Here is a 57,671-nt window from a genome sequence, read left to right as displayed (position 1 = left end):
ACCGCATCATGACAAAATATAATGATAAAGAAGAGAATTTCGGCACAGAGCAGATGCGTGAATTTGAAAAAGTCATCGTATTGCGTGCCGTTGATTCAAAATGGATGGATCATATTGATGCGATGGATCAGCTGCGTCAAGGGATTCACCTCCGCGCTTATGCGCAGACAAATCCGCTGCGTGAATATCAAATGGAAGGCTTCGCAATGTTTGAGCACATGATTGAGTCCATTGAGGACGAAGTTGCGAAATTCGTCATGAAGGCCGAGATTGAAAGCAATCTGGAACGCGAAGAAGTTGTTCAGGGCCAAACGACGGCTCATCAGCCGCAGGACGGCGATGAGGCCAAACAAGCGAAAAAAGCGCCGGTGCGAAAAGTTGTGGATATCGGACGCAACGCGCCTTGCCATTGCGGCAGCGGAAAAAAATATAAAAATTGCTGCGGCCGGACAGAATAGTCTCGACTGTATGAAGCGAACATGACCGGGTCTGCGTCTTATGGCGCCCCGGATCTTTTAATGAGGTGAATGGAATGGAATTATCAGAAATCAGGGCAGAGCTCGAAAATATGGCTTCTCGTTTAGCGGACTTCAGGGGGTCTCTTTGACCTCGAATCAAAGGAAGCCCGCATTGCAGAATTAGATGAAAAGATGGCGGAACCGGAATTCTGGAATGACCAGCAGAAGGCCCAAACCGTCATCAATGAAGCGAACGGTCTGAAAGAATACGTGAACTCCTATCATCAGCTGAGCGAGTCTCACGAAGAGCTGCAAATGACACATGATCTTTTAAAAGAAGAACCTGACCAGGACCTTCAGCAAGAGCTTGAGAAAGAGCTGAAGTCATTAACGAAGGAATTGAATGAATTTGAGCTTCAGCTGCTGCTCAGTGAACCATATGACAAAAACAACGCGATTTTAGAACTTCATCCGGGGGCCGGCGGTACGGAATCCCAGGACTGGGGTTCCATGCTGCTCAGAATGTATACCCGCTGGGCGGAAAGACGCGGTTTCAAAGTTGAAACGCTTGATTATCTCCCGGGAGATGAAGCAGGAATTAAGTCAGTCACACTGCTTATTAAAGGCCACAATGCATACGGCTATTTAAAAGCGGAAAAAGGCGTACACCGCCTCGTGCGGATTTCTCCATTTGATTCATCAGGACGCCGCCACACGTCATTCGTGTCATGTGAAGTCATGCCTGAATTCAATGAAGAAATCGACATTGATATTCGTACCGAAGATATTAAAGTTGATACGTACCGGGCGAGCGGTGCCGGCGGACAGCACGTCAATACGACTGATTCAGCCGTTCGGATCACCCACCTGCCGACAAATGTAGTCGTCACGTGCCAGACGGAACGTTCACAAATCAAAAACCGCGACCGGGCGATGAAAATGCTCAAAGCGAAGCTGTATCAGCGCAGAATTGAAGAACAGCAGGCGGAGCTTGACGAAATCCGCGGCGAACAGAAAGAAATCGGCTGGGGCAGCCAAATCCGCTCGTACGTCTTCCATCCGTACTCCATGGTGAAAGATCACCGCACCAATACGGAAATGGGGAACGTGCAGGCGGTTATGGACGGAGATATCGATATCTTCATTGACGCCTATTTACGTTCTAAACTGTCGTAATCCGGGAACACACCTGCCTTTGGCAAGGTGTGTTTTTTTATCCGTTCTCTTTTTCCATTTTTCACAACAGCGCTTTAGCAAATTAATACGGTATTTGGCTGTTATTTACTTCTAAGCCGGGAAGACTTAAAATGCTATCGAGAGAAAATCGGAGAACGGAGGATTTTGCATGGATGTGAATCACAATAAGCCGCTCCGTCTGATCAAAGATTATATATACATCATGATCGGCGCGGCGATTACGGGGGTCGTGTTTAACGTATTTTTGCTGCCGAACCGTATAGCAGCGGGGGGAGTAAGCGGGATCAGCACCATTTTAGAAACGTTTGGTTTTGAACCGGCTTACGTGCAGTGGATTATTAACATCCCTTTGTTTATCGCCGGAGTGATCATTCTCGGCGGGAAGTTCGGAATGAAGACACTGGTCGGTTCCATCGTTCTGCCGCTCGCCGTCTATTTAACAAGAGATCTGCCTGCCGCGACGACCCATGAACTGCTGGCGGCGATTTTCGGAGGCGTCGGGATCGGAACGGGAATCGGCATCGTGTATCTCGGCAAAGGCTCCACGGGGGGAACGGCTCTGGCGGGGCAGATCATTCACAAATACACGGGGCTTTCGCTGGGAACGTGCCTTGCCATCATGGACGGATTAATTGTGCTGAGCGCGATGCTCGTTTTCGGAGTGGAGCAGGGACTGTATGCGATGCTCGGGGTATTTATTTCAAGCAAAACGATTGATGTCGTGCAGGTCGGGTTCAACCGCTCCAAAATGGCTTTAATCATTACGCAGCATGAAGAAGCCGTCAGATCGGCTGTGTTTAAAGAAATCGACAGGGGCGTGACGAAGATTTCCGCAGTCGGCGGGTATACGGAACATGACCGGCCGATCTTAATGTGTGTCGTCGGCCAGACCGAATTCACAAAACTGAAACAAATCGTCAAACAAATTGATGAGTCAGCCTTTGTCATTGTCGCAGACGCAAGCGAGGTGCTCGGCGAGGGTTTCAAACGCGCGTAAACGGGGTTATAATAGCGAAGGGGTGCATCTTACATATGAAATCAAAATGGGCGCTGCTGGCGCTGGTTCTGACCATGTCCGTCCTGCTGGCGGCATGCGGCGGATCCAATGAATCGAAAAAAGAAAGCTCTGACAGCTCAGGCGGATCAAAAGCATCTGCGTCAGCAGGAGAAGAGCTTTATCAGCAAAGCTGTATCGGCTGTCACGGAAAAGACTTAGAAGGCGGCGGAGGCCCGAATTTACAGGAAGTCGGCGGGAAGTATGATGAAGCTAAAATTGAAAGCATCATTAAAAACGGACGCGGCAATATGCCGAGCCATCTTGTAAATGATGAGGAAGCCGCGAAGATCGCAAAATGGCTGTCACAGAAAAAATAACAGAAAAACCTTGCCTGTTATAGGGGCAAGGTTTTTTCACGGTATGGGAATGAAAAGAAACTGTAATAGTAATATGTCTAAATTTGACGTATAATGAAGTGTACTGAGGAAAAGGAACTTTCAGATTTTTCATCTGTTTCCTGGTAAATCGGCCATAAACCGCAGTATTTTTACGAACTCTATGGCTGCAAGACATAATTAAAAGATTAGGTGATTTCATGATAGAGATGAAAGAAGTATATAAATCCTATCCGAACGGTGTAAAAGCGATTAACGGGCTGTCAGTCATGATTCATCCCGGAGAATTTGTATATGTCGTAGGACCGAGCGGAGCCGGTAAATCTACTTTTATTAAAATGATTTACAGAGAAGAAAAGCCGACAAAAGGACAAATATTGATTAATCATAAAGATCTCGCGTCTGTAAAAGAAAAAGAGATTCCTTTCGTACGGCGTAAAATAGGTGTTGTTTTCCAAGATTTCAAACTTCTTCCGAAACTGACGGTATTTGAAAACGTCGCGTTCGCGCTTGAGGTGATCGGAGAGCAGCAGTCAGTCATTAAAAAACGCGTGCTCGAAGTGCTCGATCTTGTGCAGCTGAAGCATAAAGCGCGGCAGTTTCCCGACCAGCTTTCCGGAGGAGAACAGCAGCGTGTTTCCATCGCAAGATCCATCGTTAACAATCCTGACGTCGTGATAGCTGACGAACCGACGGGCAACCTTGATCCGGTAACATCATGGGAAGTCATGAAGACGCTGGAAGAGATTAACAACCGCGGAACGACCGTCGTGATGGCGACACACAATAAAGAAATAGTAAACACCATGAAGAAACGGGTCATCGCGATCGAAGACGGAATTATTGTGCGTGATGAGTCAAGAGGGGAGTATGGTTCTTATGATTAAAATTCTCGGGCGCCATTTGCGTGAGAGTTTTAAATCTCTCGGAAGAAACACATGGATGACATTTGCATCCATCAGTGCCGTTACCGTTACATTGATTTTGGTCGGCGTGTTTTTAGTCATTATGCTGAATTTAAACAACATGGCTAAAAATGCTGAAAAAGAAGTGGAAATTAAAGTATTAATCGATCTGACGTCCAATAAGAAAACGCAGGATACGCTGCAGAATGAGATTAAAGACATCTCGGGAATTCAAAGCGTAGAGTTTTCATCTAAAGATAAAGAGCTTGATCAATTGGTCAAAAGCTTCGGCGACAGCGGAAAGGCCATGAAAATGCAAGATCAGGAAAACCCGCTGAACAACGCGTTTATCGTCAAAACGACAGATCCGCATGATACGCCGAAAGTCGCGAAAAAAATTGAGAAGCTTGATCATGTGTATAAAGTGACATACGGGAAAGAAGAAGTCAGCCGTCTGTTTAAGATCGTCGGGGTGTCACGCAACATCGGGATTGCGTTAATCATCGGCCTTCTGTTCACGGCGATGTTCTTAATTTCAAATACGATTAAAATCACGATTTTCGCCAGAAGAAAAGAGATTGAAATCATGAAGCTTGTCGGCGCGACAAACTGGTTTATCCGCTGGCCGTTCTTCCTGGAAGGGCTGCTGCTGGGGGTATTCGGTTCTATCATACCGATCGCTCTCGTGCTGAGTACGTACCAGTCGATGGTCGCTTGGGTGGCCCCGAAAGTTCAGGGCTCATTTGTTTCACTTCTGCCGTACAGCCCGTTTGTGTTCCAAGTATCACTTGTGCTCATTCTGATCGGCGCGGTTATCGGAGTATGGGGAAGTCTGACTTCCATCCGGAAATTCCTTCGTGTATAAATACAAAAGCCAGTCTGATATAGACTGGCTTTTTTTAATGGTTTCGTTACTGAATGACGGGCAGGGCCGGTGATCCGGGCTTTAATGTAAAGTCATAAGACGATTCGTCACGGTACATCGGGTCCGCATAAATGGAATCCGAATCGTTTGCCGTTCCTTTTTGGTACGCTGTGAATGAATCATATTCTCTGTTCTTCCAATTCCAAATGCCGTCTTTTCCCGCTTCTTTGTGATAGACGTTATGATTAACGGTATTGCCTTCGTTTTTCGTATAATCATTTGCGATAAAAATCCGTGAACCGCTTGCCGTCATGATGTTTTTTTCGATCGTGTTCCCTTTTGTGCCGTACTGCAGCAGCAGCTGGCCGCCGTCAAGGTCCTTCGTGTCATTTCGATACATAATGTTATGAGCGATCACAGAATTGATGGTGCCGCCGCGTTTCGTGTCATAGCCTCCGATTGAAATACCGGTGTAAGCATTGCCGTACACCTTGTTATCCGTAATCCGGATATCTCGCGCGTATTTCCCTTTATGTTCGGAAGTGGCTTCAATGCCGAGGTCATTGTTGTAAACGGTGTTATTCTTAATGTCCACATGTTCTGCGCCGTCAACGTAAATACCGCCCGCTGAATATTCATCTCCGTAAGCGGGATTTCCGTAAGAAGAGTTATGGCTCACCGTATTGTTTTCAATGACGCCGTTTCGCGCATAGTCGTTTTGCTTGGACGTTCCTTCGTATCCGATCACGTCAATCCCGATATTGTTATTGTCCCGGATGGTATTGCCGGCAATCTTAAATCCGTCAACATTCCCGTTCAGCACGACCGCTTCGCTTGCGCCGAGCGTCAGTTTTTCAACCGTATTATTTGTGATGCTGACATCCTTCATGGCGCCTGTGCCGTAAAATGCGATGCCGTGTGCATTTCCCTCATCAGCCGTGGTTTTAATGTTTCGGATATGGTTGCCGTCAATGTTGATATGACTGCTTGATCCGGTGACGAAGATTCCCATGGCCGTTGCATCTTCTGATGATACGGAGAGATTCTCAAGCGTAACGCCGTGAATGGTAATGTACTGTTTATTGCGGATTTGAATTAACGGAGTTTCAGAATCGCTTTTTGGCGCAGAATTGCCGCTGATTGAGACATGCTCATTCTGATAGTTCCGAAATGTAATCGGCTTTTCGGCCGTGCCGCTGTGCTTTACTTCAAACGTTTCATCGTACGTCCCTTCCCGAATCAATACGGTTGTCCCGGCCTCTGCCTTTTCAGCCGCATGTTTTAATGTGCGGAACGGCTTTTCTTTCGTTCCTTCATTTTGGTCGCTGCCTGCCGGAGAAACATACAGGGCGTCCGTCTGCATTTTTTCATTGGCCTCTGTTTTTGGCCAGACAAAGGCGGTAATGCCTGCGGCCAGAACCGCCGCGGATAAAATCGATAATTTTATTTTCATATCGCATTCTCCTGTATATTTAATGAATTGCATACAAAATATTATACGTTACCCATATATATGTAACAATCTCGCTTTTTCATTTTTTTGTTGCCGTTACATGAATTCTTTGCAATTTACACATACTATCTCCAGGTTTTCGTAAAAGGACTAAGAGGAGGTAAACGATGAAGCAGAAAATGATCGCAGTGATAGCTGCCGTCAGCATCATGTGCGGCGGAGCCCATATTGCCGGGGCGGCACAGCCGAATTCATCAGACGCAGAAAGAAGCCGGGCAATGGAAAAAATCGAAAAAGCATATGAGCTGATCTCGAACGAATACGTGGAAAATGTAGATAAAGAAAAGCTTCTTGAAGGAGCGATTCAGGGGATGCTGTCTACATTAAACGACCCTTATTCCGTTTATATGGACAAGCAGACCGCCAAGCAGTTTTCCGATTCTCTTGATTCTTCTTTCGAAGGGATCGGCGCTGAAGTCGGTATGAAAGACAATAAAATCATTATCGTATCACCGTTTAAGCAATCTCCGGCGGAAAAAGCGGGCCTCAAGCCGAATGATGAAATCATCAGCATAAACGGCGAGTCAATGAACGGGAAAGGTTTAAACGAAGCCGTGCTGAAAATCAGAGGAAAAAAAGGATCGAAGGTTTCTATTAAAATACAGCGTCCGGGTACTGATAAACAGCTGTCATTCCGGATTAAAAGAGCGGAAATCCCGCTTGAAACCGTATTTGCTTCCCGCAAAGAATCAGGCGGCCATCATGTCGGCTACATCGGCATATCGACATTTTCCGAGCATACCGCCCAGGACTTCGCCGCGGCGCTGAAAAAGCTTGAAAAACAAGGGATTGACGGTCTCGTCCTTGATGTAAGAGGGAATCCAGGCGGCTACCTTCAAAGCGTCGAACAAATTTTAAAGCATTTCATCACAAAAGACATGCCGTATATCCAAATTGCGGAGCGTAACGGCGATAAAAAACAATATTTCTCAACCTTAAAACATAAGAAGCCGTATCCCGTCAATGTCATTACGGATAAAGGAAGCGCCTCCGCTTCAGAAATTCTTGCGGGTGCGTTAAAAGAAGCGGGACATTATGACGTTGTCGGTGACACTTCTTTCGGTAAAGGAACGGTTCAGCAGGCCGTGCCTATGGGAGACGGGAGCAACATTAAATTGACGCTTTACAAATGGCTGACACCGAAAGGCAATTGGATTCACAAAAAAGGCATTGCTCCGACAATCGCTGTGAGCCAGCCGGATTATTTTGCGGCGGGACCGCTTCAGCTGAAACAGCCGCTTCAGCCTGATATGAACAGCGCGGATGTCAAGCACGCCCAAATCCTGCTGAAAGGCCTAGGCTTCGACCCGGGCAGAGCAGACGGCTATTTCAGCAAAACAATGAAAAAAGCCGTTCTGGCGTTTCAAGACCGGTACAAGCTTGATAAAACAGCGGTCATTGATAAAAAGACAGCGGAAAAAATGAATCAGCTGATGAATGAACAGAAATCTGACGAAAAAAATGATTTACAGCTGCAAATGGCGTTAAAATCATTATTTGTAAAATAAATGAAAAGGAGGCGTTTTTTACGTCTCCTGTTTCTTTTGTCACTCTCTAAAAATGAACTAAAAGACATATAATTATGTCGGTTTTGACAAGATATTAAAAAAATTTTCACATTTAAACATTTATAAAGGACAAACATTACCCGATATTTATAGAGAAGAGAGACTTTATGCCGAGTTAATATGTATTCAAAATGAAACTTTTGAAAGTTGCCTCAGTCAGTTTTAGTTCTTACAATAAAAGAAGGTTCTAATAGAGAACAGTTTTAGTTTGGCAGCTGCATTTCAGTATCGAAAGCAGAAGTGTTTGCGGCGCTTCAGCACGGCAGCTGTAATCACCCGTGCTTATCTGGATAAAAAAATGGGGGTTCACAATTGAAGAGGGCAAGTATTGTGCGTGAAAAAAAATATTATGAATTAGTGGAACAACTAAAAGACAGAACAAAAGACGTCACATTTTCATCAACAAAAGCACTAAGTCTTCTTATGCTGTTCAGCAGATACCTGGTCAATTACACAAATGTTGAATGCGTTCACGAAATCAATGAAGAGTGTGCGAAGCATTATTTCACTTACTTAATGAAAAACCATAAACGTTTAGGAATCAATCTGACGGATATTAAGCGGTCCATGCTTCTGATCAGCGGCGTGATCGAGGTGGAGGTTGACCACTATCTGAAAGATTTCTCTCTCTCAAATGTAACGCTGTGGATGACGGAAGAGAGATAGACGTTTGAGATATTCAAGCCAATGATTATTTGGTAGAATAGAATTAAAATGTTTGGCTTGAGGCGGTGAAAGCAGTGTCTGTTCAATGGGGAATTGAACTTCTGAAAAGTATCGGTCTGTTTTTTTTGCACCCGATGTTCTGGTTTTTTATCATCATAAGTCTCGCATGCGGATATTTGCGGATCAAACGTGAACGCCATACGTTTCATACAAAAATCGCGGATATGTATGACGAGCTTATCTTTACATACATAAAAGGACTTATACCGGGTATTCTTCTCTCCATATTATTTTTTGGACTGGGAATTTCGATTCCATTCGGTCTTCTCGGCATAATCGCGGCTGTGACGGCTTTGGCTTCGCTGACGTTCCGTATGAATTGGCTGTCATCAGCTTATATTGTCAGCGCCGGCATGTTCATTGCGTTTATCCTTCAGTATACCGACACAGTGCCGTTTGCGGATCGGTTTCCGCAGGCATTCGGCGTGAATTGGGCATCGGCGGCCGTGTTTATGGGCCTTTTGATTATCACGGAGGGAGCGGCTGCCTGCCGTTCAGCGCATCTGAAAACATCTCCGGCGCTTGTCGTCAGCAGCAGAGGCCTGCCCATCGGCCGACAATTGGCGAATCGCGCATGGCTGTTTCCGCTTTTCTTATTGGTGCCGGGCAGCGGGCTTGAGTCACACCTTTCCTGGTGGCCTGTCTTTACCGTGCCGGGCGGCTCTTTCCATTTGATCTGGATTCCTTATATCGCCGGCTTCGGACAGCGTGTGCAGGGGTCACTTCCGGAAGTCAGCATAAGGATAACAGCGAAACGTGTCATGATTCTCGGGATTATCGTGGCCGTATTCGGGGCAGCGGCCCTTTGGTGGACTCCGCTTGCCGGAGCTGCCGCTTGTATTGCGGTGCTCGGACGCCTGTTTTTATCATTGAGACAGCGGCTGAACGATAACGCGGCTCCGTTTTATTTCTCTAAGCGGGATCAGGGCTTAATGGTGCTCGGCATCATTCCGAACACACCCGCGGACGATCTTGAGCTGAAGATCGGTGAGATTATTACGAAGGTAAACGGCATCCCCGTGAAGCATGTATCGGATTTTTATGAAGCACTTCAAAAAAACCGCGCATTTGTAAAATTGGAGATCATCGGCCTGAACGGTGAGATCCGGTTTGATCAGCGCGCGTCCTATGAAGGCGAACATCATGAATTAGGTATTTTATTCGTGCAGGATGAACACGAGCACGAAGAAATGACAGCATTATAATGTGATTTTTCATAATTATTCGGAATAGTTTCAAGAACTCCTAAACTAGATTTCAAAATCAGCTAGAAAGTAAAACAGCTAAGAAAATTATATTTTCTTAGCTGTTTTATTTTGAAATAATAAAAAAATAAATGAAGGAGAGGTATGGCTTATTGGAAAGGTTATTGCTAACTCCAAAACCTTTAGAAGATGAATCTTTAGCAGGATATATATTAAGAATAACTGATTATAATGGTTATGTTGGATAGGGGGGAGTACATTATAAAAAAGCTTTTACTTAAGAGATTACCGTTGATTTCACTTGGAGTTATAGCTTACATACTGACAAAATACGCGCAGAACCATCAGGATTGGGCGGAAAAATACAGTAGGTCTGTATATCCGTTATTGTCAAAAATAGTAGGATTTGTACCTTCTTGGGTCACATTTTCTGTTAGTGAATGGCTCGTCGTGTTGGTTGTGTTACTTTTTCTATTTTATATCGTTTATTATGTGCGCAAGGTTATCATGAGTAAAGGTGCACGTAGGATGGTAGTTTATCGTGGTGCTCTAGGAATCGTTACGATCTGTAGCGTGATATATTTTTGTTATACTATTTTGGGTGGAATAAACTATTACAGATATTCTTTTTTGTCTTATACCGAATATAAAGAAGAGAACTACAGCAAGGAGGAACTGGTCAAATTGAGTAAGTCGCTTGCCGTTGAAATGGAATTGGCAAGGGAAAAGTTAGCGGATACTGATCTTTTGGCTCATGTACCAGAGGTTTTTGATTATTATGCACAACACGCAGTGTTCTCGATGCAAATGTTATCAAAGAAATATCCTGTTTTGGAGCATTCATATTCAACACCAAAACCAGTGGTGATGTCAAAACTAATGTCGCATGCAGGGATACATGGTATTTTTGTCCCTTTTACTTATGAATCCAATATCAATGTTAATGTGCCAGTTTTTTTGGTGCCTGCTACTATGGCGCATGAATTGGCACATCAGAGTGGTTTCATGCATGAGGATGAGGCTAATTTTATAGCTTATCTGGCATGTAAGCAGCAGGATGATCCAATGATACTATACAGTGGTTTATTTCTGGCATTTGATTATTCTATATCTGAGCTAAAGAAAGTGGATCCAGATAAGGCGTCTGATATAATGTCCAGTCTGTCCAAAGCGGTGCGGCATGATATAGAACAAAATGAGCAGTACCGGGATAAGTATGAGGGTGTTATTTCAAGTATTTCAAGAAATGTAAATGATGTATATCTGAAGGCAAATAATCAGACAGACGGTTTGAATAGCTATAGTGATATGGTGAATTTGTTGCTGGCAGAGCAGCGAGAGATAGAGAAGTACAATTAAATGTATCTTGAATACTTATAGGTTTATATAGTAATGATAGTGGGCTCAAGTTGAACATAGGAGTGAGTGAAATAAATAAAATAAAAGTATTTCCTATTCCATATGCTGGAGCGTCGGTAAATGCATATTATGAATGGAAAAAACTACTGCCGGATAGATATGAATTGTGTATATGTGAATTGGCTGGAAGAGGAACTCGATTCACAGAGCCTTGTTACCAGTCTGTTGGTGAAGCAAGTGAAGATATCGCCAAAAGAATAAGTGAACAATTAGAATATGACGATGAATATGTTATATTTGGACACAGCATGGGAGCCTTATTGACTTATGAGATATATTATAAACTTAAGCAAATGGGAACTAAGGAACCAAGGCATCTGTTTTTTTCTGGGCGAGATGCTCCACATATTTTTGAAAAGAGAGAAGACATTGAAAATATGACTAATGAAACTTTCTTGACAAAGGTGGAACAATATGGGGGAATACCAGAGGAGTTTTATACAAAAGAGATTATGGATATGTTTCTTCCGATTTTGCGAGCAGATTTTATAATTTTGGACAATTATAAGTTTCAGCCCAAAGCAGAAAAAATAAGTTGTGGAGTAAGCGTTTTTTATGCGGATAGCGATTTTTCGACTCATATCAATGAAATGCATAAATGGAGTGAAGTTGTTGAAGGGAATGTGAAATTTCATAAGTTTAAAGGAGAACATTTTTTTTTGAATCGGTATCCTAATGATATTGTAAATACTATTGTTAAAGATACAGAGACTTATTCTTGTTCATGAGAGATTCCTCGTTTCGTCAATGTTGGTGTGGTAACTTACATTGTACAAGAGGAATCTCTCTTTCGCATTCATTTTTTGGTAGAATTTAGATAATCGACAGACGTGTTATTATATAAATCTAAAAAGATTTTGGTTTAGACTTTCTTTTCTTTGTACAGTTTGAATGTGTTTTGAAATATTATATTTAAAATAAATTTTATCAGTCTGAGAATCCTTCAATGATTGTTACTTAATTTTGCTTAATTATAAAAGTAATATTCAATAATTGTTTTAGGTAGGTTTTAGTAAGGAGAATTATGAAAAAAATTAAGAAAAAACATTGGAAATAATAAGCTTTCAGTTTTAAGCCCGGTGCCGCTAACAACACGGCGGCCGGGCTTTTTTCACGGCCGGATTACGATGTCAGCGCCGAACTTGATCGGAACTCTCAGCCATTTACATTCCCCTTTTCTCTTGTAAATAAAAAGATTCTAAAACTAGAAAAGGTTCCGGAAAGCAGATGCTTACGGAACCTTTTTCGTTATGCCGAATGGCTTTTTTTCGTCTGAACGGTTTCCCTGGACTTGATACCAAGTGATACGAACAAGCCGATCACAGATACGCCGATCAATATCATAAACAGAATGTGAAATCCGGAGATTAAACCGATCAGTGCTGAAGAAATAATGCTTCCGAAATAACGGAAGGTGGAAAAAATCCCGGATGCGATGCCGGACATGCCCGGTTCTACCGTCGCAAGAGAAGATACCTGCATGCTCGTCAGCCCCGCACCTGACGCGATGCCTCCTACAATAAGCGATGCCATAAGAAACGGAACGGAATGGGAATAAACCAAAAGCAGAAATAAGAGATTGGCTACGGCCATCAGCCCGAAGGACAGAAAAATCATTCTTCGCGCGCCCCATTTCTGATGCAGCTGAGCTCCGCCCCAGTTGCTGGCGGACATGAAAACAGAAAAGACTGACAGCGCCATGCCGCTGTGCGACGTATTCATGCTGAAGTGGCCGGTCATAAAGAGCGGCATAATCAATAACACGGCGTACATCATTAAATTGCTTAACAGGACCGACAGATTGGCGCTCGTAAAGGTCGTGTTTTTAAACAGGTCAAAATCAATAATCGGATGTTTCGTGCGCAGCTCCCGCCTGAAAAATAGCGGAACAAATATGAGAATGAGCAGCGCGTACACCCAATAGCCCAAAGAGCTTTCATTTTTCGTCAGAAGAATAATAGATACAATGCTTCCGGCAAGCAAAACGGACCCGATGATATCAAGCGGAGCGTCAGACGTTTCTTCTTTATATTTAGGAAACATCACTAATGCCGTCACGAGTGCGATCGCAAGAAACGGAATGTTGACCCAAAAGATCGAATGCCAGCTGAAGCTCTCAATTAAAAGAGAGCCGATAAACGGACCGAGAGCCGCGCCCAGACCGGCACCGAGGCCGAAAAAGCCGAATACTTTCGGAAGCCGTTTTTCAGACACGACATGGCGGATGATGGCGATGCTGTTTGGCGTAAGCAAAGCGCCGCCGGCAGCCTGAAGCGCCCGGAAGAAAATCAATAAGAAAAGACTTGGCGAGAGGGCGCACCCCAATGATGCGATGAGAAAAAGGCCGACGCCCCATAAATACATTTTTTTGTTTCCGTACATATCACCGAGTTTGCCGGCAATGGGCTGTGTCACGGCCATCACGATTAAATACACGGTCACTACCCATGTGATGCTGGCAATTGATTCGCTGAATGAGCGGGAAATGGATGAAAGGGCGACTGCGATCATCGTAGAATTGATGGGAACGAGTATGGCTCCCAGCAAAAGCGAAACGATCAGCGCCCATTCTTTCTTTGAACCCATCCTTCATCCTCCTTGGGGCCGGAAAATGACCGGCCGGTAATGCCTTTCATGAAAATCTCAGTGCTGTGTTTCAGCATCGTTTCCTCAGAGAGAGTAATGACTCTTTTCCCCAGCTGCAGCCGGTGTATAAAATAACCGAAAATCATCGTCATAAAGACGTCTGCATTAGCTTCTTCGCTGCCGGGGCTTATCATATTTTTCTTTGTCAGCTCTTTAAAGTAAACGATTAAATGCTTTTTCACGGATTGCGGATATACGACAATATCCTGCAGGACGTCTTCGAATAGTTCCGGTTCGCGCAGGCAGATGCGGAACACTTCTTTTTTTTGTTCCAATTGCTGCAGAAGGGTCGCGGCGAAATGAAGAAGATCCTCATACAGATCGCCTTCCGCCTTGGTGATCATGCTTTCCGGAGCCGGCGTCTGCTGTTCAATCATGGCTTTCATTAATCCTTGTTTGTTTTTAAAATTACGGAAAATCGTTGCTTCGCTTACTTTTGCTTTTTCTGCGATTTCTTTTGTTGTCGCTGCGCGGTATCCTTTTTGGATGATCAGATTCATCGCGGCGTCAATAATTCTCTTGTTCGTCGTTCTCAACATGTTTCACCTCGCGTAAATACTGGCAGGACAAGTATACACCCGCCCTGCCCGTCAATAAAGAGGGAAACCTAGCATGAAGCGCGTTTGACAATCGTAATCTTGCCGTTTGTCCCGTCCACCGTGACGATATCTCCGTCGTTGAGCCTGTCAGTCGCGGCACGTGTGCCGAGAACGGCCGGGAGCCCGTATTCTCTCGCGATGATCGCCGCATGTGACAGGATGCCGCCCGTGTCCGTAATGACGGCCTTTGCATCCTGGAACAGACTGGTCCACAGCGGTGTCGTCATTTTGCAGACAAGCACGTCTCCTGTTGAAAAACGGGAAAATTCACTTGCGTCACGAATGACTTTCACCGGGCCGCTTGCGATTCCGCTTGACGCCGCAAGTCCGTAAATTTGATGTTCAGTGTTTTTTTCATCTTCTGTGATGGAGCCGGTAATCTGTTCAGCCGTTTTCAGCTGTTCCGAAGTCGGAGTCCCGAGATAAGCGGGGGCTTCAAGCAATTGATATTGCTGGAAGAGCTGTTTTCGTTCAGCGGCTTTTTCCTGCATCGGAACCGGCGACACGAGCGCTTTCTCGACTTCATCGCTGTATAAGTACCACATATCCTCCCGATCATCGATTACGCCTTGTTTTTGAAGCAGCTCGCCGATTTTCAGAAGGCAAAGGCGCGCTTTGGCGTCCAGCATCGCATCAATATAAAAATGGTGATCATCTTTGATGACGGATGAAGACAATGTCCACTGATAATAGCGGTCAAACGTCTCCCGGAAGCCGTCATCTTCAATTCTATCCATAAAGTCGGCGTAGAGCTGTTTTCGTTTTTCTATCGTTTTATGAAACTCACTGTCAAAATCGTATCCGTTCCGGACATAGTTCTGAATGTTGGCCAAAGCGAAATAAGGGTTTTCCGCCCAAGTTTCTTCAATCAGATCATGACTTTTCACGGATCTCCAGCCGTATTCCTGTAAAAATTCACTGACTTGTTCGAGAAAGCGTTTTCCCTCATTTGATTGCAGAAGCGTCTGATGCAGCTCATCGGCATGAGAAACCGTAAAGACGCGCCGCAGCTCAGGGCTGTCTTTTACTTGTCCGGAAAGCAGCCAGAGCTGTCTGTCGGTCTCCAATGACTTATTCATGACGCCAGCCAGCATTTCATACAGAAGGGAGGTGTTTTCTTTCTCAACCTGTCCGTACATGGATTCCAGTATCATGTTTAACGCAACCTGCGGAAAGACAATATTGAAATGTTCTGCGTATCCTTTTAAATAGAAGTCTTGCAGGTTTCGGAACGCATCAAGGGCAGTCTCCGGCGTATGGTCTGTATGCGCCAGTTCGTCCAGCTTTTGATAAAAAGGCAGAAAGGTTTCCTGAATAATATCGTACATGCGGTCAGCCAAGACGGGGAAAAGCGCTTCTAATTGTTCTGCGGGCAGCTTGTCGTCCGTCTTATGCTGTCTGGAAAAAACACGGCCCTGATGAAGTTTGACACGCTCGATTTCGATGCCCATTACTGGGAATGCCTTTGTGCTCTCTTTGAGGCCGTATTCCAAAGCCGGCACAATGAGTGAGGCGAATAACGGGCTGACGGGGCCTTCAATATTGGCCTCCATATTGAGCCAAAAATCTTTCTGATCCCGGGGCGTCATGATAAATTCCCGTTCTTCGTCTGTCGCTTTCTGATCCTGCGCGATTGTTGTAATCGGCCTGGCCTGAAGCAGATACAGCTTATTTTCGGCAAATCCGAATTCGAGATCCACGGGATAACCGTACAGTTCTTCCGTCTTTATCGTCAGCATGGCAAGCTCTTTGACGCTCTCGTCATCAAGGCAGAAGCGGTTTCTCATGTCAGCGGTCGTCTCTTTTTCCGTCACGCCTTCGTCTTTAGAAACGATATACATTTCTTTTAAGCCGATTTCTTTTTCAATCTGAAATGTGTCTTTATTGACGATAAATGTGTCGGGCGTCACGCTGCCGGAGACGATTGCTTCTCCGAGACCGTAGCTCGCGCTGATCATCAGTTCTCCGTCATCGTGTGTGACGGGGTTGCGGCTGAAAATGACCCCTGAAACCTCGGAATTGATAAGCCCTTGCACGACAACGCCCATTAACGGTTCTGCGGTGTCATTGTTCATTTTCTCTTTATAACCGCTGACCCGCGCCGAGAAGAAGGAAGCCCAGCATTCTTTCACTTTTCCGAGAAACTCTTCTTCTGTTTTGATATTTAAATAGGTTTCGTACTGACCAGCGAAAGAAGCGCCTTCAAGATCTTCGGACGCGGAGGAGGAACGTACGGCGACAGAGGCGTATGATTCTCTCAATTCATAAAACGAAGCGGTCAGTTCCTCCCGAAGCTCTTTTGAAAACGTGCCGTTCATAATGGCGCGCTCCATCTGTTCCTGATCTGCTTGAAGCCCGTTGTCTTCCATAAAACGTGTCAGGGCATTCGTCTGAATGATAAAACCGCCGGGAACGGGCAGCCCGTTTTTCGTCAGTTTAATCAGGTTCATTCCTTTTGCTCCTGCAGAGCGGCTCGATTCTTCCGCTTTTTGAAATCGCACTGAATACATGCGGTATGACCCCCTTTTTTTTCCTCATCCAAGAAAATGATAGTAAACACTATCATTACATTGTAAAGAGGGAGGAAGAAACTGTCAAAGATACAAAGACCTAAACCTTCTCATCCTTTCGGCTGAAGAAAGGTAATTCGATTCATCTGGTTAATGGTTCAATGGATTTATATTCACAATTTTTTTGACAGATGATTGAAGACTGCTGAAAAAGGGTATTGTGATAGCAGGGGAACGATTGTCCGATTCTTCATTTTTTACTATAATCAGATGAGATGAAGAATTCCCGAGGAGGGTTTTTGTGATTACAAAAGCCGTTTTTGCATTATGTTTCCCTTTTATGCTGGTCGTCCTTTTTACGCGCGTCACGTTTAACCACTATGTGGCGATCGCTCTCACAGCCGCACTGCTTTTCGCATCCTATTTAAAGGGTTACACCGAAACGTATTTTATCGTTGGATTGGATGTCGTATCGCTGGTGGCCGGAGGGCTGTACATGGCCAAAAAAGAAGCAGACAAAAAGAAAGACAATGCCTGACATGGTGAATATGAAATAGAATGCCTGCTTTTACGCCATAAAAGCAGGTTTTTTATACAAAAATTGACTTGGTAAAAATAAACCATCGAACTTTAGTTCGTATTTTTAGTGATTTTGCCCGTCATTGTGTTACTATATCAATAGGAAGATTTCGTAAAGAAACGGAGGCTTTTTTGTGAAAGATCGTTTTGAGTTAGTCTCGAAATATCAGCCCCAGGGAGATCAGCCGCAAGCGATTGAGAAGCTTGTCAAAGGCATACAGGAAGGCAGAAAACACCAGACTCTCCTGGGTGCGACAGGGACGGGCAAAACCTTTACCGTGTCCAATCTGATTAAAGAAGTGAATAAACCGACACTGGTCATTGCCCATAACAAAACCCTTGCCGGACAGCTGTACAGCGAGTTTAAGGAGTTTTTCCCGAACAACGCTGTCGAATATTTTGTCAGCTATTACGATTACTATCAGCCGGAGGCATACGTGCCTCAAACGGATACTTTTATAGAGAAAGACGCAAGCATTAATGATGAAATTGATAAACTGAGACACTCCGCGACATCCTCTCTGTTTGAACGGAGAGATGTCATTATTATCGCGAGTGTGTCATGCATATACGGTCTCGGTTCGCCTGAAGAATACCGGGAGATGGTTGTGTCGCTCAGACCGGAAATGGAAATTGAGCGGAACGAGCTGCTGAGAAAGCTTGTGGATATCCAGTATGCCCGCAATGATATCGACTTTCAGCGCGGGACGTTCCGCGTGCGCGGAGACGTTGTGGAAATCTTCCCGGCTTCCCGTGACGAACATTGTATCAGAGTGGAATTTTTCGGAGATGAAATTGAGCGGATCAGAGAGGTCGACGCTTTGACCGGAGAAATTCTCGGCGACCGTGACCATGTCGCGATTTTCCCGGCTTCCCACTTCGTCACCCGGGCGGAAAAGATGGAAAAAGCGATTCTGAATATTGAACAGGAGCTTGAGGAGCGCTTGAAAGTCATGCACGAAAACGGCAAGCTCCTTGAAGCGCAGCGGCTTGAGCAGCGGACGAGATATGATCTTGAAATGATGCGGGAAATGGGTTTTTGCTCAGGGATCGAGAACTATTCAAGACATTTGACACTCCGTCCGCCGGGCTCTACGCCATATACGCTGCTTGATTATTTTCCGGACGATTTTATGATTGTCGTTGATGAATCACATGTGACGATTCCGCAGGTGCGCGGCATGTTCAACGGTGATCAGGCGAGAAAACAGGTGCTTGTCGATCACGGGTTCCGCCTGCCGTCAGCGCTTGACAACCGTCCGCTCCGATTCGAGGAATTTGAGAAACACATGCACAATATCGTGTACGTGTCGGCGACTCCGGGACCGTATGAAATTGAGCATACGCCGGAAATGATCGAGCAGATCATCAGACCGACGGGACTCCTCGATCCCCTCATTGACGTCCGTCCGATCGAAGGACAGATTGATGATCTGATCGGCGAGATTCAGGCGAGGATAGAACGGAATGAACGCGTTCTCGTGACGACTTTAACGAAAAAAATGTCAGAGGATCTGACCGATTATCTCAAGGAAATCGGCATCAAGGTCAATTATCTGCATTCCGAGATTAAGACGCTTGAACGGATTGAAATCATCCGTGACCTCCGCCTCGGAAAACATGATGTGTTAATCGGCATCAACCTGCTGAGGGAAGGGCTTGATATTCCGGAAGTGTCACTTGTCGCCATTCTCGATGCGGATAAAGAAGGCTTCCTCCGTTCTGAACGTTCGCTGATTCAGACGATCGGACGGGCGGCCAGAAACGCGGAAGGCCGCGTCATCATGTATGCCGATAAAATCACGAATTCGATGGAAATCGCGATTAATGAAACGAAGCGCCGCCGGGAACAGCAGGAGCGCTTTAACGAAATTCACGGCATTACGCCGCAAACGATCAATAAGGAAATCCGCGATGTGATCCGCGCGACGCAGGCCGCTGAGGATAAAGAAGAATATAAAACAAAAGCCGCGCCTAAACTGGCGAAGATGACGAAGAAAGAACGCCAGAAAGTCGTTGAGCAAATGGAGCACGAAATGAAAGAAGCGGCCAGAGCGCTTGATTTCGAGCGGGCGGCAGAGCTTCGTGATTTACTGTTAGAGCTTAAAGCGGAAGGATGATGAACACATGGCAATTGACCGGATCGAGGTGAAAGGCGCAAGGGCGCACAATTTAAAAAACATTGATGTAACGATTCCGCGGGATCAGCTCGTCGTCGTGACGGGGCTGTCCGGATCGGGAAAATCATCCCTTGCATTTGACACCATTTACGCGGAAGGACAGAGGCGGTATGTTGAATCGCTTTCTGCCTATGCGCGCCAATTTTTAGGGCAGATGGATAAGCCGGACGTTGATGCGATCGAAGGGCTTTCTCCGGCGATCAGCATTGACCAGAAAACGACAAGCCGCAATCCGCGGTCAACCGTCGGAACGGTAACGGAGATTTATGATTATCTCCGGCTGCTGTACGCGAGAGTCGGGAAACCGCACTGCCCGGAGCACGGCATTGAAATTACGTCGCAAACGATTGAACAGATGGTTGACCGGATTCTTGAATATCCGGAGCGGACGAAGCTTCAAGTGCTTGCGCCGATCATCTCAGGCAGAAAAGGCGCCCATGTCAAAGTGCTTGACCAAATCAGAAAGCAAGGTTACGTAAGGGTGCGGATTGACGGAGAAATGGCCGAGCTTTCCGAGGATATTGAACTTGAAAAAAACAAAAAGCATTCCATTGAAGTAGTCATTGACCGGATCGTTGTCAAGGAAGGGGTTGCCGCCCGGCTTTCCGACTCGCTGGAAACCGCGCTCCGCTTAGGGGAAGGCCGTGTCATGATAGATGTCATCGGTCAGGAGGAGCTGATGTTCAGCGAGCATCACGCCTGTCCGCTGTGCGGTTTTTCTATCGGAGAGCTTGAACCCCGGCTGTTTTCGTTTAACAGCCCGTTCGGCGCCTGTCCGACTTGCGACGGTCTCGGCTTGAAGCTGGAAGTGGACCCTGAGCTCGTCATCCCCAATCCCGAGCTGTCATTAAAGGAACACGCCATCGCGCCGTGGACGCCGATCAGTTCACAATATTATCCGCAGCTGCTTCAGGCGGTCTGCCGCCATTACGGCATTGATATGGAGACTCCGGTCAAAGACCTGCCGAAGCATCGGCTTGATAAAGTGCTGTACGGCAGCGGCAATGAACGGATTTACTTTAAATACGAGAATGATTTCGGACAAGTGCGCGAAAATGAAATTGAATTCGAAGGTGTGCTGCGCAATATTGAGAGACGGTATAAAGAGACAAGCTCCGATTATATCCGTGAACAGATGGAGCAGTACATGTCACAGAAATCGTGCCCGACGTGCAAAGGCTACCGGCTGAAGAAAGAAGCGCTTGCCGTTTTGGTCAACGGGCGTCATATCGGAACCATTACGGAGCTTTCCGTCGGCGATGCGCTGGAATTTTTCAAAAACCTGACGCTCTCGGAGAAAGATATGCAGATTGCCGATTTAATTTTAAGAGAGATTGTGGAGCGGCTCAGCTTCTTAGATAAAGTCGGTCTTGATTACCTGACGCTGAGCCGGGCGGCGGGAACGCTGTCAGGCGGAGAAGCCCAGCGCATCAGGCTTGCGACGCAGATCGGCTCCCGTTTGTCAGGCGTCCTGTACATTCTTGATGAGCCGTCCATCGGCCTTCACCAGCGTGACAATGACCGTCTGATCAGCGCGCTGAAAAACATGAGGGATCTCGGCAACACACTGATTGTCGTGGAGCATGATGAAGATACGATGATGGCTGCCGATTATTTGATAGATATCGGTCCCGGCGCCGGCATTCACGGCGGCCGCGTCATATCGGCGGGGACGCCTGAAGAAGTGATGAATGATGCGGACTCTCTGACCGGACGTTATTTGTCAGGGGCTCAATTCATCCCTATGCCTCCGGAGAGAAGAAAGCCTGACGGCCGGTTCATTGAAATCAAAGGCGCTTCAGAAAACAACCTGAAAAAAGCGAACGCCAAATTCCCGCTCGGCACTTTTACGGCGGTGACAGGTGTGTCCGGTTCCGGAAAAAGCACGCTTGTGAATGAAATTCTGCATAAGGCGCTTGCGCAAAAGCTTCATAAAGCCAAAGCGAAACCGGGAAGCCATAAAGAAATCAAAGGCCTTGACCACCTTGATAAGGTGATCGACATCGACCAGGCGCCGATCGGCCGGACACCGAGATCAAACCCGGCAACTTACACGGGCGTGTTTGATGATATCCGCGATGTCTTCGCGCAGACAAATGAAGCAAAGGTGCGCGGCTATAAAAAAGGCCGGTTCAGTTTTAATGTAAAAGGCGGGCGCTGTGAGGCCTGCCGCGGCGACGGCATCATCAAAATTGAGATGCACTTCCTTCCTGACGTGTACGTTCCGTGTGAAGTGTGCCACGGCAAACGTTACAACCGGGAGACGCTGGAGGTCACATACAAAGGAAAAAGCATTTCTGACGTTCTGGATATGACGGTGGAAGATGCTCTGTCTTTCTTTGAAAATATCCCGAAAATCAAACGCAAGCTTCAAACGCTTGCCGATGTCGGACTCGGGTATGTGACGCTCGGCCAGCCGGCGACGACGCTGTCAGGCGGAGAAGCGCAGCGCGTCAAGCTTGCTTCCGAACTGCATAAGCGTTCCACCGGCCGGACGCTGTATATTTTGGACGAACCGACGACAGGCCTCCACGTTGATGATATCGCAAGGCTTTTGGTTGTGCTTCAAAGACTCGTCGATAACGGAGATACCGTTTTGGTCATTGAACATAATCTCGATATCATTAAAACGGCGGACTACATCGTCGATCTGGGACCTGAAGGCGGAGCGGGCGGCGGCATGATCGTAGCCTCCGGGACGCCTGAAGAAGTTGTCGAAGTGAAAGAATCATATACGGGCCGCTATCTGAAACTGGTAATGGAACGTGATAGAAAACGAATGAAAACATTGCTGGCCGAAAAAGAAACGGCAGCCACGTAATAGATCAATAAAAACAGCCCAAAACTCATCGCGTTTTGGGCTGTTGTTGTTACAGGCTTTTTTTCTGTTGGGGAAGCTGTCTGCTTAAATGCATTAAGTCCTGCAGAATATGGGTGCTGCTGCTGTCCAGCAGCACTTTTATATATTGGATATCATGGGAAATGGGAAGAGGGGCTGCTTTGATCTGTTCCAATTCAGCCAGCATTTCGCTGTTCATTCTTTTCTGTTCGCGAATTAAATTTCGAAGACTCTCTTCCGTTACTTGGGCGTTTTCGGGATCTTTCTCCATTTGTATGTCCTCCTTGCATACGGTCAGGCTTTGTTACATATTGTAATCGGTTCGGGGAAAAGATTCTATAGTGAAATCTCTGAAATCAAAAATTACGTATAACGAAGCATGTCCTTAGCATGAAAATGAAACCCGCCCATTCGTCATACGTATGTATAAGGAAGGGTTTTTACATTACGGCACAGGGAGTGTTTTTATTGAACCGAAATCAAGCGATTATCGCATCAATCTGTTATTTCAGCGTGTTTCTCGCACCGCTCATTCTTCCGATTGTGGCTTACTTTGTCGTCGATGAAAAAGAGACGAAGCGGCATGCCATGCGCGCTCTGATTTCCCATATCATTCCGTTTGCGGGATTGCTGATTGTGACCGCGGGTGTTGTCGGCGGATTGATTACGGCTCAGGGGGAGAGTATGGTGCCCGTTTTTGTTATGATAACAGGAGCAGCTGTTTATTTTCTGATCCTCATCGGAATGGTCATTTGGAATATCGTGCAGGGAATTAAGGTGTTACGCCAGGTGTAAGAAAAGTCGGGGGAGGAGTTTTGTATGAAACAGGAGAAAGAACGGATTTTAAAGCTTGTGGAAGACGGCATGCTGACGGCGCAGGAAGCACTGACGCTCATTGAAAAACTGGATCATGAATATAAAGAAAAAGAAGAGCAGATCACCGCATTATCTGCGGAGGTCCAGGAACCTGCGGAAGATTTCGAAAGCGGGGCAAAAGGAAGCCAAAAGCCGTCGCTCGGGGCGAAGCTGTTCGACTGGATTGATTCTGCCGTCAAAAAAGTGAAGGAAGCGGATCTTGATCTGAATTTCGGCCACGCACACGAAGTGCAGCATATTTTTCAATTTAAAGACAGTGAATTCTCGGCCATTGATATGCAGATCGCAAACGGCAGCGTCAATATCGTGCCGTGGGCGGATGAAGATATCAGAGCGGAGTGCCAGGCGAAAGTGTACCGGGCGGACAGTCAGGAGGCGGCGCGGACCGCATTTCTTCAGCACATTGAGTGTGAAGTGAAGGGCAATAAGTTTTTTGTCCGCACGGAAAAGAAAACGATGAAAACCAATGTTACGCTTTATGTTCCCCAGAAAGAGTACGATAAGATAAGAGTGAAGCTGTTTAACGGACCGATCAGAGGGGAACATTTACATGTAAAAGAATTCTCGGCGAAAACGACAAACGGCGTTCTGTCATTCTCTCATTTGACGGCTGATAAAGCGTCGGCGGAAACGGCTAACGGACAAATCAAGCTGGCCGGACATCAATGCGGCGCGATTGAAGCGGAAACGATCAACGGCTTGATTGATTTGCGCGGATCGAGTGAATCCATTGACGTTCAAAGCTTTAACGGCAATATCATGCTTACCGTGACAGCGCCGCACTGCCGCTCCATCTACACGAAAACGACGACCGGAAACGTGGAGATCGCTCTGCCTGATGATTCGGCGGTGAAAGCGGAGCTGAAAAGCAATCTCGGCTCTCTCAGCCATGAGCTGATTGATGCGGAAATTTTAAAGGAAAAGAATGATACCATTCAAAAAGAACTGATGCTGGCATCAAATCAAGGCCATGATCAGCATCTCTCGATTTTCTCAGAATCGTTAACAGGAGCCATTAAGCTCAAGCATACTCAGAGGTGATTGGATGAAAAGACTTTACCGTTCAGAAAAAAACCGTAAAATCGCCGGTGTCGTCGGCGGTTTGGCGGAGTACATCAATATGGATGCGTCGCTTTTGCGCATTATCACCGTTGTATTAGCGCTTGTCACGAGCGGAATCGTGCCGATTGTATATATTATCTGGTGTTTTGTCGTACCTTTAGAAGGAGATTTGAAATAAATGATCAAATGGGCAGTCAGCATTTTAGTAAATGCGTTATTATTAATCGTTATCGCGGGATATTTTGATTCCGTCCATATCAGCAGTATCGGAGCGGCTGTCATCGCCAGTGTGATTCTTTCTGTGTTAAATGTGCTGATCAAACCGATCATCGTCATATTGACATTGCCCGTCACGGTTGTGACCCTCGGCCTCTTTCTGTTTGTCATCAACGCCATTACGTTAATGATGACCGCAGCCTTGATGGGAGACAGCTTTCAGATTGACGGGTTCGGCACCGCCATTTGGGCATCCGTCGTGCTGTCCGTTTTCCACTTGCTGATTCAAAAAGGCATATTGGAGCCGCTTAGAAAAGGGTAAAAAACGAGCTGTCCCGAGAGGGCAGCTTTTTTATGTGCGGTTTACATAAGCGGCGGCCTCCTGACGCAACATAATGCATAGGGAGGTAATGAGATGAAACTTGTGATGACGCTCTTTTTTCTGATTGGTTTGCTTTGTGTAAGTCCTTCTGCGGATGCGGCGCGCAAAGAATCGGCAATCCCCGTGAATCAGCAGGAATTCGGACAGCCGCCTCATTACATACCGCTTCTGGAGAATCCTCCCCAAATCGAAGTAAAGGCGGAAATGAAAAGAAACCTGTTCATACAGGCTCATGTACGGAATGCTGACTATCAAGCGTTTTCGGCGTTTCTTTTTTATAAACAAAGCAATGAGCTGGGGTTTAAAATGGTGCCGATGGAGCCCGCGCCAGGCGCAATCCGGCTGTTTACGGCCCAGGTTTCAAAGCGGGATATCTGGAATGGAGAATTGGAATATTACCTCGTATTCACCAACGGCAGACAGCGGGCGGAATCGGAGAAAAAGCGGCTGAAGCTGGACGGCTATCAAGCCGATTTGAATCATATTCCCGAGCTGATGATTACGGAGCTTGCGGTTGATACGAAAAATGAAGACGGCGCTGATGCCTATGAATTTATCGAGGTGTATAACACGACGGACAGACCCATTCATTTTAAAGACTATCACATCCGCTACCGCTATCCGAAGGAAGGGCCGGAATCAGATATGATATGGAGGCCGAAAGAAGATACCGTCATTCCGTCAGGCGGGACTTACGTGTTTTGGCTGAGACGCGCCGCATCAGAACTGACGATAGATGATTTCAATCGCTATTACGGGACACGCCTGAAGGAGGGAGAACATCTCGCCGTCATCGAAGGGACGGACGGAATGTCCAACGGCCGCCCGCGTACGGTGGTGCTGTCGGCAAATACCGGAAAGGGTATCGCCTCAGCGCATTACCGGAAACACGCTTTCCGCCGGCTGACTTCTTTGCTGTACAAATATCCGCTGAACGGAACGGGAGAATTACTGAGGATCTCCACGAGCGAGCATAAGCCGTCACCGGGCTCTGTTTTTCAGGCGCAGATCCCGCAGCAGAAAAGGGTGATAAAACCTGACAAGGAAAAACCGGTCATCGAAGACCTTACAGACAGAAAGCCCGTCCGGCCCGCTGAAAGCATTGAATTAAAGGCTGACATAAAAGACAAAAACCTTGTCAAAACAGCCGCGTTTTATTACCGGACCAATGAGAAAAAACCATTCAAACGAATTCTGGCCGAAAAAGACCGCAACGACAGCTTATACCATCACATTCTTTATTCCCCGGAACTGCTCGGCCAGGATCAGCTTGAGTATTATATCGCAGCCAGTGATGGAGAAAATGAAGCAAAAACGCCCGTCAAGATGATTGACATTGAACAGACGAGCAAATCACACGGACTCAGAATGAATGTTGAACCCGAAGATACGATATCCGGCACCTATCTGCTCAAAGCGACTTCCGACGTCAGCCCCGATAAGATCAAGCTGTGGATTGACGGCAAACGGCAGGAGACCCGGCCGGCCTTGGAAAAAGAAGTCTATTTCGCCTTCGATGCCCGGAAAACGAATCTTTATTTTCAAAACACCGTCATGATGGAAAACGAGGTGCTGCACATTTTTGACGATCCGTCTCACCGCTACAGAACGCACTCGGTTCTCCTTCCGGAACGTCTGCTGCAAAAAGGGGGCAAAACACAGAAAGTATCCATCCGTTCGGGCTCAAAGGTTTCTCCGTATGACACGGGAGAGAATCGGGATGATTTTGTCGTGAAACATGCCCGTCTGGTGCTTTCGGACGGAACGGTGATCAAAGACGGGAAGACGGATCCGGCTGAGCAGCTGTTTATCGGTGACGGCAGGCGGGCGAATCAGCAGAAGACCTTCTCATTCAGCCTGCCGGATCACTTGTTTACGTCACGGCTGCTGCCGTGGAATACGGCGAAGCTTTCTGAAGGCTATCACCACATTTTTGTTAGCGACGGTGAGGAGCAGCTGAGCCAGTCTGTGCGGGTGGACAATACGGGGCCGAAGATTGTCCCGAATATTAAAGAAGGCGCGGCGCTGAAAGGTAATGTTGAGCTGAATGCGGACATCCGTGACAAATGGAGCAAAGTGGAAGAGGTCAAAGCGTTTTTGGACGGAGAAAGCATTACGCTCCCGCATCACACGTCATCAGCCGATCTTAAGCCCGGAAAACATACCCTTACTATCATTGCGGCAGACCTTGCCGGAAATGAAACAACCTCCGTCCGCACCTTCCATATCAAACGGGAGGAGCCGAACCAGCCGGAGCTTGCTGATCAAAAAATCGGCGCCCACAAAGCAAAGCTGTCCGTCCGGGTAAAAGACCCGACGAAGGATGACATGAATGTATCATTTTACCGGGGCTTCCGTTATACCGCGCGGAATCCGGGCAGCGTGAAAGTGTATAAACACGCCTCATTAACGGAACCGCCGAGGGGCATAAAAGAAAATGAAATGCCGTTTACCCTGCCGGAAATGAACCGCATCTCGGCAAATGACGGAAAAACCGTTTCGGCGGAAAGTATGGAGCGTTTTCCTTATCACCGGTTCGAAGTCTCCGTTGACCCGTCTATCGACGAAACGGATCTGGCCGAGGCGGTCTGGAAAGGAAGCTCTCTGCCCGGCCGAAAGGTAACCATGTATATTTGGAATTACCGGACAAGCCGCTGGCAGGAGGCGGACAGCGTCCTTGCCAAAGATAAAAAGCCGTTTACATTAAAAGCCGCCGTTTCCGCAGCGGATGTGGTGAAGAACTCAAAAATGAATGTCATCGTGCAGGATCAAATACCTGCGAAAGGCAATTATACGTTTGTCTGGATGTCGGATACACAGTATTACGCACAAGGGCACCCGCACATTTTTGACAAAATGACGGAGTGGATCAAAGAAAATAAGGAAAAGCACAATATTAAATATGTCTTTCATACTGGTGATATCGTCGATGATTCAATGGTGATGAAACAGTGGAAAAACGCCGATCACTCCATGCGGACGCTTGATAAGGCGGGGATTCCGTACGGAGTGCTTGCCGGCAATCACGACGTCGGCCATAAAGACGGCACATACCGAACCTTCGGGGATTTCTTCGGGAGCCGCCGGTTTGAACAGAACATGCATTACGGCGGATCATACAAAAATAACCGCGGGCATTATGATCTGCTGTCGGCAAGCGGGAACGATTTTATTATGATTTATATGGGCTGGGGCATTGGGGAACAAGAGATTGACTGGATCAATCAAGTGCTAAAGAGGTATCCGGACCGAACCGCCATCTTATGCTTTCATGAGTACTTGCTTGTGAGCGGAAATCGAAGCCCGATCGGGGAAACGATCTATCGAAAAGTCGTCAAGCCGAATCGCAATGTGGCGATGGTATTAAGCGGCCATTACCATAACGCCATGAAAAAAACCGATGCGCTTGACGATGACGGGGACGGAAAACCGGACCGCCTCGTCCACCAAATTCTGACCGACTACCAGGACGGTCCGGAAGGGGGACAGGGCTTTATGCGCATGATGCAATTCGATCAGGCCGCCAATCAGGTTCACATGTTCTCCTACTCGCCGTACACGGATGACATCAATTACTATGACACCGATCTGTTCGCTGATAAAGACGAATTCTCAGCAGAAATGGATTTACAGCCGAAGAGGAAAAGGGTGGCGACCGATTATTTTGAATGCAACGTCTATACGAACGAACTGCTCGGTCATAAAAAACACGTAAAAAGCGGAAAAACCGCAAATTGGATCTGGGACGGCCTGCAGCCTGATTCCGTTTATTACTGGTACACCGTCGTTAAGGACCCGTACAACGGCAAAACAATATCACCGCTGTGGATGTTCAAAACGGGAAATACGCCGTATCGCCCGGCTCCGGATCAGTTTGATTTCAGGCATGCCTCAAACCCATAACGAAAAAAATACAGCCTGCTGATCGCTCAGAAGAAAATTTGACGGTCAGCAGGATTTTTTCTGTACGTAAATGGCGGCGCCCTGCTGTAATAAGTGCTTTTGACTTTTTTATGTCCCTTTTCTATACTAAAATCGATTGGTTTTCGTAATATGCAGGAGGAAACATAATGAACAGTAAAACCGGGACAAAAGAAAGAATTATTCAAACCTCTGCATATCTTTTTCAGATTCAGGGATACCATGCGACTGGTTTGAACCAAATTATAAAAGAGAGCGGAGCACCCAGAGGGTCTGTGTATCATCACTTTCCAAACGGAAAAGCAGAACTCGCCATTGCGGCGATCAAATATACGGGAAGATGCGTTGAAAAGCAAATACAGAATAGTATGTCTCAATTCGCGGACCCTATAGAAGCGATTCAGCACTTTATTCATGTAACGGCTGAACAGTTTAATGATCCGCAGAATATTGAGGGCGTGCCGGTTGGATTGCTGGCGGGTGAGACCGCTCTGATCAATGAAACGTTAAGATGCACATGTGTTGAGGTGTTCAAGAAGTGGACGGATGTGTTTGCGGCAAAATTTCTTGAGCATGGGTTTGAACAAGAGGAAGCGGAGAAGCTCGGGGTGACAATCAACTCGATGATTGAAGGCGCAATCATGTTTTCGCTGGCTCATAAAAACAAAGAACCGCTGCTGCTGATTTCAAAGCAGGTTCCGTATATTGTCCAAAACAGAGGGTAGCATTTTATTACTCTCTTCTTTATAAAAATAGATACCAGAACCCCAGCCTCTCCGTTTTGACAGAGTCATAGAGAACATTCACCGGCTTGATTTGAAAATGGCAGATCAAAAAAACATCTCCAACCCGTAACGGTTGGAGATGTTTCATTTCACCCTGTCCATATAATGCACGAATGTGTAGCGGTCGCCTCTGTAGGCGGATTTGACGTGCTCAAAGGCAGTGCCGTCCTGCAGATAAGTGGTCCGCTTGATATAGAGGACGGGGGCGCCGGGCTGGATACCGAGCAGCTCAGCTTCTTCCTCGGAAGCGGCTCCCGGTTCAAGCTCTTGTTTTGCCCGTGAGATCGGCATCTGATTGTACGCTTCAATATGCTCATACATGGATGATTGAAAATGGGAGGCGTCCAGTTTTCCCGCCTTGTCAAACGGGATGTACGAGGCTTCAATCGCCATCGGGATATCATTCGCCAGCCGGACGCGGATGATTTTATGAAGCGTTGCCGGATAGCCGCATCCCAGGATAGAAGATAATTCTTCCGTCGCCTGAATCAGCTGGTATTCGGCAAGTCTGCTCCCCGGCTTCATGCCCCGGCTTCTCATATCTTCCGTAAAGCTTGTCAGCCCTTGAAGCGGCTGTTCCATCTTCAGTTTGCTGACGAACGTTCCCCGGCCTTTCTGCCTGTATAAAAATCCTTCATTCACCAGATTGGAAAGCGCCTGGCGCACCGTCATTCGGCTGATGCCGAATTGTTCGGCGTATTCCCGCTCCGACGGAAGCAGCGCATCCGCTTTCAGCTCGCCGTTTTTGATTTGTGTTTTTAATTGTTCCATAATCTGAAAGTAAATCGGAATCGGAGATTGTTTATCAATCTGCATAGGTCAAATCCTTTCAATCGCCGCCCGCAGCCTTTTCATCAATCAAGACCGTCACATCCGGATGCGCGTGCAGGGCGGAGGCGGGGAATGCTTCGCTGATGCGCCCGTCCAGAAGCTGCTTCACCGCGTGGGCCTTGCTTTTTCCGGATGCCATGATCAAAATCCGTTTGCCGGACAAAATCGTCCCGATCCCCATTGTCAGGGCTTTTACAGGGACTTGATCAATTGACGGAAAGTACCGCGCATTCGCCTGTCTTGTCTCTTCATTCAGCTCAACAACATGGGTTCGGGATTCAAATGGCGTCCCGGGTTCATTAAAGCCGATATGGCCGTTGTGTCCGATGCCTAAAAGCTGTATATCCGCTCCGCCGAGTGTTTGAATCAATCGGTCATAGCGTCTGCATTCGGCATCAAGATCGTCTGCCCGTCCGTCAGGGAGAAAGTGGCGGTCCTTTCGGCTGTCGATATGTGCAAAAAAATGTGTATTCATATAATAATGATAGCTGTTTTTGTCCTCGGGAGAAAGCCCGGCGTATTCATCAAGGTTGATCGTCGTGACATTTCGGAATGACAAGCCCTCTGAGCGGTGCATCCGCACAAGTTCTTTGTATACGCCTTCAGGAGTGCCCCCCGTCGCAAGGCCGAGAACGGCATCCGGCTTTTGTTTCACTGTTTCAGCGATAATCGATGCGGCTTTTTCACTTAATTCTTCATAATGTCTGCATGTGATAACGTTCATGTCCAATCAGCCTCCCTTGAGATATATGCGGTGTTTCCGCGGCAAATCGTGGCCAGCACGCCGCACTGTCCGTCCGTCAGAACAACGTCGGCGTCTTTTCCTTCGGCGATGCTTCCTTTACGGTCGAATATGCCGAGGCGGCGGGCCGCATTTGCCGATGTCATATTTGCTATATCCGGCCATGAGCAGTTTGTAAACCTGCGCATGAGCGCTGCGCCTTCATTCATTTTTAAAATGGAACCGGCCAGCGTCCCGTCAGAGAGAAGCGCCGTGTCCCCGCGAACGGTGACTTTTTGTCCGCCGAACTCGTATTCTCCGTCCTTAAGCCCTTTTGCCCGCATGGAGTCTGTAATCATGATCAGGTTTTGGCTTCCTTTCGCCAAATAGGCAAGCTTAACGGCCAAAGGATGGGAATGAATGCCGTCAGTGATCAGCTCCGCCGTGATGCGGCCGCAGGCGAGAGCCGTACCGATGCCCCCCGGCTCACGGTGATGAAAGGAGCTCATGGCGTTGAAGAGGTGCGTCATATGCACCGCCCCGGCATCCGCCGCTTTTTGTAAAAGCTCGGCTCCTGCGTCTGTGTGTCCCATTGACGGGATGATGTTTTGGTCTTTTAAATAACGGATCAGGCTGAAATCAGGATCTTCTTCCGGCGCAAGCGTCACGATTTTGATCATCCCTCCCGAGAGCCGCTCCCATTTCTGAAAGAGCCCGGCATCAGCAGGAGTAATCCATTGTTTCGGCTGTGCTCCCGCCTTTTTCGGAGAGACAAACGGTCCTTCTAAATGAATGCCGATCAACTCAGCGCCTTTTTGGGCCTGCGGTGAGGAAGACGCCCATTTTTTGGCGTTGACGAGCGCTTTTTCAATGTTTTCGTGCTGCTGTGTGATCGTTGTCGCTAGAAAAGAGGTTGTTCCTTCTTCGGGCAGCCGGGCGGACATTGTATCAAGAGCTGCAACATCAGCATCCATCGTATCCGCGCCGTATCCGCCGTGAATATGAATATCAATCATTCCGGGAAGCGCATACGAGCCCGCGGGCGCCTTCCATTCCTTCTCATACGTTTCTTGCGGTCTTGTTTTCCCCGCGTAAGAAATGATGCCGTTCTTTATACCGAGAAATCCGTTTCGGATGATTTCTTCTTCTGTTACGATGTCCGCACCGCTGATTAACAAGCTTTCAGCCACTTTAAAACACGCCTTTCTGGTTAGTTGTTAGTTTTATTTTACTCCTTTTCAGACTAGTTATCTAGACCAGTTATGCCGGAATTGTATAAATCTGTTTTGGTTCAGACGGTAAAGTGATAAAATATAACTGTTCAAAGCTCGGAACATCCCAGAACAGGAGGAACATATCTTGGCAAAGGTTCGGACCAAAGACGTAATGGAGCAGTTCCATTTAGAATTGATCAGCGGAGAAGAAGGGATTAACCGCCCGATTACGATGAGTGATTTATCACGGCCTGGTATTGAAATCGCCGGTTATTTTACATATTACCCGAGAGAACGGGTGCAGCTTTTAGGAAAAACGGAGCTGTCATTTTTCGATCAGCTTCCCGAGGAAGATAAGAAACAGCGGATGAAATCGCTGTGCACCGATGTGACGCCGGCTATCATACTTTCCAGAGATATGCCGATCCCGCCGGAGCTTGTAGAAGCTTCCGAGCAAAACGGCGTGCCTGTGCTCAGATCCCCTCTGAAAACAACCAGGCTGTCAAGCCGGCTGACGAATTTTCTTGAGAGCCGTCTCGCGCCGACAACGGCCATTCACGGCGTACTTGTGGATATATACGGCGTCGGCGTGCTCATTACGGGAAAAAGCGGCGTCGGTAAAAGTGAAACGGCGCTGGAGCTTGTCAAACGAGGCCATCGTCTTGTCGCGGATGACTGCGTTGAAATCCGGCAGGAGGATCAGGATACCCTTGTCGGGAACGCGCCTGATCTGATTGAGCATCTGCTCGAAATCAGGGGGCTCGGCATTATAAATGTCATGACGCTGTTCGGAGCGGGCGCCGTCAGAAGCAATAAAAGAATTACAATCGTCATGGACCTTGAGCTTTGGGAGCAAGGGAAACAATACGACCGTCTCGGACTTGAAGAAGAAAAAATGAAAATCATTGATACGGAAATTACAAAACTGACCATTCCTGTCCGCCCGGGGCGGAATCTCGCCGTTATTATCGAAGTTGCAGCGATGAACTTCAGATTGAAGCGGATGGGCTTAAATGCTGCCGAGCAATTCACGAATAAGCTGGCGGATGTCATTGAGGACGGCGAACAAGACGAATAGGAGTTGGCAATGATATGAATGAAGCAGGAACACCAATCAATCCGATTGCCTTTCAGCTCGGGCCATTATCCGTGCACTGGTACGGAATCATTATCGGCGCGGGCGCGTTATTAGGGCTTTGGATGGCCATGAGGGAGAGTGAAAAGCGGGGGCTGAAAAAGGACATTTTTATTGATCTTGTTCTTTTCGCCATCCCGATCGCAATCATTTGCGCAAGGGCATATTATGTGCTTTTCGAGTGGAGCTATTACTCGGAACACCCCGGGGAAATCATTAAAATTTGGAAAGGCGGCATCGCGATTCACGGCGGATTAATCGGCGCAATCGCGACGGGAATCGTCTTTTCAAAAATAAGAGGCATCTCATTCTGGAAGCTGGCGGATATTGCCGCGCCGAGTATTCTGCTTGGCCAGGCCATCGGGCGCTGGGGGAACTTTATCAACCAAGAGGCTCACGGTGAAGCGGTCAGCCGGTCATTTTTGGAAAGTCTGCATCTTCCGGATTTCATCATTAATCAGATGTACATAGACGGACAATATTATCACCCGACGTTTTTGTATGAATCGCTGTGGAGTTTTGCGGGCGTCGTGATTCTGCTTCTGCTCCGCCGCGTGAACCTGCGCAGGGGCAATCTGTTTTTGACGTATGTGATCTGGTATTCGATCGGCAGATACTTTATTGAGGGAATGCGGACGGACAGCCTGATGCTTACGAGCCAGCTTCGGATCGCGCAGGTCATTTCCATTGTGCTGATTGTACTTGCGTTTATTTTAATGATTTTCAGACGCATGAAGGGGTATGCCGATCAGCGGTATGCCGACACGGACTGACGTCTGAAATCGGAAAGGACATAAGATGACTGATAAACGTGTAACCGCCATTTTATTTGATCTCGACGGCACGCTGATTGACACGAATGAACTGATTATCGCTTCTTACCTTCATACGCTTGATCATTATTGCCCGGGGCAGTTTAAAAGGGAAGATGTGCTTCCGTTTATCGGCCCGCCTCTGTATGAAACGTTTTCAGGCATTAATGCTGAAAAGTGCGATGAGATGATCAGCATGTACAGAGCATTCAACCATGAAAAGCACGATGAGCTCGTCACGGAGTACGAAACGGTTTATGAAACGCTGGATGAATTGAAAAAAGCGGGATATCGGCTCGGGATTGTCACCACAAAGCTGAGGGATACAGTCAATATGGGATTGAAGCTGACAGGCATCGGGGCGTTTTTTGATACTGTCGTCACGCTTGATGATGTAAAGCATCCGAAGCCTGACCCCGAGCCTGTGCGGCTTGCGCTCAGCCGGCTTGGGTGCGATCCGTCGGAAGCCATAATGGTCGGTGACAATTATCACGATGTCATGGCGGGAAAAAACGCCGGCACGAAAACAGCCGGCGTCGCGTGGACGATTAAAGGCGCACAGACGCTTTCCGCCTATGAACCCGATTATATGCTCGAGAAAATGAGTGATTTATTGCACATCACCGGAGTGAAGTAATCCGTGAGAAAAACAGACCGCCATCCGGTTTCAGGTGCAAATTCATTGTGGCATGTTTATCAGACGGTTCCCTTTCTGAAGGTGATGAAAAATTTCATCATCATTCAGATCGCAAGGTATACGCCGTTTTTAAGCGTGAAAAACTGGCTGTACCGAACCTTTTTGAAAATGAATGTCGGAAAACAGACGTCATTCGCGCTGATGGTGATGCCGGATATCATGTTTCCCGAAAAAATCACTGTCGGAAAAAACAGTATCATCGGCTACAATACGACGATTTTGGCTCATGAATATTTAATACATGAGTACCGGACCGGTTTTGTCACAATCGGTGACGAGGTGATGATCGGGGCAAACACAACCATTCTGCCCGGCGTCACCATCGGGAGCGGAGCCGTTGTATCAGCCGGCACGCTGGTGCACAAAGATGTCCCGGCCGGGGCGTTTGTCGGAGGAAATCCGATGAAGCTGATCTATACGCACGAAGAAATGAAAAAACGAATGGAAAACCCCGCTGATTAACGTCAGCGGGGTTTTTTTATGACTTGATCACAATGGCCTGGCTGCCCATCTGCTTCCAGGCTTTTTCAAAGTCAGACCGATCTGTTTTTCTGTTTTTATAGCCGTAAGGATCATTGACGTATACATAATCGTGATCATAACCGGTAACGGCTACGCTATGCATGCTGAACGTAACGTCGATCTTTCCGTTCGGCGTATTCCAAGTCTGCATATTATCAACCGGCTTAAAGGATGTGGTGGTAATCACCCAGACCGGCCGCCCTTTTTCAAGCTGGCGGTACACTGAAGAAATGTCTTTTCCCGTCAGATCGTATACTTTGTTTCCCGCATATTCTTTGGCAAGTTTATCAATCGGCTCATGATAAACGCCTAAACCCGGGCCGTTTTCCATATCTCCGGCAAATCCTTCATTCGGATCTCCCTTCAGCCCGCTGCTGTATGTGAGCGGAACTTTATTGATTTTATCCGCCAATGTATTTTTTGACACATGATATCCGGCATTGTTCAAAATCATGGCAAGGCTTGTCACCTCACAGCCATTGTAAAGTCTGGGAGAATCCATCTGTCTGTACAGAACGACATTCAGCGGTGACGCGCTCCCTTTTAACGGTGTTTTCTCATCAGGCTCGTCGGACTGCTGATTGAAAAAATTCAAATGAATATCGTTTGTATAGATGTTATATCCCAGATAGACAAGGACGGCTGTCAGAATCAGCACACATAATGTTCCAAGCGTCTTCATTATCAATTCTTCTCCCTTGTTTCTGTTGAAGCTATTCTATGTATTATAGCACTTCTGCTCAATATGATTCGATCGTTCCGATATGTTTACAGGTTTGTTCATTCTTTAGCCATGTTTATGGAAAAGAATAGGCGGACATTGGGCGTTGCAATTCATTCTTTTATCTGCTAACATATTATCATATTAGCGAACTAAAGGATTCGGAATTTTCCTTCAGACAAAGCGGAGGTGTAAAAGGCAAATGTTTATGTTTGAGAAACCGCATGGCATGAGAGATACGCTGCCCGGTTTATACGAAGCCAAGAAAAAAGTCCGTTCCACACTGACGGATTTAATTGATAAATGGGGTTATCAGTTTATGGAGACGCCGACCCTTGAATTTTATGAAACAGTAGGCGTCCAGTCAGCCATTGAAGAACAGCAGCTGTTTAAGCTTCTCGATCAGGACGGAAAAACGCTTGTGCTTCGGCCTGACATGACCGGACCGATTGCCAGGGTGGCGGCGTCTAAGCTGCACAAACACAATCATCCGCTCAGAGCGGGGTACGCGGCAAGCGTCTACCGCGCTCAAGAGCGGGAAGGCGGACGTCCGGCCGAATTCGAACAGGTCGGCGCGGAGCTGATCGGCGACGGATCAACAAGCGCGGACGCCGAGGTGATTGCGCTGGCGGCCGGCGCTTTGAAAAACGCGGGATTGCACCGGTTTAAAATCGCGATCGGCCATGCCGGACTCGCTGATGAGCTGTTTGTCGAGGTTCTGGGCAATGCTGAGCGGGCGGATGTTCTGCGGCGCTTTCTCTTTGAAAAGAATTACGTGGGATACAGGGAACATGTCAAATCGCTTCCGCTCTCTTCAATAGACAAAAGCCGGCTGCTCGCACTTCTGGAATTGCGAGGCGGGAAAGAGATCTGCGCCAAAGCGGAGGAGATCATCGGCATCTCTGGACAAAGCTTGATTCAGGAGCTGGAAGACCTGTGGGACATTCTTGAGGATTACGGATGTGCCGAGCATATTCGCCTTGATCTGAATATGGTAAGCCATATGAGTTATTACACGGGAATTTTATTCGAAGTGTATGCGGCAAATGTCGGTTTTGTCATCGGAAGCGGCGGACGCTATAACAATCTTCTCGGCCATTTCGGCAGTCCCGCTCCCGCCACGGGTTTCGGGCTCCGTATCGACAGGCTGATTGAAGCGCTCGGCATCCAGGAAGAAACTAGTGAAGCGGACGCCGTGATTTTCAGCAAGGAGCAGCGGGCGCAGGCCATTTTATTCGCGGAGGAAGAAAGGGCGAGAGGCAGAAAAGTCGTCCTGCAGGATCTGGCGGGCATTGAAAATATCGATCATATGACAAAATCATTCGCAAACGTCACATACTTTATCGGTGCCAGAAAGGAAGAGCAGAATGGGTAAGGTACTCACAATGGCAATGCCAAAAGGACGGATATTCGAAGAAGCGGCCGGGTTGCTGCGGCAGGCCGGGTACAGGCTGCCCGAGGAGTTTGAAGAATCGAGAAAGCTGATCATTGACGTTCCTGAAGAAAATCTCCGCTTTATTCTGGCAAAGCCGATGGATGTCACGACTTATGTCGAGCATGGCGTCGCTGATGCCGGTATTGCCGGAAAGGATGTCATGCTTGAGGAAGAGCGTGACGTGTATGAGGTGCTCGATCTGAAAATCAGCAAATGCCATCTCGCCGTTGCGGGGCTTCCCGGAGCGGATTGGAACGGAGTCGCCCCGAGGATTGCGACGAAATATCCGAATGTTGCGTCAAGTTATTTCAGAGAGCAGGGCGAGCAGGTGGAAATCATTAAGCTGAACGGTTCGATTGAATTGGCGCCTTTAATCGGGCTTGCTGACAGAATCGTAGATATCGTATCAACCGGGCGGACATTAAAGGAAAACGGTCTCGTTGAATCAGAACATATTTGTGACATCACATCGCGTTTTATCGTCAATCCGGTCAGCTACCGCATGAAGGATGATGTAATCGACGAAATGGCGGCCAGGCTGGCCAGGGTCGTGGAAGGAGAAACGGCACAATGAAAATAACCGCAGTAAAAAGAAGCGAGCGGTTCTCACTGAAGCGTTCCATCGACAGCGGAACCGAAGAGCAGCGGAAAACCGTCAGGGGGATTATTGAAGACGTCAGACAAAACGGTGACAAAGCCGTTTTGGCCTATACAAAAACATTTGACGGCATCAGCCTGAACCAAATGGCCGTGAGTGCAGAGGAAGTCATCGAGGCGTACCGTCTGCTTGATGATCAGCTGCTGGAAGTGATCAGACAGGCGATTGCCAATATTAAAGAATATCACGAACGTCAGCTGCAATCCTCGTGGTTTTACCATCGCAAAGACGGCTCGATGCTCGGGCAGAAAATAACGGCGCTCGATTCCGCGGGCGTATACGTGCCGGGCGGGACGGCCGCTTATCCGTCTTCCGTTTTAATGAATGTCATCCCCGCTCTCGCTGCGGGAGTGGAACGGATCGTTCTCGTCAGTCCTCCGGGAAAAGACGGCCGCCTTTCGCCGGGCGTTCTGGCGGCGGCGTCTGAGCTCGGCATAAAGGAAATTTACAAAGCGGGAGGCGCGCAGGCGATTGCCGCGCTCGCTTACGGAACCGAAACGATACAGCCTGTTGATAAGATCACGGGCCCCGGCAATATATTTGTAGCACTCGCGAAGCGCGAAGTCTTCGGCGTTGTGGATATTGACATGATTGCCGGGCCCAGTGAAATCGTGGTCCTGGCAGACGATACGGCGGTGCCCAAAGAAGTCGCTGCTGACCTGCTTTCACAGGCCGAACACGATACGCTCAGCTCAAGCGTGCTTGTCACCGACTCACGGAAGCTTGCCGAAGCCGTATCAGATGAGGTGGATAAACAGCTTCAGACGCTGCCGCGCAAAGAAATCGCCGAAGCGTCGATCAAGGATCACGGCCGCATTTATATCGCGGAATCGATGGAAGATGCAGTGGACACGGTGAATGCGCTGGCGCCCGAGCATTTAGAAATCATGACGCATTCGCCGGAGGCTTTGCTTGGAAGCATCAGACACGCGGGGGCGATTTTCTTAGGGCGATACAGCGCTGAACCGGTCGGCGATTATTTTGCCGGACCGAATCACGTTTTGCCGACAAACGGAACGGCGCGGTTTTCAAGCCCGTTGAATGTAACAGATTTTCAAAAGAAATCGAGCATCATCTCATACAGCCGGAAGGCATTTGAAACGCACGCGGACAGCATTTCCGCCTTCGCGAGACTGGAAGGGCTTGAAGCGCACGCAAGATCGATTGAAGCGAGAAACGGAGGAATGACCGATGAGAAAAGCGGAACGCGCCAGAACAACAAATGAGACCGATATTAAGCTGGCTTTCGAAATAGACGGAGAAGGAAAAGCCGACATCAGCACGGATGTGCCGTTTATGACTCATATGCTTGATTTGTTCACAAAGCACGGGCAATTCAATTTAACTGTTGACGCAAAAGGCGATACGGAGATAGATGATCACCACACGACTGAAGACATCGGCATCTGCTTAGGGCAGGCTTTTTTGGAGGCGCTCGGTGATAAAAAAGGGATCAAACGGTACGGATCAGCGCTGGTACCGATGGACGAAGCGCTCGCCCAAGTCGCCGTAGACCTGAGCAACCGGCCGCACCTTGAGATGCGCGCTGCATTTCCGCAAGCGAAAGTCGGAACGTTTGATACTGAGCTGGTACATGAATTCTTATGGAAACTGGCGCTGGAAGCGAGAATGAATCTGCACGTCATCGTTCATTACGGCACGAATACGCATCATATGATAGAAGCCGTGTTTAAGGCGCTTGGCAGAGCGCTGGACGAAGCGTCATCCATTGATCCGCGTGTCAAGGGTGTGCCGTCTACGAAAGGAATGCTGTAAATGATCGGTGTAATTGATTACGGTATGGGCAATTTATTCAGCGTGTCGAAGGCGCTGGAACGCGTCGGTGTCCCGTATGTCGTATCAGACCGGCCGGAAGAGCTTGAAAAAGCGGATGCTTTTATTCTCCCCGGTGTCGGATCATTCAGTGACGCCATGGACAATTTACGCAGCGCGAAGCTTGATCAATTCATACACCGTATGGTTGACGAGGGGAAGCTGTTCCTCGGCATCTGCCTCGGCATGCAGCTCATTTTCGAAGAAAGCACCGAAAACGGCTCTGCAAAAGGACTCGGTTTATTAGCCGGAAAAGCTGTGAGACTCAAAGACAGAGATGCCGAAGGAAACAAGCTGAAGGTGCCGCATATGGGCTGGAACCGGCTGACGTTTCACCAAACGTCTCCTTTGCTTTCGGAAGCGGAAGAAGGCTTCGTTTACTTTGTCCATTCCTATTATATAGACGGGATGGAAGACGGCGATCTTCTGGCAAGCGCTGAGTACGGCGTTCGTGTTCCGGCCGTCGTCGGGAAACGCAATGTCTTCGGTGCACAGTTTCACCCGGAAAAAAGCGGTACGGCCGGAATGTCGATCTTAACGCAATTTACAAAAATGGCAGCGGAACAGAAGGTGAAGAAATGAACGCTTTTACATTATATCCGGCAATCGATATGAGAAACGGCAAATGCGTCCGCCTCATCCAAGGCGATTACGGCAAGGAAACGATATACGGTGACTCTCCTTTAGACATGGCGGCGCAATTTGCAAACGAAGGCGCCGAATGGATTCATCTCGTGGATCTTGACGGCGCGAAAGCAGGCAGGAAAGTAAACGACAGGCATGTTCTTGACATCGCGCGGCAGCTTGATGTCAAAGTCGAGATCGGCGGCGGGATCCGTTCTGAAGCGGATGTGTACGGTTATTTATCACAAGGTGTTGATCGCGTTATTCTCGGCAGCTCGGCTGTTTCCGATCCGGCATTTGTGAAGAGCATGCTGAAACAATACGGCGGCAAAATCGCGATCGGTCTTGATGCAAGGAACGGATATGTCTCGACGGAAGGCTGGCTGGAAACATCCTCGGTAAGGGCGGCCGATCTGGGCCGTGAATTGGCGGCCGAAGGGGCGGAAACCTTCATTTTCACGGATATTGCAACTGACGGCATGCTGTCAGGACCGAACATCGAAAGCACCGTTCAGCTCGCAAAAGCAACGGGAAAAACCGTCATCGCTTCAGGCGGAGTCAGCTCAGTCGCCGACCTCAAAGCACTGGCCCGCTTCAAAGACGCCGGCGTATCGGGAGCGATTATCGGAAAAGCGCTGTATACAAAACAATTTACATTGGCCGAAGCGCTCAGCGGGGTGAAGGACGCATGATCACGAAACGAATCATTCCGTGTCTCGATGTGAAAGAAGGCCGCGTCGTCAAAGGCATTCAATTTCTCGGGCTGAAAGATGCGGGCGATCCTGTCGAGCTGGCCGAAGCTTACGACAGGGAGGGCGCTGACGAACTTGTTTTTCTCGACATTTCCGCCTCTCACGAAGGCCGCAAGACGATGACGGACGTCGTAGAACAGGTTGCGGCAAAACTGGCGATTCCGTTTACAGTCGGCGGCGGAATTAATCAATTAAGCGATATGAAACGAATGCTTCGCGCCGGCGCTGATAAAGTATCCGTTAATACAGCGGCCGTTCTCCGCCCCGAGCTGATTACGGAAGGAGCGGATTTTTTCGGCTCGCAATGCATCGTAGCGGCGATTGACGCAAAGTATGACGAAGATTCGGATTGCTATAAAGTGTACACACACGGCGGCAGACAGAAAACCGAGTGGGAAGTCACGACCTGGGCAAAAGAAGCCGTCAGCCGGGGAGCGGGTGAAATCCTGCTGACAAGCATGGACGCAGACGGTGAGAAAACAGGCTTTAATCATACGCTCACACAGCTTGTCACACGTGCCGTCCCGGTGCCCGTCATTGCGTCAGGGGGAGCCGGCAGCGCGCGCCATATGCTTGAAGCCTTCACGATCGGTGAAGCGGACGCCGCGCTTGCAGCTTCCATTTTCCATTACAAAGAGACATCTATAAAAGAAGTGAAAGATTATATGAAGAAACACGGGGTGAATGTGAGATGAAACGGGCAGATGAACTGCGGTTTGACGAGGCCGGACTGATTCCCGCCATCGTACAGGATGCGGCAAGCAAAGAAGTACTGACACTGGCTTATATGAATCGTGAATCCTACGAAAAAACGATAGAAACGAAAGAAACCTGGTTTTACAGCCGTTCACGCGGGGAGCTGTGGCATAAAGGAGCGACGTCGGGGAATACCCAAAAGGTGAAAGCCATCCGCTATGATTGCGATCAAGATGCTCTTGTCGTGCTTGCGGAGCCCTCAGGACCCGCATGCCATAAGGGAAGCTACAGCTGCTTTTCTCCGGAAAAAGCGGACGCGCAGGATCGTTTCGGCATCTTAAATGAACTGGAAAGCGTAATCGCCAAACGGCAGGCGGAGATGCCTGACGGAGCCTACACAACGTATCTGTTTCGGGAAGGCGTCGATAAAATCCTCAAAAAAGTCGGCGAAGAAGCCGCAGAGGTTATTATCGCCGCGAAAAACCGCGACCATGAAGAATTAAAATGGGAAGCGGCGGATTTGCTGTATCATTTGCTCGTTCTTCTGCGTGAGCAGTCGCTTCCTTTGGACGACGTGCTTGACGTTCTTGCAAAACGCCATTCAGCATCTGAGTAAAACAAACCTCACGGAGAGATCCGTGAGGTTTTTAATCTGTCAAACTTAAACATTCAATTAAATATTCCTTATTTCCGCAACCGGAGGCAGATGAATTTGATAATATTGACTAATAGAGTTTATTTTGGTTTTTATTAAAAATATACGTTTTGTTCATATTCCGTTCATGCACATCCGTTATAGTATAAACAGTGATATAGGAGGAAAACATATGCCGAATAAACAACCAAAACCTAAAGGGAAATTCAGCTCATTCTTTTCATTAGTCAAAAAAACAAAACCATCATACGGTATGCTGGCCTTCGCGCTGTCTCTCAGTATTGTGACAACGCTCGTCAGCCTGCTGATTCCGCTGTTGACAAAGCAGCTCGTTGACGGCTTTTCCATGTCGTCGCTGTCAGGCGTGCAAATCGGAATCATCGCAGCCGTGTTTATCGTACAGGCCGCATTAAGCGCCTACGCCACCTACGCCCTGAACTACAGCGGCCAGAAAATCATCTCGGGACTGCGTGATTTGTTGTGGCAGAAATTAATTAAACTGCCCGTCTCTTATTTTGACAAAAACGCCACGGGAGAAACGATCAGCCGTGTCACCAATGACACAATGGTGGTAAAAGAGCTGATCACAAACAATATCAGCGGATTTATTACCGGAATCATTTCTGTTATCGGGTCACTGACGATCTTATTTTTCATGAACTGGAAGCTCACATTGCTCGTGCTGATCGTCGTGCCGCTGGCTGCGGTGATTTTAGTGCCGATCGGCCGGAAAATGTTTAAAATTTCTCGGGAAACACAGGATGAAACGGCGAGATTCACCGGATTATTAAACCACATCCTCCCGGAAATCAGGCTTGTAAAAGCGTCAAACGCTGAAGAAGCGGAATACGGACGCGGAAAAGCAGGCATCATGGCACTCTTTAAACTCGGGCTGCGTGAAGCGAAGGTGCAGTCGCTCGTAGGCCCGCTTATTACACTTGTATTAATGGCGGCGCTGGTCGCTGTCATCGGGTACGGCGGGATGCAGGTGTCATCCGGTGAATTGACAGCCGGCGCACTCGTTGCCTTTATTCTGTATTTGTTTCAGATCATTATGCCGATGGGCCAGATCACTTCATTTTTCACACAGCTTCAAAAATCCGTCGGCGCAACGGAACGGATGATTCATATTCTTGCAGAAAAAGAAGAAGATATCCAAACCGGAAAAGCCATTGAAAACGCGGATCAGCCGATTAAGCTCGAACAAGTCTCATTCGGCTACAAAACAGATCAAACCATCTTAAAAGACATTACGGCTACGATTGAGGCCGGCAAAGTCACCGCGATCGTCGGACCGAGCGGCGGCGGAAAAACAACGTTATTTAAGCTGCTTGAACGATTCTACAATCCGACTGCGGGCAGCATCCTGCTCGGAAATGAACCGATTGATGCGTATTCCCTTGAGTCATGGCGGGAGCATATCGGCTACGTGTCGCAAGAAAGCCCGTTAATGTCAGGCACCATCCGCGACAATATCTGCTACGGATTAAAACGCGAGGTGACTGATGAGGAACTGAGGCAAGCGGCTGACATGGCCTACGCCCTGCAATTTATTGAAGACTTACCGAAGAAATTTGAAACCGAGGTCGGTGAGCGGGGAATTATGCTGTCAGGAGGACAGCGCCAGCGCATCGCCATTGCCAGAGCTCTCCTTCGTAACCCGAGCATTCTGATGCTTGATGAAGCGACATCAAGTCTGGACAGCCAATCTGAAAAATGGGTGCAGCAGGCGCTGGAAGTTCTAATGAAAGGCCGCACCACGATTGTGATTGCCCACCGTTTATCCACGGTTGTGGATGCAGATCAGCTTCTCTTTGTCGAACAGGGTGAAATCACCGGACGGGGCACACACCATGAATTAATGGCATCCCATTCGTTGTACCGCGATTTTGCGGAGCAGCAGCTGAAGCTGAATGCCGACTTAGAAAACAAAGCTGTGTAAAGCAAGACTTTATGAATCAAAAGCAGCTGAAAAAGCTGCTTTTTATTTTGCAGCCGGAGTCCTGTTCATACGGGTGTACGGTCGGTAACGATGAAGAGCCAAGCCATAAGCGTGTATGCCGGTACAGGAGACAATGAAAAAATTCGGTTTATAAACATCATGTCGATTCATGAAAAGAAAAAAGGAGAAGGAGGGATTTTCATGGCTGTCATATTGGTTGCGGATGATGACCGCCATATCCGTGAGCTTGTCCGCCTTATGATGGAGCAGAGCGGTTTTGACGTCGCAGAAGCGGAGGACGGGGAAGCGGCGGTGCGGCTGATCGAATCAGCACCTATAGATCTCATCATACTGGATGTGATGATGCCGAAAATGGACGGGTTTGAAGTCAGTAAAGCCGTCCGCAGCTTTACGGACATTCCGATTTTGATGCTGACGGCAAAAGGCGAAACGCTGGACAAAGTGCAAGGTTTTACTTCCGGAGCGGATGATTATCTCGTCAAACCGTTTGAGCCGCTTGAGCTGGAAGCAAGGGTCAAAGCATTGCTGAAACGGTACCGGATCACCGCTGAAAAACTGCTGACCATCGGAACGGTCACATTAGATAAGCAATCCCGCACCGTAACTCGCGGCGGCGGAGCGGGATTGACATTGCCCCGGCGTGAATTTGAGCTTTTATTTAAGCTCGCCGGTTATCCGAATAAGACGTTTTCAAGAGAACAATTAATAGAAGATATTTGGGGCTTTGATTATGAAGGTGACGAGCGTACCGTTGATGTGCATATTAAAAGGCTGAGAGAACGGTTTCCGGAAAAAGACTATCCGTTTGCCATCCATACGGTGCGGGGGCTCGGGTATCGGTTTGTGGTGACAGGATGAAACGGATCTTCAGAACGGCTGGAAAAATCATCATCCTTCTCACCGTCACCGCATTCTTATGGCTGGCGGCTCACCTGATTGTTCAGGGATTCGGTCTCATATGGCCGATTTTGCTTGTGCCGTACGCCGAGCAGATTCTGACGCTTTGGCTTGTTTTCGGCCTGCTGTTCGTAACGATGTTTATTTTTTCAAAGTCAGCACGTGAAAGACATCATGCGATCTGGGATTCGCTGACCGCCACGATCAAGCAAATGTCGAGCGGCAACTTCACAGCGGCCGCTTCCCGGAAAATGGAGAAGATTGAGCGGAACCATCCCGTGACGAAATTGGCTGATGAACTGTCGACACTCGCCGCGGAACTGAGTGAAATGGAAAAACTGAAACAAGAATTTATTTCGAACGTTTCCCATGAAATCCAAACCCCGCTCACTTCATTAAAGGGCTACGCGCACCTTCTGAAAAAACCGGATTTATCATATGAGGAGCGGGGGCGCTACTTACACATCATCGAAACAGAAACAGAACGATTATCAAAAATCAGTGAAAATCTGCTGAAGCTCACTGCGCTCGAACGCCAAACCGAACCGATACAAAAAAAACCGTTCCGCATTGACAAACAGCTGCGGCGCACCATATTGACCTGTGAGCCTGAATGGTCCGCCAAACAGATTGAGTTTCTCATTGATTTACAGGAGTCGTATGTGTACGGAGATGAAGCGCTGCTCAGCCAAGTATGGATGAATCTGATTCACAATGCCGTAAAATTTACCGGTGAAGGCGGCCGCATTTCCGTTAAAATTGCAGATCTGCCGGGAGCGGCGGCTGTCGAAATCGCCGACGACGGAATCGGAATGGAGCCTGAACAGGCGGAGCGTGTATTTGAACGGTTTTATAAAGCGGACAAGGCGAGAAACGAAGGAGGAAGCGGGCTCGGCCTGTCCATCGCCCAAAAAATCGCAGAGCTGCACGGCGGTTCGATAGAGGTTGAGAGCAAGCGCGGCGAAGGAACCCTTTTCCGTGTCATTCTTCCAGCCGAGCCTCGTGAAAAAAACAGCTAAAATCTGGTCGAACCAGCCAGTAAAAAACGAAGCCGATCCTGTCTTTTGAACTATTGAGGCGAAACCGTTTTATGGTATACTACTGACGGTAATACGTATAAAACGGAGGATATTTGTGGGAAAACACACTTCTGAACAGAAAAAGCACGCGCAAATTGTCCAGCTGCTTCAGGATGGACAATATTTTTTTCATAAAGGCTTAAAAGCATATAAAGAGCGGAATTTAAAGCGGGCCAGCAAACTGATTCAGCGGGCCGTCCACCTCGAGCCGAATGATTCCGAAATGCTGTCCCGGCTGGCCGTCATTTATTCTGAAATGGGCCACTACCAGCAGTCAAATGAGCTGTTCGACTTTATTTTGGTGAACCTGAAAGAAGAAATGCCCGAGTGTCATTACTTTAAAGCGAATAATTTCGCGCATTTGGGGCTCTTTCAGGAAGCATACAAAGAAGCAGCGGCTTATTCAGATGCCGATCCGGACGGGGAATTCAGCGAAGAAATTGAAAATCTGATGGAGCTTTTGGATTTCGGTGAAGCGGGTGAAAACGAATCGCTCTATGACCAGGATGAGCTGCTGATCAGGCAGGATCGGGCAAAAGCGCTTCTTGAGAGCGGCCAGCTTCATGAAGCGGTTGTCATGCTTGAAGAGATTACGGCCGATTACCCCGAGCTTTGGTCTGCATACAACAACCTGGCGCTCGCTTACTTTTACTCAGGCAATGTCACAAAAGCGAAACAAACGGTATTCGAAGTGCTTGAGAAAAATGAAGGCAATCTCCATGCCCTGTGCAACCTCCTTGTATTCTGCTATTACGAGAGGGAAAATGAAAAAGTCGGAGAATTGAGCGGAAGACTCGCCAATGTGTATCCGATTTTATTCGAACAGCGCTATAAGCTGGGGGCGACGCTTGCGCTTGTCGGCAGACATGATCTCGGTTATAAATGGCTCCGTTCTCTTTACAAAAGCGGATTCGAAGGCGACGAAACGTTTTATTACTGGCTGGCCGCCTCAGCCTACGGGACAGGCCGCACAGAATTTGCGGAAACCATTTGGAAAAAGGCCGAAGCCGAATTTCCCGAATCAGATCGGCCTGCGCCTTGGGCGGAGCGGCAGGAACCGCTGCCTGCTTCACTTGAACAGCGGCTTGCCGCCTATTATATCAGCAGCGCTGAAGGAGAGCGGAACCAGCTTGAAAAAGTTCTGACGGCAAAACGCGCCGTTTCACCGTTTGAACAAGATTTCGTCAAACTGCTGCTTTCCGGTGAAAAAGGCGCTTCAGGCGTCTCCGGTGATGCGCTGTTCACGTATCGGACGGTCAAGCTGCTGGAGAAAGCGGAAGCCGACAGTTTAAAAACTGACGTCATGAGCTGCTGGGTTTTTCACGTCATTCAGCACATCCGCGCCGCCGCAGCCGTACAGAATGAGCGGGCATGGGCCGCAGCCATCGCATATGTATGGAAAGAAGCAAACGGCGAAAAAACGACGAAAAAAGAAACGGCCGCCGTTTACGGTATAACCCCGGCAACACTTTCGAAATACATCAGACAAATAGATGATATTTTAGAATAAAACCGATTCTTTCTATATAAAGAGTCGGTTCTTTTTTTATCAGAAAGGGGCAAAACAGAACTTTACCGCCGAAAAAAGAGGTATTCATACGTATTTTTTTGCTTTTCGAATCGAAATCAGGCCGTAATCACCGTTTATTTTGCAAAATATGAGATTTGCAATCACATTGAAATATAACTGTAATAAAAATTGTCGAAACATGATGGTATAATGAGTCTCGTACATAAGAGATTAGTTTATTTTACATGTGCTGTATAATCTATACCAATTTAAAAGATTTAAAGATTCATACATAAAAATCATCAGCCTCACGGGTTTGTGAGGGAGCGTAACTTTGATGTTCATAATAGAATTCCAAATGAGAACAGGTTTAAAGTAAAAGGGAGGAAAGAAAAAGTGAAAAAGAGTTTATTAACACTTGGTTTGGCTTCCGTCATCGGGACAAGCAGTTTTTTGATCCCGTTTACAAAAACTGCATCGGCGGAAACATTAGACAACAAAAAAGCGAAAATTGAAAGCAAGCAATCTGAGGTGGCTTCAAGCCTTGAAGCAAAAGAAAGAGAATTGTCTAAGCTTCAGGACAAGCAGGCTAAAATTGAAAAAGAACTGAAAGACATTAACGCTAAAGCGTTGGATACAAGCAATAAAATCGAAGATAAAAAAGCTGAAAACGAAAAAACGAAAAAGCAGATCGCTGATTTGAAAAAAGAAATCAAAGAAACAGAAGCGCGTATTGAAAAACGCAATGAAATCCTGAAAAAACGCGTTCGTTCTTTACAGGAAAACGGCGGTTCTCAAGGATACATAGATGTTCTTTTAGGGGCGACAAGCTTCGGAGACTTCATTTCCCGTGCGACTGCGGTATCTTCTATCGTTGATGCGGATAAAGAGCTGATCAAACAGCAGGAGCAGGATAAAGCGAAACTCGAAGACGCAGAAGCTGAACTTAACGTGAAGCTGAAAAAAGTTCAAGATGATCTTGCGAAACTCGAGTCTATGCAAAAAGACCTGAACAAACAGCTTGATCAGAAAGACAAGCTGTTTGACGAAGCGAAAAACGGACAGAAAAAAGCGGCTTCCGCTATCTCTGATCTGAAAAAAGAAGCATCAAAGCTTGCAAACGAAAAAGCTGACACTGAAAAAGAACAGAAGCGCATTAAAGCTGAGCAGGCTGCAGCGGCTGCCCTGATCAAAAAACAGGAAGAAGCGCAAAAAGCTTCTGAAGACCAAAACCAAAAAGATGACAGCCAGCCGGCACCGGCGGTTAAAACTGTGAAAAAAGCGGCTGTTTCAACATCATCTGATTCATCTGACAGCTCAAGCAAACCGAAGAGCACTTCAGGCGGATCATCTCATAACAGCGGCGGTTCAGATGATTCTGACGGCGGATCTGTTATTTCAAATTCAGGCGGTATTGAAGGCGCGATCAGCGTAGGTTCAAGCCTTGTGGGTCAATCCCCGTACAAATTCGGCGGCGGACGCACTCAATCTGATATTAACAACCGTATTTTTGACTGCTCTTCATTCGTACGCTGGGCTTATGCTAACGCAGGCGTTAACCTCGGACCTGCAAGCGGCACAAACACAGATACATTAATCGGAAGAGGTAAAGCAGTAAGCGCGTCTGACATGAAACGCGGAGACTTAGTATTCTTCAATACGTATAAAACAAACGGCCACGTCGGCATCTACTTAGGTAACGGAACGTTCCTGAACGATAATACATCACACGGTGTATCCATTGATTCTATGAGCAATCCTTACTGGAAGAAAGCATTCAACGGCAATGTAAGACGTGTCGTGCAATAATGAATAAGACAAGGGCCTTCTATCCCGGAAGGCTCTTTCTTTATTTGTATACCCGCTCAGGAGCTGTCTAATCACGGTTTTTCAGAAAAATGAGCAAAAAAATAGCGAATTGCCCTCAGATTTAATAGGATATGGGTAAGGAATACGATTGATGGGGATTCTTAGTCATATAGGGTGCGCCCCATTTCGAAAAGGAGTGAATCATGGTGTCAGAAGAAAAAATTTATGATGTGATCATTATCGGCGCGGGTCCGGCGGGGATGACCGCTGCTGTTTACACATCACGAGCGAACTTATCCACATTAATGATCGAAAGAGGAATTCCGGGCGGCCAGATGGCCAACACGGAGGATGTTGAAAACTATCCGGGTTTTGAAAGCATTCTCGGCCCTGAACTTTCTAATAAAATGTTTGAACATGCGAAAAAATTCGGTGCGGAATATGCGTACGGCGATATTAAAGAAATCGTTGACGGCAAAGAATATAAAACGGTCAAAGCCGGTTCAAAAGAATATAAAGCGCGCGCCATCGTCATTTCTGCCGGAGCGGAATACAAAAAGATCGGCGTTCCCGGCGAAAAAGAACTGGGCGGCCGCGGCGTATCGTACTGCGCGGTTTGTGACGGCGCGTTCTTTAAGAATAAAGAGCTTGTCGTTGTCGGCGGCGGAGACTCCGCCGTTGAAGAAGGCGTCTATCTGACACGCTTCGCTTCAAAAGTCACCATCGTTCACAGACGTGACAAATTGCGGGCGCAAAGCATTCTTCAGGCGCGTGCTTTTGACAATGAGAAAATTGACTTCAAATGGAACAAAACCGTAAAAGAAATCCATGAGGAAAACGGAAAAGTCGGCAGACTTACTCTTGTGGATACCGTGACGGGAGAAGAAGAAGAATTCAAAGCTGACGGTGTCTTTATTTATATCGGTATGCTTCCGCTTTCTAAACCGTTCGAAAACTTGGGCATCACAAATGAAGAAGGCTACATTGAAACAAATGCTCAAATGGAGACAAAAGTTCCGGGCATTTTCGCCGCGGGAGACATCCGTGAAAAAACGCTCCGCCAGATCGTAACGGCGACAGGCGACGGAAGTATTGCGGCTCAAAGCGTTCAGCATTATGTGGAAGAGCTTGAGGAAACGCTCAAAACCGTTAAATAATCACTGTAATGTTCAGTTTTTGAATCGTTACTGTGTTTTAATTACGCTGTAACACGGGTGAAATACTGATGTTTTAAGATGAATGTAGTAATTGACCCCCTTTTTAATGAATACACTTTGGCACGGATTCCAATATCCGTGCCCTTTTTTTGCGATTTTCTGTTTTCTGTCAAATAAAAGAAAAGGATGTCGGTGTCTCTGCATTGTGAGAGACATGCCGAAACGGTATAATGAAGAGACGATGATTTGTTGAGAAGGTTAGGTGACGTACTTGTGCAAAGAGTGACAAATTGTGTGCTGCAGACAGATGATCAGGTTCTCCTTCTCCAAAAGCCGAGACGGGGCTGGTGGGTCGCGCCCGGCGGGAAGATGGAAAGCGGCGAATCCGTCAGAGATTCCGTCATCAGAGAGTACAGAGAAGAGACGGGCATTTATATACTAAATCCGCAGTTAAAAGGCGTGTTTACCTTTATTATTAAGGAACAGGAACAAATCGTGTCAGAGTGGATGATGTTTACTTTCGTCGCCGACTCGTACACGGGGCGGAATGTCGCTGAATCAGAGGAAGGCGTTCTGAAGTGGCATGACGTAAAAGATATCCACAGCCTTCCGATGGCCCCCGGAGACGGGCATATCCTTGATTTTATGATCAAGGGCCAAGGGCTTTTGCACGGCACCTTTACGTATACGCCGGACTTCGAGCTGCTCAGTTATCGTTTAGATCCGCAGCTTATCAAATAAAAGAAAGACCGCAGGGGGGAGAAAGATGAGTATGAATGAAAACCATGATATTCAGCTCGTCATCATTACGGGAATGTCCGGAGCGGGGAAAACCGTCGCCATTCAAAGCTTTGAGGATCTCGGCTATTTTTGCGTCGACAATCTGCCGCCTTCCTTGCTGCCGAAATTTTTGGAGCTGATGAAAGAATCAAGTTCAAAAATGAGCAAGGTCGCGCTTGTCATGGATCTGCGGGGACGCGAATTTTTTGACAGGCTGATTGAGGCGCTGGATGAAATGGCGGAAAATCCGTGGATTACACCGCGCATTCTCTTTTTAGACGCTAAGGATTCCATTCTTGTGACGAGATACAAAGAAACGAGGCGTTCTCACCCGCTGGCCGCTACCGGGCTTCCTCTCGAAGGAATCGCGCTGGAACGCCAGCTGCTTGAAGAATTGAAAGGGCGCTCTCAGCTGATCTATGACACATCGGATATGAAACCGCGTGATCTGCGTGAAAAAATCGTGGCGCATTTCGCCACGAACCAAGGTGAAACATTTACAGTGAACGTAATGTCATTCGGGTTCAAATACGGGCTTCCGATAGATGCCGACCTCGTGTTTGATGTAAGGTTTCTGCCGAATCCGTTCTACATTGAAAGCATGAGGCCGCTTACGGGGAAAGATGAGGAAGTGTCATCCTATGTGATGAAGTGGAACGAAACACAAAAGTTTATTGAAAAGCTTGTTGATCTGCTCGGCTTTATGCTTCCGTCTTATAAGCGGGAAGGTAAAAGCCAGCTTGTCATCGCGATCGGCTGTACGGGCGGCCAGCACCGCTCCGTCACGCTCGCTGAGTATTTGGCTGACTATTTTAAAAAAGATTTCTATACTCATGTCACTCACCGGGACATTGAAAAGAGAAGCCGGAAATGAATAAGAAGCCGAAAATCGCAATCTTCGGCGGCGGAACGGGTCTGTCCGTGCTGCTTCGGGGGTTAAAGCATAAGCCCGTTGATATTACGGCGATTGTGACAGTTGCTGATGACGGCGGAAGTTCAGGCCGTCTGCGGGATGAACTTCAAATTCCGCCGCCGGGTGACATCCGTAACGTACTGGCCGCTTTGTCAGATGTTGAGCCGCTCGTTGAAAATCTGTTTCAGCACCGTTTCAACAAAGGAAGCGACTTAACCGGACATTCGCTCGGCAATTTGATTTTGGCAGCGATGACAAATATAACCGGTGATTTCTTTCACGCTGTCACCGAAATGAGCAAGGTGCTGAATGTCCGCGGCAGAGTGCTGCCGGCTGCCAACACCAGTGTCGTTCTTCACGCTGAAATGGAGGACGGGCAGGTCGTCTCCGGAGAATCGACAATCCCTTCTTACGGCCAGCGGATTAAACGGGTGTTTCTTACGCCTGAAAAAATTGATCCGCTCCCGGAAACGATTGACGTCATCCGTCAGGCCGATTTAATCATTATCGGTCCGGGAAGCCTGTACACAAGCATTCTTCCGAATCTGCTCGTGCCGAAAATCGGAGAAGAAGTCGTCAAGGCTGCGGCCAAAAAAGTATATATATGCAACGTCATGACACAGCCCGGCGAGACGCTGCAATACAGCGCGGCCGACCATGTCAAGGCGCTGAACGATCATATGGAGCAGCCGTTTATCGACACGATCTTAATCAACAATGAGGAGATCCCTGACGAAATCAAAAGCAAATATGCGAAAGAGCTGGCCCGGCCCGTCGACTTCAATATTGAAAAGCTGAAATCCATGGGGCTTGAGGTCATCAGGGATCAGATTATCACGTATAAAAATGGCGTAATCCGTCACGATACACATAAAGTGGCTTCTCTTCTTGTCGATTTATTAAGGGACTAGAGGCCTTTTGAAATGAGGTGGCTAATATGTCATTTGCATCGGAAACAAAAAAAGAACTGACGAATCTGGAAGTGAAGGACTGCTGCGCCAAGGCGGAGCTGTCCGCGCTGATTCGGATGAACGGTTCCCTGTCATTTTCAAACCGCCATCTCGTGCTTGACGTTCAAACCGAAAATGCGGCGATTGCCCGCCGCATTTATACATTGCTGAAGAAACAATATGATGTATCGGTCGAACTGTTAGTCAGAAAAAAAATGCGGCTGAAAAAAAATAATGTTTATATTGTGCGCTTTTCTGAAAATGCAAAGCTGATTTTAGAGGAATTGAAAATCCTCGGAGAGAACTTTGTATTTGAACGGAATATTTCTGAGGAACTGGTGGCGAAACGCTGCTGCAAACGTTCTTATATGAGAGGGGCGTTTTTGGCGGGGGGATCTGTGAATAATCCCGAAACATCGTCGTACCACTTGGAAATCTTCTCGCTTTATAAGGAACATAACGATTCATTATGCGCGCTGCTGAATGAATTTCATCTGAACAGCAAAACGCTTGAACGGAAAAAAGGCTATATTACGTATTTAAAAGAGGCGGAAAAAATCACTGAATTTCTGAATGTCATCGGCGCTCACAATTCACTGCTGCGTTTTGAAGATGTGCGGATTGTCAGAGATATGAGAAACTCAGTGAACCGCCTCGTCAATTGTGAAACAGCAAACTTAAACAAAACCATCGGTGCTTCGCTCAGACAGGTGGAAAATATTAAATACATTGATGAACGGATCGGTCTTGAAGCGCTGCCGGAAAAGCTTCGCGAAATTGCGCAGCTGCGGATTGATTATCAGGAGGTCACGCTGAAAGAACTGGGGGAAATGGTTGCAAGCGGGAAAATCAGCAAATCCGGCATCAATCACAGGCTGAGAAAGCTCGATGAAATCGCAGAACAGCTGCGTACAGGACAAAGCATCACTTTGAAATAACCGTACAGAAAAGGGGAGATCTTATGGTTCAGGAGAAAGTGGAAGTGCGTTTAAAGACGGGTTTGCAGGCGCGTCCCGCTGCATTGTTTGTACAGGAGGCAAATCGCTTTGCATCAGATGTGTTTCTTGAGAAAAACGGCAAGAAAGTGAATGCCAAAAGCATTATGGGATTAATGAGCCTGGCGGTCAGCACGGGGACGGAAGTCACTCTGATCGCTGAAGGCGATGATGAAAAGGAAGCGCTGGAAAAGTTGTCCGCTTATGTGCAGGAAGAAGTGTAAACACTTTGTAAGGGGGACGGAACGATGAATGAGTTTCTGAAAGATTGTTATCAAACGATAGGCTGGGAAAAGGATTCCCTCGATTTCAGCAACCTGCCGGAGTTTTTAAAGGCGCTCGCGTATCGGTTTCCGTTTGAAAATCGCGCGGTTTTGTCCAAAAAAGAATATGACGTCACGAAAGAAGGACTGTGGCGGCACATGGTGAAGGAACCTCATGGCGGCCTTTGTTATGACTTGAACGGACTGCTTTATTTCATCCTGAAAGATGCCGGATTTGATGTCAAATTGATCCGCGGAACGGTCTGGAAAAACGGCTGGGCGCTGCCCGGCACACATGCGGCCGTACTTCTTTCCGCCGGAGGGAATGAGTACATCGCTGATGCAGGCTTCGGCCTCAATCTCGCCATGCAGCCTGTGCCGATGTCAGGAGACGAGACGGTATCAGCGGCCGGAGCGTTCCGCGTGAGGATAGAAGAGACGGAATTCGGGACATACCTGCTTGAAATGAACAAAGGGGACGGCTGGCAGACAGGTTACGCATTTTCGCTTGAAGAAATCGATGAAAAGGACCTCAAGTCTATGAAACAAACAATCTTTGAACATGAACGCTCTCCTTTCAACAAACGCCTGCTTGCTTCTAAGCGGACACCGGAAGGGCACATGATTCTGTCTGAACGCAATATAACAATAAAAAAACACGATGGCACGGCGGAAAACAGCAGAATAGACCGGTCAGAGTTTGAAGAAAAATTTACTGCTCATTTTATATGAAGCTCGCAGGTTCTCTGCAAAAAAACGGCCTCCGCAGGGAAGCCGTTTTTTGTATGTGTTTATCTCATTTTTGTAAAGGTTTTATAATGATCTGTCGTCTTATAAATCAGCCAGTCGCTTGAGTAAAGAATCCGGTCTGAATTTCTGAAGCCTGATGTATAGTTAATATCCGCTTCGCGCCACGTCCGTCCGCTTTTGGCAGGGAGTTTGCCTTCCCTGTTTGAGAAGATGTCTCCGCCGATGCTTTTCCCCGGAGCGACGTCTGCAAGATTCCCCTTTGATGCAACCCAGCCGAGGGCCTGGGCTTCTGACTTTGTAATGTAATTATCAGGAAGCTTATGATAGGTCTGAAGATAATCCGCAACCCCGTCAAACGTGTTGATAACCTGTGCTTCAGTGTGCGCCTTGTGAGAAGATGTATCCGTCTTGGCAGCCGTGGAAAACAGCATCCCCGCCGCGGAGAACAGCACCAGCAAACAAACGGAAATCCACGATAATCGTTTTTTCAAAGCAATACCTCCCATTTTTATCATGTGAAGCTGATTCCTTTTCATTGTATCAGCATCGAGAGAAAGGAATAGAAAGAATTTAAAAATAGTACTTTTGATCTAGCAAAAAAATAAACCCCGGCTGAAACGGCCGGGATTTTTCATCTCATTGAAATTCCTTCGTGAGGTTTTTCGGCGTTTTTCCGTATACGGCGTCAATCATGTTTTGTGCGGCTTGCTTGAACATATTCAAGCGGATTTTTGCCGTTGCTGACCCGATATGCGGAAGCAATGTGACGTTTTCCAGCTGCAGGAGCGGATTGTCTTCGGCGATCGGCTCTTTTTCAAACACATCTAAACCGGCGCCTTTTATCCAGCCCTCCTGCAATGCGCGGATGAGCGCTTTCTCATCAACCGTCTTTCCCCGGGAAATATTGACGAAACATGCCGTATCTTTCATCAATTTAAATTCCCGCTCTCCCATCATATGATACGTTTCGTCAGTAAGCGGCGTAATTAACAGCACAAAGTCTGATGTTTTCAGCAGTGTATCTAAGTCGGCATATGTAACCCCGAGTTCCTTCTCAGCATCCGGTTTTCTGCTGCGGTTATAATACAGCACGTCCATGTCGAAGCCGAATTTTGCCCGTTTGGCAGCTTGTTCACCGATTCTGCCCATGCCGATAATTCCTAATGTCTGATGGTGGACATCCATACCGAAAAGAGATTCTTCCTCAACGGTTCCCCATTTGCCGGCGCGGACGAACCGATCCAATTCGGCAACCCGTCTGGCGGAAGACAGGATTAATGAAAAAGCCAGATCAGCGACAGTGTCATCTAAGGTGTACGGCGTATGCGTGCCGACAACCCCGCGTCTTTTCATTTCTTCAATGTTAAAATTATCATAGCCGACTGAATTATTGCTGACGACTTTCAGCTTCGGCGCGTGATCCAGTAAATCCCTGTCAATCGCCGTTCCGGATGTC

55 protein-coding genes (2 of these 55 cut by a window edge) are annotated in these 57,671 nt (G+C 47.5%); 44 read left to right on the top strand and 11 right to left on the bottom strand.

Annotated elements, in window-relative coordinates; all coding sequences use genetic code 11:
• From secA to ftsX, 6 genes are all read left to right on the top strand, one after another.
• Positions 1-458, top strand: partial view of a preprotein translocase subunit SecA gene (gene secA / locus GNE05_RS17985; protein ID WP_015240681.1) — the 3' portion only. Its footprint begins 2,068 nt before the window's first position; only the last 458 of its 2,526 coding nucleotides appear in the window; its start codon lies off the left edge, out of view; the stop codon is at positions 456-458.
• Between the two features lie 74 nt (positions 459-532).
• Positions 533-1,634, top strand: a protein-coding gene (prfB, locus tag GNE05_RS17980) for a peptide chain release factor 2 (RefSeq protein WP_096034905.1) whose coding sequence is annotated in 2 segments (ribosomal slippage) — positions 533-604 and positions 606-1,634 — 1,101 coding nt in all. Because the reading frame shifts where the segments join, the coding sequence is not laid out codon by codon here.
• Between the two features lie 169 nt (positions 1,635-1,803).
• Positions 1,804-2,652 (top strand): YitT family protein, encoded by an 849-nt coding sequence (locus GNE05_RS17975; RefSeq protein WP_007614078.1) that lies wholly within the window; start codon positions 1,804-1,806, stop codon positions 2,650-2,652.
• 35 nt (positions 2,653-2,687) lie between these two features.
• Positions 2,688-3,029: a cytochrome c551 gene (cccB, locus tag GNE05_RS17970; protein WP_003151417.1), complete on the top strand. Its 342-nt coding sequence runs from the start codon at positions 2,688-2,690 to the stop codon at positions 3,027-3,029.
• A 218-nt stretch (positions 3,030-3,247) separates the two neighbouring features.
• The gene (gene ftsE / locus GNE05_RS17965) at positions 3,248-3,934 is read left to right on the top strand and encodes a cell division ATP-binding protein FtsE (protein WP_007407465.1); all 687 of its coding nucleotides are present in this window, start codon (positions 3,248-3,250) and stop codon (positions 3,932-3,934) included.
• The gene (gene ftsX / locus GNE05_RS17960; RefSeq protein ID WP_007407464.1) at positions 3,927-4,817 is read left to right on the top strand and encodes a permease-like cell division protein FtsX; all 891 of its coding nucleotides are present in this window, start codon (positions 3,927-3,929) and stop codon (positions 4,815-4,817) included. The genes ftsE and ftsX overlap by 8 nt, the downstream gene beginning before the upstream one ends.
• A gap of 46 nt (positions 4,818-4,863) precedes the next feature.
• Here ftsX and GNE05_RS17955 read toward each other — a convergent pair whose 3' ends face one another.
• Positions 4,864-6,270 (bottom strand): right-handed parallel beta-helix repeat-containing protein, encoded by a 1,407-nt coding sequence (locus GNE05_RS17955; protein WP_160183053.1) that lies wholly within the window; start codon positions 6,268-6,270, stop codon positions 4,864-4,866.
• Between the two features lie 209 nt (positions 6,271-6,479).
• Between GNE05_RS17955 and ctpB the strand changes: the two genes are divergently transcribed.
• From ctpB to GNE05_RS17930, 5 genes are all read left to right on the top strand, one after another.
• Complete coding sequence (gene ctpB, locus GNE05_RS17950) at positions 6,480-7,838, top strand: carboxy-terminal processing protease CtpB (protein ID WP_376700814.1); 1,359 nt, start codon at positions 6,480-6,482, stop codon at positions 7,836-7,838.
• Positions 7,839-8,210: 372 nt separating this feature from the next.
• Positions 8,211-8,564: a swarming motility protein SwrAA gene (gene swrA, locus GNE05_RS17945; protein ID WP_014305920.1), complete on the top strand. Its 354-nt coding sequence runs from the start codon at positions 8,211-8,213 to the stop codon at positions 8,562-8,564.
• A 74-nt stretch (positions 8,565-8,638) separates the two neighbouring features.
• Positions 8,639-9,829 (top strand): cell division topological determinant MinJ, encoded by a 1,191-nt coding sequence (locus GNE05_RS17940; RefSeq protein WP_017418826.1) that lies wholly within the window; start codon positions 8,639-8,641, stop codon positions 9,827-9,829.
• A 291-nt stretch (positions 9,830-10,120) separates the two neighbouring features.
• Positions 10,121-11,188, top strand: a complete 1,068-nt coding sequence (locus GNE05_RS17935; RefSeq protein ID WP_021495271.1) for a DUF3810 domain-containing protein — start codon at positions 10,121-10,123, stop codon at positions 11,186-11,188.
• 50 nt (positions 11,189-11,238) lie between these two features.
• A complete protein-coding gene (locus GNE05_RS17930) occupies positions 11,239-11,976 on the top strand; it encodes a thioesterase II family protein (RefSeq protein WP_014418991.1) in 738 nt (245 codons plus the stop codon).
• A gap of 520 nt (positions 11,977-12,496) precedes the next feature.
• Here the strand turns inward: GNE05_RS17930 and GNE05_RS17925 are convergent.
• The 3 genes from GNE05_RS17925 to GNE05_RS17915 all read right to left on the bottom strand — a co-directional run bounded on the left by GNE05_RS17925 (position 12,497) and on the right by GNE05_RS17915 (position 17,003).
• On the bottom strand, positions 12,497-13,834 hold the full coding sequence (locus GNE05_RS17925; RefSeq protein WP_014418990.1) for an MFS transporter: 1,338 nt from the start codon (positions 13,832-13,834) through the stop codon (positions 12,497-12,499).
• Positions 13,807-14,430, bottom strand: a complete 624-nt coding sequence (locus GNE05_RS17920) for a TetR/AcrR family transcriptional regulator (RefSeq protein WP_017418829.1) — start codon at positions 14,428-14,430, stop codon at positions 13,807-13,809. Before GNE05_RS17920 ends, GNE05_RS17925 begins: the two co-directional genes overlap by 28 nt.
• A 71-nt stretch (positions 14,431-14,501) precedes the next feature.
• Positions 14,502-17,003, bottom strand: coding sequence for a PEP/pyruvate-binding domain-containing protein (locus tag GNE05_RS17915; RefSeq protein ID WP_160183052.1), 2,502 nt, complete (start codon positions 17,001-17,003; stop codon positions 14,502-14,504).
• Positions 17,004-17,304: 301 nt separating this feature from the next.
• Between GNE05_RS17915 and GNE05_RS17910 the strand changes: the two genes are divergently transcribed.
• From GNE05_RS17910 to uvrA, 3 genes are all read left to right on the top strand, one after another.
• Positions 17,305-17,541: a CsbA family protein gene (locus GNE05_RS17910; RefSeq protein ID WP_003151438.1), complete on the top strand. Its 237-nt coding sequence runs from the start codon at positions 17,305-17,307 to the stop codon at positions 17,539-17,541.
• A 175-nt stretch (positions 17,542-17,716) separates the two neighbouring features.
• On the top strand, positions 17,717-19,702 hold the full coding sequence (uvrB, locus tag GNE05_RS17905) for an excinuclease ABC subunit UvrB (protein ID WP_003151439.1): 1,986 nt from the start codon (positions 17,717-17,719) through the stop codon (positions 19,700-19,702).
• A gap of 7 nt (positions 19,703-19,709) precedes the next feature.
• Entirely contained in the window at positions 19,710-22,583 is a 2,874-nt protein-coding gene (gene uvrA / locus GNE05_RS17900; RefSeq protein ID WP_160183051.1) for an excinuclease ABC subunit UvrA, read from the top strand.
• A gap of 49 nt (positions 22,584-22,632) precedes the next feature.
• Here the strand turns inward: uvrA and GNE05_RS17895 are convergent, their stop codons facing one another.
• Positions 22,633-22,872, bottom strand: a complete 240-nt coding sequence (locus tag GNE05_RS17895; RefSeq protein WP_003151443.1) for a hypothetical protein — start codon at positions 22,870-22,872, stop codon at positions 22,633-22,635.
• Positions 22,873-23,069: 197 nt separating this feature from the next.
• Here GNE05_RS17895 and GNE05_RS17890 point away from each other — a divergent pair, with 197 nt between their 5' ends.
• The 6 genes from GNE05_RS17890 (at position 23,070) to GNE05_RS17865 (ending at position 29,783) form a co-directional block, all read left to right on the top strand.
• Positions 23,070-23,396, top strand: coding sequence for a hypothetical protein (locus GNE05_RS17890; protein WP_003151444.1), 327 nt, complete (start codon positions 23,070-23,072; stop codon positions 23,394-23,396).
• Between the two features lie 24 nt (positions 23,397-23,420).
• Positions 23,421-24,518, top strand: a complete 1,098-nt coding sequence (locus GNE05_RS17885) for a DUF4097 family beta strand repeat-containing protein (RefSeq protein ID WP_007407448.1) — start codon at positions 23,421-23,423, stop codon at positions 24,516-24,518.
• Positions 24,519-24,522: 4 nt separating this feature from the next.
• Positions 24,523-24,717 carry a PspC domain-containing protein gene (locus tag GNE05_RS17880; protein WP_003151448.1) on the top strand — a complete coding sequence of 65 codons (195 nt, stop codon included), beginning with the start codon at positions 24,523-24,525 and terminating at the stop codon, positions 24,715-24,717.
• Positions 24,718-25,077, top strand: coding sequence for a phage holin family protein (locus tag GNE05_RS17875; RefSeq protein ID WP_014418984.1), 360 nt, complete (start codon positions 24,718-24,720; stop codon positions 25,075-25,077).
• Between the two features lie 93 nt (positions 25,078-25,170).
• The gene (locus GNE05_RS17870; RefSeq protein ID WP_160183050.1) at positions 25,171-29,040 is read left to right on the top strand and encodes a metallophosphoesterase; all 3,870 of its coding nucleotides are present in this window, start codon (positions 25,171-25,173) and stop codon (positions 29,038-29,040) included.
• 167 nt (positions 29,041-29,207) lie between these two features.
• Complete coding sequence (locus tag GNE05_RS17865) at positions 29,208-29,783, top strand: TetR/AcrR family transcriptional regulator (protein ID WP_007614041.1); 576 nt, start codon at positions 29,208-29,210, stop codon at positions 29,781-29,783.
• A 144-nt stretch (positions 29,784-29,927) separates the two neighbouring features.
• Here GNE05_RS17865 and GNE05_RS17860 read toward each other — a convergent pair whose 3' ends face one another.
• From GNE05_RS17860 to nagA, 3 genes are read right to left on the bottom strand one after another with little or no spacing between them, the layout of a single operon-like run.
• Positions 29,928-30,659, bottom strand: coding sequence for a GntR family transcriptional regulator (locus GNE05_RS17860; RefSeq protein WP_012118554.1), 732 nt, complete (start codon positions 30,657-30,659; stop codon positions 29,928-29,930).
• Positions 30,660-30,672: 13 nt separating this feature from the next.
• Positions 30,673-31,398: a glucosamine-6-phosphate deaminase gene (gene nagB, locus GNE05_RS17855; protein ID WP_160183049.1), complete on the bottom strand. Its 726-nt coding sequence runs from the start codon at positions 31,396-31,398 to the stop codon at positions 30,673-30,675.
• Positions 31,395-32,585 carry an N-acetylglucosamine-6-phosphate deacetylase gene (gene nagA, locus GNE05_RS17850; RefSeq protein ID WP_160183048.1) on the bottom strand — a complete coding sequence of 397 codons (1,191 nt, stop codon included), beginning with the start codon at positions 32,583-32,585 and terminating at the stop codon, positions 31,395-31,397. Before nagA ends, nagB begins: the two co-directional genes overlap by 4 nt.
• A 169-nt stretch (positions 32,586-32,754) precedes the next feature.
• Between nagA and hprK the strand changes: the two genes are divergently transcribed.
• From hprK to GNE05_RS17830, 4 genes are read left to right on the top strand one after another with little or no spacing between them, the layout of a single operon-like run.
• Positions 32,755-33,687: an HPr(Ser) kinase/phosphatase gene (gene hprK / locus GNE05_RS17845; RefSeq protein WP_003151456.1), complete on the top strand. Its 933-nt coding sequence runs from the start codon at positions 32,755-32,757 to the stop codon at positions 33,685-33,687.
• Between the two features lie 14 nt (positions 33,688-33,701).
• Positions 33,702-34,517, top strand: coding sequence for a prolipoprotein diacylglyceryl transferase (gene lgt / locus GNE05_RS17840; RefSeq protein ID WP_060562505.1), 816 nt, complete (start codon positions 33,702-33,704; stop codon positions 34,515-34,517).
• A 25-nt stretch (positions 34,518-34,542) separates the two neighbouring features.
• A complete protein-coding gene (ppaX, locus tag GNE05_RS17835) occupies positions 34,543-35,193 on the top strand; it encodes a pyrophosphatase PpaX (protein WP_043020609.1) in 651 nt (216 codons plus the stop codon).
• 3 nt (positions 35,194-35,196) lie between these two features.
• A complete protein-coding gene (locus tag GNE05_RS17830; RefSeq protein WP_077722911.1) occupies positions 35,197-35,715 on the top strand; it encodes an acyltransferase in 519 nt (172 codons plus the stop codon).
• Positions 35,716-35,731: 16 nt separating this feature from the next.
• On the opposite strand, the gene GNE05_RS17825 is transcribed toward GNE05_RS17830, so the two are convergent.
• Complete coding sequence (locus tag GNE05_RS17825) at positions 35,732-36,457, bottom strand: C39 family peptidase (RefSeq protein ID WP_012118548.1); 726 nt, start codon at positions 36,455-36,457, stop codon at positions 35,732-35,734.
• Between the two features lie 241 nt (positions 36,458-36,698).
• On the opposite strand from GNE05_RS17825, the gene GNE05_RS17820 reads away from it, so the two are divergent.
• The 20 genes from GNE05_RS17820 to GNE05_RS17725 all read left to right on the top strand — a co-directional run bounded on the left by GNE05_RS17820 (position 36,699) and on the right by GNE05_RS17725 (position 56,197).
• Positions 36,699-37,871, top strand: a complete 1,173-nt coding sequence (locus tag GNE05_RS17820) for an ATP phosphoribosyltransferase regulatory subunit (protein ID WP_007407436.1) — start codon at positions 36,699-36,701, stop codon at positions 37,869-37,871.
• Positions 37,864-38,505 carry an ATP phosphoribosyltransferase gene (gene hisG, locus GNE05_RS17815; protein WP_012118547.1) on the top strand — a complete coding sequence of 214 codons (642 nt, stop codon included), beginning with the start codon at positions 37,864-37,866 and terminating at the stop codon, positions 38,503-38,505. Before GNE05_RS17820 ends, hisG begins: the two co-directional genes overlap by 8 nt.
• A complete protein-coding gene (gene hisD / locus GNE05_RS17810; RefSeq protein WP_160183047.1) occupies positions 38,502-39,815 on the top strand; it encodes a histidinol dehydrogenase in 1,314 nt (437 codons plus the stop codon). Before hisG ends, hisD begins: the two co-directional genes overlap by 4 nt.
• Positions 39,781-40,365 carry an imidazoleglycerol-phosphate dehydratase HisB gene (gene hisB, locus GNE05_RS17805; protein WP_007614023.1) on the top strand — a complete coding sequence of 195 codons (585 nt, stop codon included), beginning with the start codon at positions 39,781-39,783 and terminating at the stop codon, positions 40,363-40,365. The genes hisD and hisB overlap by 35 nt, the downstream gene beginning before the upstream one ends.
• Positions 40,366-41,004, top strand: a complete 639-nt coding sequence (gene hisH, locus GNE05_RS17800) for an imidazole glycerol phosphate synthase subunit HisH (RefSeq protein ID WP_160183046.1) — start codon at positions 40,366-40,368, stop codon at positions 41,002-41,004.
• A complete protein-coding gene (hisA, locus tag GNE05_RS17795) occupies positions 41,001-41,738 on the top strand; it encodes a 1-(5-phosphoribosyl)-5-[(5-phosphoribosylamino)methylideneamino]imidazole-4-carboxamide isomerase (protein WP_015418302.1) in 738 nt (245 codons plus the stop codon). Before hisH ends, hisA begins: the two co-directional genes overlap by 4 nt.
• A complete protein-coding gene (hisF, locus tag GNE05_RS17790) occupies positions 41,735-42,493 on the top strand; it encodes an imidazole glycerol phosphate synthase subunit HisF (RefSeq protein ID WP_160183045.1) in 759 nt (252 codons plus the stop codon). Before hisA ends, hisF begins: the two co-directional genes overlap by 4 nt.
• Positions 42,490-43,110 (top strand): bifunctional phosphoribosyl-AMP cyclohydrolase/phosphoribosyl-ATP diphosphatase HisIE, encoded by a 621-nt coding sequence (gene hisIE, locus GNE05_RS17785; protein WP_007407429.1) that lies wholly within the window; start codon positions 42,490-42,492, stop codon positions 43,108-43,110. The genes hisF and hisIE overlap by 4 nt, the downstream gene beginning before the upstream one ends.
• Positions 43,111-43,321: 211 nt before the next feature.
• Positions 43,322-45,091 (top strand): ABC transporter ATP-binding protein, encoded by a 1,770-nt coding sequence (locus GNE05_RS17780; protein WP_012118541.1) that lies wholly within the window; start codon positions 43,322-43,324, stop codon positions 45,089-45,091.
• Between the two features lie 201 nt (positions 45,092-45,292).
• Positions 45,293-45,970: a response regulator transcription factor gene (locus tag GNE05_RS17775; RefSeq protein ID WP_160183044.1), complete on the top strand. Its 678-nt coding sequence runs from the start codon at positions 45,293-45,295 to the stop codon at positions 45,968-45,970.
• A complete protein-coding gene (locus tag GNE05_RS17770; RefSeq protein WP_007614006.1) occupies positions 45,967-47,028 on the top strand; it encodes a sensor histidine kinase in 1,062 nt (353 codons plus the stop codon). Before GNE05_RS17775 ends, GNE05_RS17770 begins: the two co-directional genes overlap by 4 nt.
• Before the next feature lie 115 nt (positions 47,029-47,143).
• The gene (locus GNE05_RS17765; protein ID WP_160183043.1) at positions 47,144-48,598 is read left to right on the top strand and encodes a tetratricopeptide repeat protein; all 1,455 of its coding nucleotides are present in this window, start codon (positions 47,144-47,146) and stop codon (positions 48,596-48,598) included.
• Between the two features lie 396 nt (positions 48,599-48,994).
• On the top strand, positions 48,995-50,407 hold the full coding sequence (locus GNE05_RS17760; RefSeq protein ID WP_029325813.1) for a peptidoglycan DL-endopeptidase CwlO: 1,413 nt from the start codon (positions 48,995-48,997) through the stop codon (positions 50,405-50,407).
• A gap of 206 nt (positions 50,408-50,613) precedes the next feature.
• Positions 50,614-51,564 carry a thioredoxin-disulfide reductase gene (gene trxB, locus GNE05_RS17755; RefSeq protein ID WP_007407423.1) on the top strand — a complete coding sequence of 317 codons (951 nt, stop codon included), beginning with the start codon at positions 50,614-50,616 and terminating at the stop codon, positions 51,562-51,564.
• A gap of 273 nt (positions 51,565-51,837) precedes the next feature.
• Entirely contained in the window at positions 51,838-52,305 is a 468-nt protein-coding gene (locus GNE05_RS17750; RefSeq protein WP_003151491.1) for an 8-oxo-dGTP diphosphatase, read from the top strand.
• A gap of 25 nt (positions 52,306-52,330) precedes the next feature.
• Positions 52,331-53,218, top strand: a complete 888-nt coding sequence (gene rapZ, locus GNE05_RS17745; RefSeq protein WP_012118535.1) for an RNase adapter RapZ — start codon at positions 52,331-52,333, stop codon at positions 53,216-53,218.
• Complete coding sequence (locus GNE05_RS17740; RefSeq protein ID WP_014418964.1) at positions 53,215-54,168, top strand: gluconeogenesis factor YvcK family protein; 954 nt, start codon at positions 53,215-53,217, stop codon at positions 54,166-54,168. Before rapZ ends, GNE05_RS17740 begins: the two co-directional genes overlap by 4 nt.
• 26 nt (positions 54,169-54,194) lie before the next feature.
• Complete coding sequence (gene whiA, locus GNE05_RS17735; RefSeq protein ID WP_007407421.1) at positions 54,195-55,145, top strand: DNA-binding protein WhiA; 951 nt, start codon at positions 54,195-54,197, stop codon at positions 55,143-55,145.
• Positions 55,146-55,168: 23 nt separating this feature from the next.
• The gene (locus tag GNE05_RS17730; RefSeq protein ID WP_012118534.1) at positions 55,169-55,426 is read left to right on the top strand and encodes an HPr family phosphocarrier protein; all 258 of its coding nucleotides are present in this window, start codon (positions 55,169-55,171) and stop codon (positions 55,424-55,426) included.
• 24 nt (positions 55,427-55,450) lie between these two features.
• Positions 55,451-56,197 carry an arylamine N-acetyltransferase family protein gene (locus tag GNE05_RS17725; protein WP_022553844.1) on the top strand — a complete coding sequence of 249 codons (747 nt, stop codon included), beginning with the start codon at positions 55,451-55,453 and terminating at the stop codon, positions 56,195-56,197.
• 59 nt (positions 56,198-56,256) lie between these two features.
• On the opposite strand, the gene GNE05_RS17720 is transcribed toward GNE05_RS17725, so the two are convergent.
• Positions 56,257-56,646, bottom strand: a complete 390-nt coding sequence (locus GNE05_RS17720) for a ribonuclease (RefSeq protein WP_223204413.1) — start codon at positions 56,644-56,646, stop codon at positions 56,257-56,259.
• A 205-nt stretch (positions 56,647-56,851) separates the two neighbouring features.
• A protein-coding gene (locus GNE05_RS17715; RefSeq protein WP_072177056.1) for a 2-hydroxyacid dehydrogenase crosses the window boundary here: on the bottom strand, positions 56,852-57,671 show its 3' portion. It continues 146 nt past the right edge of the window; 820 of the gene's 966 nt are visible here — the last part of the coding sequence; its start codon lies off the right edge, out of view; it ends in the stop codon at positions 56,852-56,854.

The sequence above is a fragment of the Bacillus sp. AM1(2019) genome, assembly GCF_009906915.1.
Lineage (GTDB): Bacteria > Bacillota > Bacilli > Bacillales > Bacillaceae > Bacillus > Bacillus velezensis.
This window is presented reverse-complemented; position numbering and strand designations above follow the sequence as displayed.

Excerpts from the sequence above, each read along its gene's own strand:
- GNE05_RS17975 (WP_007614078.1), top strand. The coding sequence starts at position 1,804 with ATGGATGTGAATCACAATAAGCCGCTCCGTCTGATCAAAGATTATATA.
- cccB (WP_003151417.1), top strand. The coding sequence starts at position 2,688 with ATGAAATCAAAATGGGCGCTGCTGGCGCTGGTTCTGACCATGTCCGTC.
- ftsE (WP_007407465.1), top strand. The coding sequence starts at position 3,248 with ATGATAGAGATGAAAGAAGTATATAAATCCTATCCGAACGGTGTAAAA.
- ftsX (WP_007407464.1), top strand. The coding sequence starts at position 3,927 with ATGATTAAAATTCTCGGGCGCCATTTGCGTGAGAGTTTTAAATCTCTC.
- GNE05_RS17955 (WP_160183053.1), bottom strand. The coding sequence starts at position 6,270 with ATGAAAATAAAATTATCGATTTTATCCGCGGCGGTTCTGGCCGCAGGC.
- ctpB (WP_376700814.1), top strand. The coding sequence starts at position 6,480 with ATGTGCGGCGGAGCCCATATTGCCGGGGCGGCACAGCCGAATTCATCA.
- GNE05_RS17925 (WP_014418990.1), bottom strand. The coding sequence starts at position 13,834 with ATGGGTTCAAAGAAAGAATGGGCGCTGATCGTTTCGCTTTTGCTGGGA.
- GNE05_RS17915 (WP_160183052.1), bottom strand. The coding sequence starts at position 17,003 with ATGTATTCAGTGCGATTTCAAAAAGCGGAAGAATCGAGCCGCTCTGCA.
- uvrA (WP_160183051.1), top strand. The coding sequence starts at position 19,710 with ATGGCAATTGACCGGATCGAGGTGAAAGGCGCAAGGGCGCACAATTTA.
- GNE05_RS17895 (WP_003151443.1), bottom strand. The coding sequence starts at position 22,872 with ATGGAGAAAGATCCCGAAAACGCCCAAGTAACGGAAGAGAGTCTTCGA.
- GNE05_RS17885 (WP_007407448.1), top strand. The coding sequence starts at position 23,421 with ATGAAACAGGAGAAAGAACGGATTTTAAAGCTTGTGGAAGACGGCATG.
- GNE05_RS17880 (WP_003151448.1), top strand. The coding sequence starts at position 24,523 with ATGAAAAGACTTTACCGTTCAGAAAAAAACCGTAAAATCGCCGGTGTC.
- GNE05_RS17875 (WP_014418984.1), top strand. The coding sequence starts at position 24,718 with ATGATCAAATGGGCAGTCAGCATTTTAGTAAATGCGTTATTATTAATC.
- GNE05_RS17870 (WP_160183050.1), top strand. The coding sequence starts at position 25,171 with ATGAAACTTGTGATGACGCTCTTTTTTCTGATTGGTTTGCTTTGTGTA.
- GNE05_RS17865 (WP_007614041.1), top strand. The coding sequence starts at position 29,208 with ATGAACAGTAAAACCGGGACAAAAGAAAGAATTATTCAAACCTCTGCA.
- GNE05_RS17860 (WP_012118554.1), bottom strand. The coding sequence starts at position 30,659 with ATGCAGATTGATAAACAATCTCCGATTCCGATTTACTTTCAGATTATG.
- nagB (WP_160183049.1), bottom strand. The coding sequence starts at position 31,398 with ATGAACGTTATCACATGCAGACATTATGAAGAATTAAGTGAAAAAGCC.
- lgt (WP_060562505.1), top strand. The coding sequence starts at position 33,702 with ATGAATGAAGCAGGAACACCAATCAATCCGATTGCCTTTCAGCTCGGG.
- ppaX (WP_043020609.1), top strand. The coding sequence starts at position 34,543 with ATGACTGATAAACGTGTAACCGCCATTTTATTTGATCTCGACGGCACG.
- GNE05_RS17825 (WP_012118548.1), bottom strand. The coding sequence starts at position 36,457 with ATGAAGACGCTTGGAACATTATGTGTGCTGATTCTGACAGCCGTCCTT.
- GNE05_RS17820 (WP_007407436.1), top strand. The coding sequence starts at position 36,699 with ATGTTTATGTTTGAGAAACCGCATGGCATGAGAGATACGCTGCCCGGT.
- hisG (WP_012118547.1), top strand. The coding sequence starts at position 37,864 with ATGGGTAAGGTACTCACAATGGCAATGCCAAAAGGACGGATATTCGAA.
- hisD (WP_160183047.1), top strand. The coding sequence starts at position 38,502 with ATGAAAATAACCGCAGTAAAAAGAAGCGAGCGGTTCTCACTGAAGCGT.
- hisB (WP_007614023.1), top strand. The coding sequence starts at position 39,781 with ATGAGAAAAGCGGAACGCGCCAGAACAACAAATGAGACCGATATTAAG.
- hisH (WP_160183046.1), top strand. The coding sequence starts at position 40,366 with ATGATCGGTGTAATTGATTACGGTATGGGCAATTTATTCAGCGTGTCG.
- hisA (WP_015418302.1), top strand. The coding sequence starts at position 41,001 with ATGAACGCTTTTACATTATATCCGGCAATCGATATGAGAAACGGCAAA.
- hisF (WP_160183045.1), top strand. The coding sequence starts at position 41,735 with ATGATCACGAAACGAATCATTCCGTGTCTCGATGTGAAAGAAGGCCGC.
- hisIE (WP_007407429.1), top strand. The coding sequence starts at position 42,490 with ATGAAACGGGCAGATGAACTGCGGTTTGACGAGGCCGGACTGATTCCC.
- GNE05_RS17780 (WP_012118541.1), top strand. The coding sequence starts at position 43,322 with ATGCCGAATAAACAACCAAAACCTAAAGGGAAATTCAGCTCATTCTTT.
- GNE05_RS17775 (WP_160183044.1), top strand. The coding sequence starts at position 45,293 with ATGGCTGTCATATTGGTTGCGGATGATGACCGCCATATCCGTGAGCTT.
- GNE05_RS17770 (WP_007614006.1), top strand. The coding sequence starts at position 45,967 with ATGAAACGGATCTTCAGAACGGCTGGAAAAATCATCATCCTTCTCACC.
- rapZ (WP_012118535.1), top strand. The coding sequence starts at position 52,331 with ATGAGTATGAATGAAAACCATGATATTCAGCTCGTCATCATTACGGGA.
- GNE05_RS17740 (WP_014418964.1), top strand. The coding sequence starts at position 53,215 with ATGAATAAGAAGCCGAAAATCGCAATCTTCGGCGGCGGAACGGGTCTG.
- whiA (WP_007407421.1), top strand. The coding sequence starts at position 54,195 with ATGTCATTTGCATCGGAAACAAAAAAAGAACTGACGAATCTGGAAGTG.
- GNE05_RS17730 (WP_012118534.1), top strand. The coding sequence starts at position 55,169 with ATGGTTCAGGAGAAAGTGGAAGTGCGTTTAAAGACGGGTTTGCAGGCG.
- GNE05_RS17725 (WP_022553844.1), top strand. The coding sequence starts at position 55,451 with ATGAATGAGTTTCTGAAAGATTGTTATCAAACGATAGGCTGGGAAAAG.
- GNE05_RS17720 (WP_223204413.1), bottom strand. The coding sequence starts at position 56,646 with ATGCTGTTTTCCACGGCTGCCAAGACGGATACATCTTCTCACAAGGCG.